The 56823-nt window shown below is 65.0% G+C and carries 52 protein-coding genes and 1 tRNA gene (1 of these 53 only partly in view); 35 read left to right on the top strand and 18 right to left on the bottom strand.

All coding sequences use genetic code 11. The features are described 5' to 3' along the window. The 5 genes from prpC to EPN80_RS03970 form a co-directional block, all read left to right on the top strand. Window positions 1-1153, top strand: the 3' portion of a protein-coding gene (gene prpC / locus EPN80_RS03990) for a 2-methylcitrate synthase (protein ID WP_293023983.1). 2 nt of this gene lie to the left of the window's left edge; the window shows 1153 of its 1155 coding nt (coding positions 3-1155); its start codon straddles the left edge of the window (only 1 of its three bases is visible, at window position 1); its stop codon occupies window positions 1151-1153. 42 nt (window positions 1154-1195) lie between these two features. Beyond that, window positions 1196-2647: a bifunctional 2-methylcitrate dehydratase/aconitate hydratase gene (locus EPN80_RS03985; protein WP_293023980.1), complete on the top strand. Its 1452-nt coding sequence runs from the start codon at window positions 1196-1198 to the stop codon at window positions 2645-2647. Window positions 2648-3067: 420 nt separating this feature from the next. Beyond that, on the top strand, window positions 3068-3985 hold the full coding sequence (locus EPN80_RS03980; protein WP_293023977.1) for an ABC transporter permease: 918 nt from the start codon (window positions 3068-3070) through the stop codon (window positions 3983-3985). 14 nt (window positions 3986-3999) lie between these two features. Further along, entirely contained in the window at window positions 4000-5022 is a 1023-nt protein-coding gene (locus EPN80_RS03975) for an ABC transporter substrate-binding protein (protein ID WP_293023974.1), read from the top strand. Between the two features lie 67 nt (window positions 5023-5089). Further along, window positions 5090-5824: an ABC transporter ATP-binding protein gene (locus EPN80_RS03970; protein ID WP_293023971.1), complete on the top strand. Its 735-nt coding sequence runs from the start codon at window positions 5090-5092 to the stop codon at window positions 5822-5824. Window positions 5825-5832: 8 nt separating this feature from the next. Here EPN80_RS03970 and EPN80_RS03965 read toward each other — a convergent pair whose 3' ends face one another. From EPN80_RS03965 to EPN80_RS03945, 5 genes are all read right to left on the bottom strand, one after another. Further along, on the bottom strand, window positions 5833-7194 hold the full coding sequence (locus tag EPN80_RS03965) for a four-carbon acid sugar kinase family protein (protein WP_293023968.1): 1362 nt from the start codon (window positions 7192-7194) through the stop codon (window positions 5833-5835). Further along, a complete protein-coding gene (locus tag EPN80_RS03960) occupies window positions 7191-8489 on the bottom strand; it encodes a ribulose-bisphosphate carboxylase large subunit family protein (protein WP_293023965.1) in 1299 nt (432 codons plus the stop codon). Before EPN80_RS03960 ends, EPN80_RS03965 begins: the two co-directional genes overlap by 4 nt. Then, on the bottom strand, window positions 8486-9025 hold the full coding sequence (locus EPN80_RS03955; protein ID WP_293023963.1) for a VOC family protein: 540 nt from the start codon (window positions 9023-9025) through the stop codon (window positions 8486-8488). The genes EPN80_RS03960 and EPN80_RS03955 overlap by 4 nt, the downstream gene beginning before the upstream one ends. Window positions 9026-9112: 87 nt before the next feature. Beyond that, complete coding sequence (locus EPN80_RS03950; protein ID WP_293023960.1) at window positions 9113-11008, bottom strand: TRAP transporter large permease subunit; 1896 nt, start codon at window positions 11006-11008, stop codon at window positions 9113-9115. Window positions 11009-11067: 59 nt separating this feature from the next. Next, on the bottom strand, window positions 11068-12090 hold the full coding sequence (locus EPN80_RS03945; RefSeq protein ID WP_293023958.1) for a TRAP transporter substrate-binding protein: 1023 nt from the start codon (window positions 12088-12090) through the stop codon (window positions 11068-11070). Window positions 12091-12301: 211 nt separating this feature from the next. On the opposite strand from EPN80_RS03945, the gene EPN80_RS03940 reads away from it, so the two are divergent. The 8 genes from EPN80_RS03940 (at window position 12302) to EPN80_RS03905 (ending at window position 20954) form a co-directional block, all read left to right on the top strand. Then, window positions 12302-13357: a LacI family DNA-binding transcriptional regulator gene (locus EPN80_RS03940; RefSeq protein ID WP_293023955.1), complete on the top strand. Its 1056-nt coding sequence runs from the start codon at window positions 12302-12304 to the stop codon at window positions 13355-13357. Between the two features lie 160 nt (window positions 13358-13517). Then, window positions 13518-14447 carry an ABC transporter permease gene (locus tag EPN80_RS03935; RefSeq protein WP_293023952.1) on the top strand — a complete coding sequence of 310 codons (930 nt, stop codon included), beginning with the start codon at window positions 13518-13520 and terminating at the stop codon, window positions 14445-14447. 2 nt (window positions 14448-14449) lie between these two features. Beyond that, window positions 14450-15502, top strand: a complete 1053-nt coding sequence (locus EPN80_RS03930) for an ABC transporter ATP-binding protein (RefSeq protein ID WP_293023950.1) — start codon at window positions 14450-14452, stop codon at window positions 15500-15502. Window positions 15503-15514: 12 nt separating this feature from the next. Then, window positions 15515-16573 (top strand): extracellular solute-binding protein, encoded by a 1059-nt coding sequence (locus EPN80_RS03925; RefSeq protein WP_293023948.1) that lies wholly within the window; start codon window positions 15515-15517, stop codon window positions 16571-16573. 10 nt (window positions 16574-16583) lie between these two features. Further along, complete coding sequence (locus tag EPN80_RS03920) at window positions 16584-17474, top strand: ABC transporter permease (RefSeq protein WP_293023946.1); 891 nt, start codon at window positions 16584-16586, stop codon at window positions 17472-17474. A gap of 62 nt (window positions 17475-17536) precedes the next feature. After that, window positions 17537-18727, top strand: a complete 1191-nt coding sequence (locus EPN80_RS03915; RefSeq protein ID WP_293023944.1) for a Xaa-Pro peptidase family protein — start codon at window positions 17537-17539, stop codon at window positions 18725-18727. A 37-nt stretch (window positions 18728-18764) separates the two neighbouring features. Further along, window positions 18765-20006, top strand: a complete 1242-nt coding sequence (locus EPN80_RS03910) for an amidohydrolase family protein (RefSeq protein ID WP_293023942.1) — start codon at window positions 18765-18767, stop codon at window positions 20004-20006. A 36-nt stretch (window positions 20007-20042) separates the two neighbouring features. Next, entirely contained in the window at window positions 20043-20954 is a 912-nt protein-coding gene (locus tag EPN80_RS03905; RefSeq protein ID WP_293023940.1) for a LysR substrate-binding domain-containing protein, read from the top strand. On the opposite strand, the gene EPN80_RS03900 is transcribed toward EPN80_RS03905, so the two are convergent. After that, window positions 20951-22111, bottom strand: a complete 1161-nt coding sequence (locus EPN80_RS03900) for a glycerate kinase (protein WP_293023939.1) — start codon at window positions 22109-22111, stop codon at window positions 20951-20953. The genes EPN80_RS03905 and EPN80_RS03900 overlap by 4 nt on opposite strands. A gap of 264 nt (window positions 22112-22375) precedes the next feature. Here EPN80_RS03900 and EPN80_RS03895 point away from each other — a divergent pair, with 264 nt between their 5' ends. After that, on the top strand, window positions 22376-22813 hold the full coding sequence (locus tag EPN80_RS03895) for a hypothetical protein (RefSeq protein ID WP_293023938.1): 438 nt from the start codon (window positions 22376-22378) through the stop codon (window positions 22811-22813). A gap of 32 nt (window positions 22814-22845) precedes the next feature. Further along, window positions 22846-24342, top strand: coding sequence for a glycerol kinase GlpK (gene glpK / locus EPN80_RS03890; RefSeq protein ID WP_293023936.1), 1497 nt, complete (start codon window positions 22846-22848; stop codon window positions 24340-24342). A 51-nt stretch (window positions 24343-24393) separates the two neighbouring features. Here glpK and EPN80_RS03885 read toward each other — a convergent pair whose 3' ends face one another. Genes EPN80_RS03885 through EPN80_RS03860 form a run of 6 tightly spaced genes read right to left on the bottom strand, consistent with a single transcriptional unit; the run spans window position 24394 to window position 30427 of the window. Continuing rightward, complete coding sequence (locus tag EPN80_RS03885) at window positions 24394-25158, bottom strand: AraC family transcriptional regulator (RefSeq protein WP_293023934.1); 765 nt, start codon at window positions 25156-25158, stop codon at window positions 24394-24396. Between the two features lie 10 nt (window positions 25159-25168). Further along, window positions 25169-26770, bottom strand: coding sequence for an aldehyde dehydrogenase (NADP(+)) (locus tag EPN80_RS03880; RefSeq protein WP_293023932.1), 1602 nt, complete (start codon window positions 26768-26770; stop codon window positions 25169-25171). A gap of 13 nt (window positions 26771-26783) precedes the next feature. Then, a complete protein-coding gene (locus tag EPN80_RS03875; RefSeq protein ID WP_293023930.1) occupies window positions 26784-28079 on the bottom strand; it encodes an FAD-dependent oxidoreductase in 1296 nt (431 codons plus the stop codon). After that, window positions 28076-28336 carry a (2Fe-2S)-binding protein gene (locus tag EPN80_RS03870; RefSeq protein ID WP_293023928.1) on the bottom strand — a complete coding sequence of 87 codons (261 nt, stop codon included), beginning with the start codon at window positions 28334-28336 and terminating at the stop codon, window positions 28076-28078. The genes EPN80_RS03875 and EPN80_RS03870 overlap by 4 nt, the downstream gene beginning before the upstream one ends. Continuing rightward, window positions 28329-29468: an FAD-dependent oxidoreductase gene (locus EPN80_RS03865; protein ID WP_293023926.1), complete on the bottom strand. Its 1140-nt coding sequence runs from the start codon at window positions 29466-29468 to the stop codon at window positions 28329-28331. The genes EPN80_RS03870 and EPN80_RS03865 overlap by 8 nt, the downstream gene beginning before the upstream one ends. After that, window positions 29465-30427: a 4-hydroxyproline epimerase gene (locus EPN80_RS03860; RefSeq protein ID WP_293024003.1), complete on the bottom strand. Its 963-nt coding sequence runs from the start codon at window positions 30425-30427 to the stop codon at window positions 29465-29467. The genes EPN80_RS03865 and EPN80_RS03860 overlap by 4 nt, the downstream gene beginning before the upstream one ends. Window positions 30428-30805: 378 nt before the next feature. On the opposite strand from EPN80_RS03860, the gene EPN80_RS03855 reads away from it, so the two are divergent. Further along, window positions 30806-31723: a dihydrodipicolinate synthase family protein gene (locus EPN80_RS03855; protein WP_293023924.1), complete on the top strand. Its 918-nt coding sequence runs from the start codon at window positions 30806-30808 to the stop codon at window positions 31721-31723. A 246-nt stretch (window positions 31724-31969) separates the two neighbouring features. Here the strand turns inward: EPN80_RS03855 and EPN80_RS03850 are convergent, their stop codons facing one another. The 5 genes from EPN80_RS03850 to rph form a co-directional block, all read right to left on the bottom strand. After that, window positions 31970-32152 (bottom strand): hypothetical protein, encoded by a 183-nt coding sequence (locus EPN80_RS03850; protein WP_047212769.1) that lies wholly within the window; start codon window positions 32150-32152, stop codon window positions 31970-31972. Between the two features lie 509 nt (window positions 32153-32661). Then, a tRNA-Ser gene (locus EPN80_RS03845) sits at window positions 32662-32751 on the bottom strand. A 72-nt stretch (window positions 32752-32823) separates the two neighbouring features. After that, window positions 32824-34026: a radical SAM family heme chaperone HemW gene (gene hemW, locus EPN80_RS03840; RefSeq protein WP_293023920.1), complete on the bottom strand. Its 1203-nt coding sequence runs from the start codon at window positions 34024-34026 to the stop codon at window positions 32824-32826. Window positions 34027-34028: 2 nt separating this feature from the next. Next, window positions 34029-34640, bottom strand: a complete 612-nt coding sequence (gene rdgB / locus EPN80_RS03835; protein ID WP_293023918.1) for an RdgB/HAM1 family non-canonical purine NTP pyrophosphatase — start codon at window positions 34638-34640, stop codon at window positions 34029-34031. Window position 34641: 1 nt separating this feature from the next. After that, entirely contained in the window at window positions 34642-35388 is a 747-nt protein-coding gene (gene rph, locus EPN80_RS03830) for a ribonuclease PH (protein WP_293023916.1), read from the bottom strand. Window positions 35389-35562: 174 nt separating this feature from the next. Between rph and EPN80_RS03825 the strand changes: the two genes are divergently transcribed. From EPN80_RS03825 to EPN80_RS03810, 4 genes are all read left to right on the top strand, one after another. Then, entirely contained in the window at window positions 35563-36501 is a 939-nt protein-coding gene (locus tag EPN80_RS03825; protein ID WP_293023914.1) for a YicC/YloC family endoribonuclease, read from the top strand. A 3-nt stretch (window positions 36502-36504) separates the two neighbouring features. Beyond that, window positions 36505-37191, top strand: coding sequence for a guanylate kinase (gene gmk, locus EPN80_RS03820; RefSeq protein WP_293023912.1), 687 nt, complete (start codon window positions 36505-36507; stop codon window positions 37189-37191). Between the two features lie 122 nt (window positions 37192-37313). Next, the gene (gene rpoZ, locus EPN80_RS03815) at window positions 37314-37517 is read left to right on the top strand and encodes a DNA-directed RNA polymerase subunit omega (protein ID WP_047212774.1); all 204 of its coding nucleotides are present in this window, start codon (window positions 37314-37316) and stop codon (window positions 37515-37517) included. Between the two features lie 53 nt (window positions 37518-37570). Beyond that, window positions 37571-39955, top strand: a complete 2385-nt coding sequence (locus EPN80_RS03810) for a bifunctional (p)ppGpp synthetase/guanosine-3',5'-bis(diphosphate) 3'-pyrophosphohydrolase (protein WP_293023906.1) — start codon at window positions 37571-37573, stop codon at window positions 39953-39955. A gap of 7 nt (window positions 39956-39962) precedes the next feature. On the opposite strand, the gene greB is transcribed toward EPN80_RS03810, so the two are convergent. Beyond that, window positions 39963-40523: a transcription elongation factor GreB gene (gene greB, locus EPN80_RS03805; protein ID WP_293023904.1), complete on the bottom strand. Its 561-nt coding sequence runs from the start codon at window positions 40521-40523 to the stop codon at window positions 39963-39965. A gap of 79 nt (window positions 40524-40602) precedes the next feature. On the opposite strand from greB, the gene EPN80_RS03800 reads away from it, so the two are divergent. The 15 genes from EPN80_RS03800 to EPN80_RS03735 all read left to right on the top strand — a co-directional run bounded on the left by EPN80_RS03800 (window position 40603) and on the right by EPN80_RS03735 (window position 56747). Next, window positions 40603-41484 carry a pirin family protein gene (locus tag EPN80_RS03800; RefSeq protein WP_293023902.1) on the top strand — a complete coding sequence of 294 codons (882 nt, stop codon included), beginning with the start codon at window positions 40603-40605 and terminating at the stop codon, window positions 41482-41484. A 79-nt stretch (window positions 41485-41563) separates the two neighbouring features. Further along, window positions 41564-42409 carry a co-chaperone YbbN gene (locus EPN80_RS03795; RefSeq protein WP_293024000.1) on the top strand — a complete coding sequence of 282 codons (846 nt, stop codon included), beginning with the start codon at window positions 41564-41566 and terminating at the stop codon, window positions 42407-42409. An 8-nt stretch (window positions 42410-42417) separates the two neighbouring features. Then, window positions 42418-42999 carry an ATP-binding protein gene (locus tag EPN80_RS03790; protein ID WP_293023900.1) on the top strand — a complete coding sequence of 194 codons (582 nt, stop codon included), beginning with the start codon at window positions 42418-42420 and terminating at the stop codon, window positions 42997-42999. A 266-nt stretch (window positions 43000-43265) separates the two neighbouring features. After that, the gene (gene kdpF / locus EPN80_RS21085; protein ID WP_293047730.1) at window positions 43266-43358 is read left to right on the top strand and encodes a K(+)-transporting ATPase subunit F; all 93 of its coding nucleotides are present in this window, start codon (window positions 43266-43268) and stop codon (window positions 43356-43358) included. Beyond that, window positions 43355-45160, top strand: a complete 1806-nt coding sequence (gene kdpA / locus EPN80_RS03785; RefSeq protein WP_293023898.1) for a potassium-transporting ATPase subunit KdpA — start codon at window positions 43355-43357, stop codon at window positions 45158-45160. Before kdpF ends, kdpA begins: the two co-directional genes overlap by 4 nt. A 71-nt stretch (window positions 45161-45231) precedes the next feature. Continuing rightward, window positions 45232-47289 (top strand): potassium-transporting ATPase subunit KdpB, encoded by a 2058-nt coding sequence (gene kdpB, locus EPN80_RS03780; protein ID WP_293023997.1) that lies wholly within the window; start codon window positions 45232-45234, stop codon window positions 47287-47289. Window positions 47290-47314: 25 nt separating this feature from the next. Further along, on the top strand, window positions 47315-47902 hold the full coding sequence (gene kdpC, locus EPN80_RS03775; RefSeq protein WP_293023896.1) for a potassium-transporting ATPase subunit KdpC: 588 nt from the start codon (window positions 47315-47317) through the stop codon (window positions 47900-47902). A gap of 36 nt (window positions 47903-47938) precedes the next feature. After that, window positions 47939-50710, top strand: a complete 2772-nt coding sequence (locus tag EPN80_RS03770; protein WP_293023894.1) for a DUF4118 domain-containing protein — start codon at window positions 47939-47941, stop codon at window positions 50708-50710. Continuing rightward, complete coding sequence (gene kdpE / locus EPN80_RS03765; RefSeq protein WP_293023892.1) at window positions 50703-51410, top strand: two-component system response regulator KdpE; 708 nt, start codon at window positions 50703-50705, stop codon at window positions 51408-51410. The genes EPN80_RS03770 and kdpE overlap by 8 nt, the downstream gene beginning before the upstream one ends. Before the next feature lie 123 nt (window positions 51411-51533). Further along, window positions 51534-51851, top strand: coding sequence for a quaternary ammonium compound efflux SMR transporter SugE (gene sugE / locus EPN80_RS03760; RefSeq protein WP_293023889.1), 318 nt, complete (start codon window positions 51534-51536; stop codon window positions 51849-51851). A gap of 135 nt (window positions 51852-51986) precedes the next feature. Further along, complete coding sequence (locus tag EPN80_RS03755; protein ID WP_293023886.1) at window positions 51987-52589, top strand: DUF4126 domain-containing protein; 603 nt, start codon at window positions 51987-51989, stop codon at window positions 52587-52589. A 7-nt stretch (window positions 52590-52596) separates the two neighbouring features. Further along, window positions 52597-55140 (top strand): FtsX-like permease family protein, encoded by a 2544-nt coding sequence (locus EPN80_RS03750; RefSeq protein WP_293023882.1) that lies wholly within the window; start codon window positions 52597-52599, stop codon window positions 55138-55140. A gap of 25 nt (window positions 55141-55165) precedes the next feature. Beyond that, entirely contained in the window at window positions 55166-55591 is a 426-nt protein-coding gene (locus EPN80_RS03745) for a group II truncated hemoglobin (protein WP_293023878.1), read from the top strand. 44 nt (window positions 55592-55635) lie between these two features. Beyond that, window positions 55636-56367 (top strand): alanyl-tRNA editing protein, encoded by a 732-nt coding sequence (locus EPN80_RS03740; RefSeq protein ID WP_293023875.1) that lies wholly within the window; start codon window positions 55636-55638, stop codon window positions 56365-56367. Beyond that, window positions 56364-56747, top strand: a complete 384-nt coding sequence (locus EPN80_RS03735; protein WP_293023872.1) for a DUF924 family protein — start codon at window positions 56364-56366, stop codon at window positions 56745-56747. The genes EPN80_RS03740 and EPN80_RS03735 overlap by 4 nt, the downstream gene beginning before the upstream one ends. The last annotated feature ends 76 nt before the right edge of the window (window positions 56748-56823 follow it).

Genomic DNA, 56823 nt, shown 5'->3' with positions numbered 1-56823 from the left:
GAGCGAAAACACCGCCGCCGGCTTCAAGCCGAAGAAATCCGTCGCCCTGTCCGGCGTCACCGCTGGCAACACCGCGTTATGCACCGTCGGCCGCTCGGGTAATGACCTGCACTATCGCGGCTACGATATTCTGGACCTGGCCGAGCAATGCGAATTCGAGGAAGTCGCTCACCTGCTGGTGCATGGCAAGTTGCCCACCGGCACCGAGCTGGCCAGCTACAAGCGCAAGCTCAAAGGGCTGCGCGGCTTGCCTGCGAACCTGCGTGCGGCGCTCGAGCAGATTCCCGCCAGTGCGCATCCGATGGATGTGATGCGCAGCGGCGTCTCGTTGCTGGGCACCATCCTGCCGGAGAAAGACGACCACAACCTGCCCGGCGCGCGCGATATCGCCGACCGCCTGATGGCCAACCTGGGCAGCATGCTGCTGTACTGGTATCACTACAGCCAGCACGGCCGTCGTATCGACGTCGAAACGGACGACGACAGCATTGGCGGACATTTCCTGCATCTGCTGCACGGCACCGTGCCCAGCGAACTCGCGGTGCGCGCGATGCACACCTCGCTGATTCTTTACGCCGAGCACGAATTCAACGCGTCGACCTTCACCGGGCGCGTGGTGGCCGGCACCGGCTCCGACATGTATTCGGCGCTGACCGGCGCGATCGGCGCGCTGCGTGGCCCCAAGCACGGCGGCGCCAACGAGGTGGCGTTCGAGATCCAGCAGCGCTACGATACCCCTGACGAGGCGGAGGCCGACATCCGCCGTCGCGTCGAGGCCAAGGAAGTGATCATCGGTTTCGGCCACCCGGTCTACACCATCAGCGATCCGCGCAATGAAGTCATCAAGCGTGTCGCGCGGCAATTGGGCGAGGCGCAGCACAACCTGAAGATGTATGCGATCGCCGAGCGGCTCGAGAGCGTGATGGCTGAAGTCAAGAAGATGTTCCCCAATCTCGACTGGTTCTCGGCGGTGAGCTATCACCTGCTGGGCGTGCCCACCGCAATGTTCACCCCGCTGTTCGTGATTGCCCGTACGTCCGGCTGGAGCGCGCATATCATCGAGCAGCGTATCGACAACAAGATCATTCGGCCCAGCGCGAATTACACTGGCCCCGAAAACCTGAAGTTCACGCCGATCGACCAACGCGGTTGAGCGGCGCGCCGGATCACGATTTTTTTTGACTGAAGAGAAACCATGTCTGCTGCCATTTCATCCGTTCGCCCGGCACCCGATCAGGTGCTGGTCGACATCGTCGACTATGTGCTGAATTACGAGGTCAAGAGCGACGCCGCGTGGGAAACCGCGCGCTATTGCCTGATCGATACGCTGGGCTGCGGCCTCGAGGCGCTGTCGTACCCGGCCTGCACCAAGCTGATGGGACCGATCGTGCCCGGCACGGTGGTGCCCAACGGCGCCAAGGTGCCCGGCACGCAATTCCAGCTCGATCCGGTGCAAGCGGCTTTCAACATCGGCGCGATGATCCGCTGGCTCGATTTCAATGACACCTGGCTGGCTGCCGAATGGGGGCATCCGTCTGACAACCTGGGCGGCATCCTCGCCACCGCCGATTGGCTGGCGCGCAACGCCATCGCCAACGGCCAGCAGCCGCCGACCATGCGCGCGGTGCTCGGCGCGATGATCAAGGCCCACGAAATCCAGGGTTGCCTGGCGCTGGAGAACTCATTCAACCGCGTCGGGCTCGATCACGTGCTGCTGGTGAAAGTTGCCTCCACCGCGGTGGTCGGGCAGTTGCTGGGTCTCACGCGCGACGAGTTGCTCAACGCCGTGTCGCTGGCTTTCGTCGATGGGCACAGCCTGCGCACCTACCGGCATGCACCCAACACCGGCAGCCGCAAGTCGTGGGCCGCGGGCGATGCCACCAGCCGCGCCGTGCGTCTGGCGCTGATGGCAAAAACCGGCGAGATGGGTTACCCGACCGTGCTTACCGCCAAAACCTGGGGCTTCTACGACGTGCTGTTCAAGGGCCAGCCGTTCAAGTTTCAGCGCCCCTACGGCAGCTACGTGATGGAGAACGTGCTGTTCAAAATCTCGTTCCCGGCCGAGTTTCATGCGCAGACCGCGGCCGAAGCGGCGATGACGCTGCATGGTCAGCTGGCACAGCACGGCAAGCGCGTCGAAGACATTGCGAAAATCACCATCCGCACGCACGAGGCGGCAATTCGCATCATCGACAAGCAGGGCCCGCTGGCCAACCCGGCTGACCGCGATCACTGCATCCAATACATGGTGGCGGTGCCGCTGCTGTTCGGCCGCCTGACCGCCGAGGACTACGAGGATCGCATCGCCAGCGACCCGCGCATCGACGCCCTGCGCGCGAAGATGAGCTGCGTGGAGGATCCGCAGTTCACCCAGGACTACCACGACCCCGACAAACGCTCGATCGCCAACGGCCTCACGGTAACCTTCAACGACGGCTCGCAATTGCCCGAAGTCGTGGTGGCGTACCCGATCGGTCATCGGCGCCGGCGCGGTGAAGGCATGCCGCTGCTGGTCGAGAAATTCAAGACCAATCTGGCGCGGCGTTTCCCGGCCAAGCAGCAGGACGCGATCCTCGCGGCCACGCTCGACGCGGCCAGGCTGCAGGCCATGCCGGTCCAGCAATTCGTCGACTTGTTCGTGATCTGAGCCGGCGTGCCGCCGACAGCGGACCATCGTTCGGTTCGATGAGCGCCGGCCGCTTCGCGTGTGCCTCACGCGCAGCGGCCGGCGTTGTTATTCGTGACGCTCCCCGGCGCGCGCTGCGCGCCCGGGGTTAACCCCGATGTAATTTGCAATGTAAATCGTAGGATTTCATATATATATGAAATCCTAAAAAAGCATGCCGCCAGCCGGCGGGGCCGGATCCCCTGCGCCAAAACGCGGGTGGACCAAGCGGTTCGGCGGAACTGGCACTATCGCGCGCAATATTGCGTGCGCATACTTGAATCACCTCACCGGACCGTCGCCCGATGTGGCGGTCGACCGGGGGACGCCAGGCACAAGGTCCCCAATCGTTTGGCCGAAGACGCGGTTCGAGCGCCGAGTCAAAAGGAAAAGGAGTCTCGCATGCCCGTGACGCCGGATATTCCTGACAGGCAGGCCCCCGATGCGGCGGCGAACACCGCAACCGATGCCGGTGATGTTGTTTCCGACACATCCTCCATTGACACGGTCGAGGCCGAAGGCCTGCGGCGCGGCTCCATGGGTGCGCGGGTGGGCGGCCATGTGCATCGGCTGGCGACATTCATTGCGCTGGTCTGCGCCATCGCGATTTGGCAGATCGTCTCGATTTTTCATGTATTCCCGCCGATTGCCTTGCCGTCGCCCACGGCTGTCTGGAAGGCACTGGTGCTGCTTCTCTCGCAAGGCTACGGTGGGCGCTCCCTGTATGACGACATGTGGATCAGCGTCGTGCGCATCGGCATCGGCTTTCTCGGCGCGGTGCTGCTCGGTGTGCCGATTGGCCTGGGCATGGCCCGCAATCCGCTGATCTTCCGGGTCATCGATCCCTTCCTGCAGTTTGTTCGGCCGGTGCCGCCGCTGGCCTATATTCCGTTACTGGTGGTGTGGTTCGGCATTGGCGAACTGCCGAAAATACTGCTGATCCTGGTGGGTACCGTGCCGGTCATCATCATCGGCACCATCTCGGGCGTCAAAGGCACGCCGGCACTCAGGCTGTCGGTGGCGCGCACGCTCGGCGCCTCGGAGGCGCAGATTTTCCGCTACGTCATTTTGCCGTCGGTATTGCCGGAGATCTTCACGGCCATGCGGGTGGGCATCGGCGTGGCATGGACCTGCCTGGTGGCCGCGGAACTGATCGCGGCCGATCAAGGACTTGGCTGGCTCGTCCAGTATGCCGGCCAGGCGTTGCAGGTAGCGATCGTCATCGTTGGCATCATTGTGATTGGCATCCTTGGTTATTGCATGGAACTTCTTATCCGCGTGGTCGAGAGCCGTGCCGTTCCGTGGCGCGGTTACACATAACAACGGAGGTTGCTGTGAAAAAGATCAGTCAATACGTCGGGGTTTACCTGTTCTCGTCGCTGCTTGGCCTGGCGATGGCCGCGCCGGTCCTGGCGCAGACGCCGGATGTGGTCATCGGCTACGAAAACAACGGCGCCGACCCGTATATGGTGACGCAGGGCCTGGGGTTGTTCCAGAAGAACATTCCCGGTCACGTCAGTCTCAAGTTCTTCGATTCCGGCCCGGCGGCGATGAGCGCGCTGGCCTCCAACAGCCTGCAGTTCATGTGCGGTCTGGGCATCCCGCCGTATGTCACCGGCATCTCGCAAGGGCTGCCGTTTGCCATCGTGTTCAACCAGGAGCGTTACACGACGGACGCCGGCATCGTCGTGCGTCCAGGCAAGGGCATCAATTCGGTGGCCGATCTGAAGGGCAAGACGATTGCCATCGTGGTTGGCTCGCAAGCCTCGTTCGAGCTTGCGACGTTCCTCGATCAAGCTCACGTGCCGCTGGATTCGGTGCGCCAGCTCAACATGTCGCCGCCTGAGATGCACGTGGCCTGGAGCACCGGCAGCATTGATGCGGCGATTGTCTGGGACCCTGTATTCGACGCCTTGCAGGGGCTGGGCGGACATGTCCTGAAATCCGACGGCGATTTGCCGCAGGACGCTTCCTCCTACAACATCTGCATCGTCAACACCCAGTGGGCGAAGCAAAACCCCAAGATCGTCGCCGCTTTCGTGCGCGCGATGGATCAGGGCGTCACTTACACCAAGGAACATCCGGACGAGGCGCTTGCCATCATGGCCAAGCAATCCGGCGTAACCCTGCCGGTCGCCAAGGCCGAGCTGGCTGGCTATGACATCTATTCGGCTCAGGATCAGCTCACCCCCAAGGTGCTGGGCTCGGGCGCCGGCGTGGCCACTTCGGCGACCACCAAGACGTTGGAAAACACCGCCAAGGTCTTGATGAAGATCGGCCGGATCACGGAGATGCCGAGCAATTTCGCATCGGCGGTCGATTCCAGTTACGCGGCCGAGGCGGTCAAGTCGAAGTGACCGGTTCACCGGCCCGCCGCGCGTGTCGGCGGCGGGCTTTGGCTCGCATTGCTAGTAAAGGTTTGGTATGCCGATTGTCATCGACCAGGTCTCCAAGAATTTTGGCGCGACACGTGCGCTGGACAAAATCTCCCTGACGATCGAGGATGGGACTTTCGTGACGATTCTTGGCGCCTCGGGCTGCGGCAAGTCGACCTTGCTGAACATGCTGGCCGGCCTGACCGCATTGAGCGCTGGTCGCCTGACGCTCGACGGCCGGCCGATCACGAAGCCTGGCCCCGATCGGGTGGTGGTGTTCCAGCAGCCCGGGCTGTATCCGTGGCTGAGCCTGCGCGAGAATATTGCCTTTGGCCTGCGCATGCGGGATGCGCGACAGATCGACTGGAAGCTGGTCGATGAGCTGATTGACATCATTGGCCTCAAGGGCTTCGAGAAGCACAAACCCTATGAGCTCTCGGGCGGCATGCAGCAGCGGGTGGCGATCGCGCGGGCGCTGGTGATGCAGCCCCGCGTGCTGCTGATGGACGAGCCGTTCGGCGCGCTCGATGCGCAAACGCGCCGGACCATGCAGCAATTCCTGCTCGACCTGTGGGAGCGCATTCACGCGACTGTCGTATTCATCACGCACGACATCGACGAAGCCATTCTGCTCGGCAGCCGGCTCGTGGTGATGAGCACGCGCCCCGGGCGAATTGCCTTGACCAGCGACATCCCGCTGGCTCGCCCGCGCCACTGGGAAATGATGCTGGAGCCAGCGTTTCTCGATCTCAAACGGCAGGCCATGGCAATTCTTTCAGTCTGACGGGGTCGCTAGCTTGCATGCCCGCTGGCGCCGAAGCTTGCGCCGGGGACGCCGTGCACCAGTTGCTCGAACAAGCCGATCTCGCCCATTTGCCCGCCCTTGAGGGCGACTTCGACGCCGTCGAGCCGGGGCTCGCCGGCATGCAATCGGCACAGTGCCACATTGCCGGGCAAGCCCGCCAGGTATGACAATCCCCAGGCGTCGAGCGCCTGCATCGCAAAGCTCGAGGTGTCGCCGCCGGCTACGCCGATGCGCGCGACACCCACTGCCGTGACAATACGTCGCAACAGCACCGCGCAAGCCTGCGCCACCGTGCCGGGCGGCGGGCCGCCGGCCTCGCTGGCGCGGTGTGTAAAGGCCAGTGCATGCCGACCCTCGCGCAGTGCTGAGACCACCGACGCGGCTTGCCGGTCGAGATAGTCCGGTGCACTGGCGCCGGTGAGTCGAGCCGGGTCCAACGCGATGCGCGTGAACGAATGTGCCGCTTCGATTTGCGCGGCGGTCATCGGCGACAGACTGCCGGCCAGCACCAGTACCGGCGAGCGGGCCGGCGCGACGGGTGCGGCACTCGAAGGCATCGGCGGCACGGCGCCCGCCAGCGCCAGCGCATAGGCTTGTGCAATGCTGCTCGGGCCGATCGCGCACAGCGGCTGGTGTGCCGCCTCGTCAATCAGCAGACGGCCGAGCGCGGGCAGTTGCGCATCGTCGAGCACGTCGAACAGCACTGCCCGAGGCTGCTGGGCGAGCGCCTCGGCAAGTGCGCTTGCCAGGGCCGGCGCGCCCCCGCCGCGCCAACGCCAGTCGACCAGACCAATGTTTTCCAGACCCTGCTGCCGAAGATGCTGGCGCAGATCCGACTCGCGCATCGGACTGACCGGATGGCGGCTCATCGTCGGGTGACGATCGAGGCGATGGATCGCCGGCGACCCGCTGTGTTCGGTGCTGCCCGCAGCAAACAGGTGGCCAAACACGCAATAGCGCTGTAACCCCGGCTGCCCGCCGACGATGGCCGCCAGCGGATGCGGGAAATAGCCGCGCAAGGTGTTCAGCGCCACGCCGATATTGCCGATGTGCGGCGCGCTGTCAAAAGTCGAGCACACCTTGTAATGCATCAGCCGCACGCCGAGCGATGCCATGCGCGCGCCGACTTCGCTCAGTTCCCGCGCCATGCGTGCCGGCGGCATGGCGCGCGCCGCGCCGGCGATACCGATCGCGTCGAGTTCGCCGGCCAGTGCCAGCTGCGCATCGTCCGGTGCGCGCAGATACAGCATGGTGCGCAGCCCGGCGCGCGCCAGATGGGCAAGTGTGTCGGTGGCGCCGGTGAAGTCGTCGCCATAGAAGCCATAAAAGGCCGATGCTGGGCCGTTCATCCGCGCGAACCGAAAAAATCCAGCGCATGCAGCAGCTCGGCGGCCGTGCGGGCGTGCTCTGCCAGCGGCACGCCCGCCTGCGCGGCCTCCCATGCCTGACGAATGCTCGTCACACCCGCGGCCGGCCCGTCCGGATGCGCGAGAATGCCGCCGCCGGCCATGAACAGCAGGTCGGTGCCGCCCAGCGCCGCGAAGGTGGCGGGCACGGTACCGGCCCATTGCCCCGACGAAAACGCCGGCAGCACCGTGTCGTCGACGCCGGGCGCAAGCGGCGTGGCGCACTCGCGCGCCGAGTCAATGACTTCGTCGTCGCTTTGCGCGAACTTGCCCGACAGGCCGTGCACATGCATGTGATCGACCCCGGCCAGGCGCCAGAGCGTCTGGTAGGCCTGGAATCCGATGCCCAGCGCAGGGTCGCGCGACATCATGCCAAAACCGTTGCGATGCGCATGCAGCGCCAGCGGCGTGGTCCGGCGCAACGCCTGGATTGCCGAGAGGCCGCACCAATTGATGCTGGCCATCACGCAGGCGCCGCCCTCGCGCTCGACCAGATCCGCATGCCGGCGCATCGCGTCGAGCTCGTCGGTAATGTTGAAGGCCACCATCACAGTTCGACCGGTGCGCTCGCGATAGTCCCGCACCACCTTCATGACGGCGCGCACGCGCTCGGCCAGCGGCGCGTGAACCGGGTTGGCGCACACTTCGTCATCCTTGATGAAATCGACGCCGGCCTCGCACAGATCGCGCACCAGGGCGGCAGTTTCGTCGGCACTTAACCCCACGTTCGGCTTGATGATGGTGCCGATCAATGGGCCCGTGGCGATGCCGCTCAGGCGTCGCGTGCCGGCCACGCCGTGGCGCGGCAGTTCGAAACGGGCGCGATAGGCTGCGGGCAGGCGCAAAGCCTCGAGCCGCATGCCGGTGACCTCTCCCAGATCGTAGAGGTTGCCGGCCACGGTCGCGGCCAGCGTCGGCAGATTGGCATCGATATTGGCCAGCGGAAACGACAGCGTGAGGCGCGCGCGGTGCCACGGTCCGGCAATTCGCTGGCGTGCCAGCCATGCGTTGGGCAAGCTCGGTCGCACCAGCGGCTCGATTTCATCGACACGCTCGACCACGGCGCGACTGCGCGCGCGCAGGTCGTCGGTTTCATGCGCCACGCGCACGAAAGTGCCGCTCGATTGCTCGCCGGCCATCACCTCGGCCACGCTGGCCGGGTCCAGCGGCGTCTCGATCAGGTAATCGGCCTGCAGGCAGTCGTCGCGCAATGGCGCTGCGGTGGCGGATGAGTTCATAGCGTATTCAGGTCAGGAAAGGGGCGTACCGGATCGCGGCCGTCCCAGTCGATCGAGGCCGCGCGAATCAAATCGAACATTTTCCCCTTGGGGCCGGCGACTTCCGATAACTCGATGACCGTGCCCGGGTGAGCCTCGGTGTCAAAATAAACGAAGCGGCCGTTCTGACCCACTTCGCCGCTCATCGCGACCCGAAAGCCTTGCTGTTCGAGGCGCGCCAGATCAGCGTCGAAATTCGTCGTCCAGTAAGCGTTGTGCTGCAAACCCGTGTGTCCGGCGGCGAGAAAGTCGCGGTACATCGACGGCGCGTCATTGCGCGTCTGGATCAGCTCCACCTGCAATGGCCCGGAGTTAGCCAGCGCGACCGAGTTGTGAATCTCATAGGACTGGCCGCGATAGCGGTAATGCTCGACCGGCACCCGCTCGTTATAGAACCACGGACCCACGCCAAGCACGCGGCTCCAATGATCCATTGCTGCCTCGATATCGTGCACGACGTAACCGGCCTGGCGAATTTCGCCAAAAAAACGACTCATGAAAATCTCCCGATACTGCCCAATTGGAAATCAAGTCGCGCCACTTGCAATAACCGCCTTGCACGCGGAGCGACCAAGTGCCCGTTGCTATAAAAAGCCGATGGATAGCCAGGGGATCGCGGCCACCAGAATCAGCCCGACCAGCAGCGCGCCCATGTAGCCGAGGATCGGGCGAATGCCGGCGTCGGGGTTGACCTTGCTGATGGCACATGCCGAGTAATAGCCGACCCCGAACGGCGGCGAGAACAGACCCACGCCCATGGCCAGCACCACGACGATGGCGTAGTGAACTTCGTTGATGCCGGCGGCGCGCGCGATGGGAAACAGCAGCGGCCCGAACAGCACAATGGCGGGAATGCCTTCGAGCACGCTGCCAAGCAGGATGAACACCGCGATCGAGATCGCCAGGAATCCGTAGGCGCGCCCGGGCATCTTCGCCATGAGCGCGGCGAGGTCCTGCGAGAAGCCCGATTGGGTGAGCGCCCACGCCATGGCAGTGGCGCAACCGATAATGAAGATGATCGCCCCGGACAAGGTGGCCGCGCTCACCAGCATGCGGCCGAGCCGCCGCCAGGAAAATTGGCGATACACCAGGATGCCGATCGCGCTGGCGTAGACAATGCCGATGGTCGAGACTTCGGTGGCCGTGGCGATGCCCTCGACCACAGCAGTGCGGATCACCACCGGCAGAATGAGCGCGGGTAGCGCCACCAGCATGAGGCGGGCGATCTCACGCCGGCTGGTGCGCCGCGCGCCGCTCAGGTCTTCCCTGCGATAGCGCCATGCCACCACCGCGCACAGCATTAAGGCGAGCAGGGCGCCTGGCAGCAAGCCGGCGGTAAACAGCGCGGAAATCGACACGCCGGTCACAGAGCCGATCGTGATAAGCACGATGCTGGGTGGAATGGTCTCGCTTTGCGCGCCGGCAGTCGCCAGCAACGCAATCAGGTCGCCTTCGTCGGCGCCGCGCTTTTTCATCTCGGGAAACAGCACGGGCGCGATGGCGGCCATGTCGGCCACCTTGGAGCCTGAAATGCCCGAGACCAGGTACATCGCGCCGATCAGCACATACGACAGGCCACCGCGCACATGCCCGACCAGACTGGCGAGAAACGCGATCATCGCGCGCGCCATGCCGGTCATTTCGATGAGCAGGCCGAGAAACACGAACAATGGCACGGCCAGCAGAATAAGGTTGGACATGCCCTCGTCCATGCGACCGACCATCACCTCGAGCGGCGTGGTTGTCGTCAGCGACAGGTAGCCAAAGGTCGCCAGCGCGAAGGAGAACCCAATCGGTACGCCCGAGAAGATGCCGATGGCGACCACGCCGACGAAGAAAATCAGCAGGTTGGCTTTGCCCAGCGTTTGGAACCACGGTGCGGCGAGCACGGCAGCGGCGCTAAGCGCGGCGGCCATCGCCAGCGCGATGAGGATGTCGCGCCGGCGGCCGACCTGCGCCAGGCGGATGAGGCCGACCGCGAGCATCAGGCCGATGCCCACCGGCAATGCCAGCGCCCGCCAGCGATCGCTGACCTCCATGGCCGGCGTGAGAATGGGGATCTGGTCGAGCGCGTAATGGCAGGCCGGCGTCATGATCAGGCCCAGCATGGCCACCGAGGCCGAGATCGCCAGCGTATCGACGAATGCGCGACGCGACGGGCTCAGTCGCGCCACGCACGCGGTCATGCGCATATGCTCGCCGCGCCGCAATGCCAGCACCGCGCCGAGCATCGACAGCCACAGAAACAGCATGCCGGCCAATTCATCCGACCACACCAGCGGTGCATGCAATACATATCGGCAGATCACGCCCGCCAACAGCACGATGATTTCGACCAGCAACAGCAAGGCGGCGCAAATTTCCACCGCTGTCATCAAGGTGCGATCCAGCGCCCGCGGCCAACGGCGCGCCGCGGCAGCGCTGCCCGGTTCGGCGCGCTTGGCGGCAACCGGCGCCGACGCCGATATCGGCTCAACCATACGAGTGTCTCCTGAGAGCCCGGCGCCGATGCCGGCGCGGGCGCATTGGCAGCGCGGTCTTACGCCAGCTTGCCGGTGTATTGCTCCAGCGAGGCCCACGCCTGCTCGCCGAAGCGGGCTTTCCATTTGGCGTAAAAGCCCGACTGGCGCAGCGTTGCGCGAAAGCTGTCCGGCGCCGGGTGGTTGATCGTCAGCCCTTTGCCGCGCAGGTACGTGACCGCGTCTTCGTTGAGTTTGAGCACGTCGGCCCGCTGCTTGAGCGCCGCCTCATTGAAGGCGTTCTCGGTGATTTGCTGGAGATCCTTGGGCAAACCTTGCCAGGCGCGCTGGTTGAGCACGAACCAAAAGCCGTCCCAGATGTGATTGGTCAGCGAGCAATACTTCTGCACCTCGTACAACTTGGCCACTTCGACGATGGACAGCGGATTTTCCTGGGCATCGACGATGTGGGTCTGCAGCGACGAGTACACTTCGCTGAATTCCAGGCTGGTCGGCGAGGCGCCCAAGCCCTTGAACATATCGATGCTCAGCGGGCTTACCGGCACACGGATCTTCAGGCCGCGCATGTTCGCCGCGCTGTCGATCGGCACCGTGCCGGTGGTGGTCTGCCGGAATCCGTTGTCCCACATGCGCGCGAACGAGGCCAGGCCGGCCTTGGCCATCGCCGCGCGCACATTGGCGCCCAGCTTGCCGTCCATCGCTGCCCACACCTGCTGATAATCGGCAAAGGCGAAGCCCACCGCGTTGATGGCTGCGACCGGCACCAGGGTCGAGACGACCAGGCCCGACGGCGTAAACATCTGAATGCCGCCGCTGCGCACCTGCGCCAGCATATCGGTGTCGCCGCCCAATTGATTGTTGGGGAAAATCTGGATCTGCATGCGCCCCTTGGAACCCTCATGGATCTGATTGGCGGCTTCCTGGGCGCGCACATTCAGCGGATGCGTCAGCGGCAGGTTATTGCCGTACTTGAACACATACTGAGGCGCGGCGGCGCGCGCGATGGCGGGGAAGGCCAGGGCGCCGGCCAGCGGCGCAGCGGCTGTGGCACGCATGAGGGCGCGCCGTTTAAGGTTAATCATTCGCTTGTCTCCAATTATTGTTGATGATTCAAAAACAATCAAAAAACATCATTTCATCGGCAACACAAGCCAAGTATGCTGCTCAGGAAATGAGGCGTTGTGCTCAGTCGATAGCAGCAAGACTAGGTGGGTGGACGAAGCATGTCAAACCACAAAAATGATGTTTTTTGATGTAATCTGCGATTTGTGCAAGCTTTCGAGAGTTTGAAAAATGACGGACATCCTGTCCCGCTTGGCGGTGGCGCGCGCACGTATCCCCGACATTGCCCAGAGCGCCGGCGTGTCTACCGCCACGGTCGACCGGGTGCTCAACGGTCGTGGCGGGGTGCGCGCCCAAACCGCCCAACGGGTCATGCAAGTGGCCGCCCAACTGGGCTATCTGCCGGCGCAGGCGCCCTTGAGCGCGCCGACCGCGCGGCCGTTGCGCATCGCGTTTTTGTTGCCGGCCGGCAACAATCGCTATTTGCGCATGCTGGGTGATTACATCGATTTTGCGCAGGATCAATGGGCCGCGCTCGATATGAAATGCCGCACGCACTATGTCGAGAGCTTCAACCCGAATGAGCTGGCGGCGCGGTTGCTGCATTACGGCCAGCGCTCCGACGGCGTCGTGTTCATGGCGCTCGAACACCCCGTGGTACGCGACGCCGTGAACACGCTGGCGGACCAGGGCGTGCCGGCCATCACGCTGATCTCCGATTTGTCGAATGCGAGGCGGCTGGCCTATGTCGGCATCGACAATCGCGCGGCGGGGCGCACGGCCGGATTGCTGTTGGGGCGTTTCATGGGCCCGCGCCCGAGCGGCAAGATCGCCATGCTGGCCGGCAGCCTGAACTATCGGGGGCACGAGGAGCGCGAGATCGGCTTCCTGCATCTGATCGAGTCGACTTTCCCGCAACTGCGAGTGATCGGACTGCGCGAAGGGCAGGACGACAGCGAGCGCAACTATATGCAAACCCGCAAACTGCTCGAGCAGCATCCCGACCTGGCGGGCATTTACAACAGCGGCGGCGGGTCTGACGGCGTCGCGCGCGCCATTCTCGAGGCCAAGGCCGATCAAAAAATTCTTTTCATCGGTCACGGCCTGACGCCGGACACGCGCGCACTGCTGATCGACGGCACCATGGACGCACTGATCACGCAGACGCCGCAATCGATGGTCGCCAATTGCCTGAAGATTTTCCGCAATGTGCGCGACCAGCGCAGCCCGCTCGACGGCGTCAAGCCGATCCAGTTCAGCATCGTGCTGCGCGAGAACCTGCCGTAATTTGGATCCCGAACCATGCGCCGTTTCGGTGCAGGCCCCCTTGTATCGCCTGTGCCCTCATCCCGCTCGCGCGAGCGCCGCTGGGCGTGTCAGTGTTTCTCCCTATGGTGCTACCTGGTTGCAATGATAGGATGAATTAAATGCTATTTACTATTCACAAATGAATAGATCGGCCCCGGACGCGTCATTCGACGCACCGGGCAGTGTCGTACTGGCGAGGTGTCATGTGGTGACGATGGTTTCCGAACTGCAGGCCGAAGATCAAACTCCACCGTTGCGCCGACGGCCGATAGGCTGGCGCCGGCTTGGCACCCGTGTGTTCGTGGGGCTGATCTATTTCTTCATGCTGAGCCCGATCATCTTCGTGCTGTGGCTGAGCTTTTTCTCCGACGCGATCCCGACCTTTCCGCCCTCCGGCTATACCTTGCATTGGTACGTGCAGGCCTGGCAAAACCAGGCGTTTCTCGGCGGATTCATTCTGAGTCTCAAGGTTGCCGTGGTGGCGGCCGTGCTGAGTGTTACGTTGGGGATCGCCGCCGCGCTGGGCATTGCCCGCCACGCGTTTCGCGGCGCGTCGCTGTGCAACGGCGTGCTGATGTCGCCGCTGATCGTGCCGGGCATCGTGGCGGGCATTGCGATCTACCTGTTCTACCTGCGCGCGGAAAATATGCTGAACATGGATATTGTCGGCACCTTCGGCGGGCTGATTGCCGCACACGTGTGCTTGACCATTCCGTGGACCATGCGGCTGGTCTCGGCCAGTATCGGCGGGCTCGACAGCACCGTCGAGGAAGCCGCGCGCAATCTCGGCGCGAGTGGCCTGCAGACCTTCTGGCGCGTGACGTTGCCGATGCTGCGCCCGGCCATCGTTGCCTCGGGGTTGTTCAGTTTCATCATTTCGTTCGAAAACCTCGAGGTGACGCTGCCGCTGGTGGGGCCGGGGCACACGACGCTGCCGATCGCCATCATGCAGTACCTCGAATTCAATCTCGATCCGACGATTGCCGCTGTCTCGGCGGTGCAAATCGTGTTGCTGGGCATCGTCATGCTGGTCACCGACCGGTTCGTCAAACTCAGTCAGGTGGTATGACCATGGCACAGGTATCGCTGCGGAATTTGCGCAAACAATACGGCACATCCCTGGCGGTGTCGGATTTCTCGCTCGACATTGCGGATGGCGAAATGGTGGCGTTCCTGGGCCCCAGCGGCTGCGGCAAGACCACTACGCTGCGCATGGTGGCCGGGTTCGTCGCGCCGACTTCCGGCACGGTTCATATCGGCGGCAAGGACGTCACGCAATTGGCGCCCAATCGGCGCAACACCGGCATGGTGTTTCAGCGCTATGCGCTATTTCCGCACATGACGGTGGCGCAAAACGTGGCCTTCGGCCTGGAGATGCGCAAGTTTCCGATGGCCGAGCGTGCCGCGCGCATCAAGCAGGCGCTCGAGATGGTGCGGCTGCACGCCTTGAGCGAGCGCTATCCTCGTCAGTTGTCGGGTGGCCAGCAGCAGCGCGTGGCGATCGCCCGCGCGCTTGCCGTGCAGCCCGAAGTATTTTTGCTCGACGAGCCCTTGTCGAATCTCGATGCCAAGCTGCGCGTCGAGGTGCGCGAGGAAATTCGCGCGCTGCAGCAGCGCCTCGGGCTTACGACCATTTTCGTCACGCACGACCAGGAGGAGGCGCTGACCATCGCCGACCGGCTGGCGGTGATGCATGACGGCCGGGTTCAGCAGATCGGCACATCGGCCGAGCTGTACGAGCGTCCGGCCAATCGTTTCGTTGCCGATTTTCTCGGCCAGATGAATTTCCTCGAAGGTCGCCTGCACGCGGACGGGGCGTTCGTTACCGAGCGCGGCACGCCGCTGAGCGTGGCAAGCACGGATGCGGCGATTCGTGTGGTGGGTTTGCGTCCCGAGCGCGTGGCGCTGGCCGATACGCCACTGACGCTGGGCAACTGCCTGCCGGTGACCGTGTCCTCGGCGGTCTACAAAGGCGCCACGGTCGAGGTGCATGCGCAAACGGAGCGTGGCGACACCTTGATCTGCCACGTGCAAAACAACGGCAGTACGCCACACCAATCGATCGCTGCTGGCGCCAAGGCCTTTGCGGGCTTTGCGGCAAGCGATTGCGTTTTCTTCCACTGAAAGGGGTTAGTTATGACGTATCGCATCGATCGCCGCAAATTTCTGCAAACCGCCTCGGGCCTGCTGGTGGCTCCCGCGTTAGGCCTCGAGACCCTGAGCGCACGCGCCGCGACGGCGTGTCCGAACGTCGTGGTCGGCACCTGGGGCGGCGACTATGAGCGCCTGCTCGACAAGAACGTGGCGCCCATCATCAAGGCGCAAGGCGGTGCGGTAACCTACGCCACGGCCGACCAGGTCTCGCGCATGACCAAGATGCGCGCCGAGAAAATGTTGCGCCATGGCTCGCTCGACGTCAGTTGCCTGGCTGATACCGACATGTTCATCATGAATCAGGCCGGCACCCTGGCGCCGGTGGAGGCCAGCCTGGTGCCCAACGAGGCCAACGTATTCGAGCCGCTGCGCAAAGCGTATTCGGTCCCGCACATCTTCAGCGCGATGGGGATCGTCTATAACCCCGAAAAAATCCCGACGGCACCCGACGCCTTCAAGGCCGCCCTCGACCCGCGTTTCAAGAATCGCGTGGGGCTCTCCGATATCCTTTTTGCCTACTACGGCATGGCCGGCGCGCTGGCCGCGGGTGATCCCAAGGGCGATCTGTCGAAGGGCATCAAGTTCCTGCGCGAACTCAAGCAAAACCGGCCTAAGGTTTATCCGTCGAACGAAGCGGTCGCATCGGCCCTCAAGACCGGCGATATCTGGATGACCTTCATGTGGAAGGCGCGCGCGCTGCAATGGAAGAAGCAGGGTGTGCCGGTGGAATTCGCGTTCCCGTCCGAAGGTGCGATTCCGGCCGTATTCGAGGCGGCCGTGCTGAAGAACGCGCCCGAGAAGGCCTGCGGCTTCAACTACCTGAACGCCATGCTCGATCCGCACGCGCAGGTCGAATTCGCCAGCACCATGGGATATGCACCGACCGTCAGCAATGCCAAGCTGCCGGCCGATCTGCAGCAAAGCGTCGGTTTCACCGACGCCCAGCTGAGCAAATTCCTCAAACCCGACTATCAGGCGTTTGCCGCGCAAAAGCCGGCATTCCTCAAATACTGGTCAGAAGACTTCAAGGTCGGCCTGTAAGAGCGCGCTCATGGAACCATTGGCTGCACCGCCCGCCGGGGGGCGCCGGAGATTGACGCTGGGCCCCCTGCTGGCGGGCCCGGCGACGCTGGTCGTGCTGCTTGTGATCATCCTGCCGTCGCTGCAGCTGATCCGCTACAGCTTCAATCGCTTCGATCCGACCAACTTGATGCAGACGGCGTGGACCTGGCAGAACTACCGGGAATTCTTCGCCAACATGTACTACTTCACGGTGTTGATGACTACCGTGAAGGTGGCCTTCATCTGCACCGCGCTGTCGTTCGTGCTGGGATTTCCGGTGGCCTATGTGCTGGCCAAGACGCAAAGCCGTTACAAGAGCGTGCTGATCATCCTGCTGGTGTTCCCGCTGCTGGTGGGCAACGTCGTGCGCGCGGCCGGGTGGATGGCGATCCTCGGCACGGCGGGCTTCGTCAATGTGCTGCTGCAGGACATCGGCGTGATTCACGCGCCGCTGCGCCTGCTCTATACCCCGCTGGCAGTCATTCTCGGCACGACCGGCGTGGTGCTGCCGTTCATGATCCTGACCCTGCAAAGCGTGCTCGAAGGCATCGATATTTCGGTCGAGGAGGCTGCCCAGAACCTCGGCGCCAACTTCATGCAGACCCTGCTGCGTGTGCTGTTTCCGATGGCTGCGCCCGGCATTGCGGCCGGCACCATGCTGGTGTTCATTCTTTGCATGAACGCCTACGCGACGCCGGTACTGCTCGGCGGCACGGGCCTGGCGATGATGGCGCCGGCGGTCTACGACCAGATCTCCCAGGCTTCGAACTGGCCGTTCGGCGCGGCGCTCGCGTTGATTTTGATGGTCGTCACGCTGCTCGTGGCGGGGCTGTCGAACCGGCTTATTCACCATAGATACGCGCGCACGATGATGTCTTGAGGCTGCCGCCGGCCGCCCGCGCGCGGCCGTCGCTTGCCTCCACTTTTCAAAGGATCGACCTCATGCCGAAACTGACACAACGGACCCGGGCGCAGCGCCTCGATGCGATGCGCCAACTCATGGCGCGCGAGCGTGTCGATGCGCTGCTGCTGACCAGCGCCGATTTCTTTCAATGGGCCACCAATTTCCATGTCGACGTGCTCACATGGGAGCGACCCATCGTAGTTTGCGTGCCGGCCTCGGGCGAGCCGTTCGCGGTGATGAACGAACTCTCCACGCATCACATGCGCTTCGCACGCGAGCGCGGTTCGGTGTGGCTCGATGACGTCGCCTTCTACGCCGAGCATCCGCGCATATCGGCGCGCCAGCCCTTGCTGGGCCAGGTACCCGAACTGATCGCCGAGCGCCTGCGCCAGGCCGGGCTTGTGCGATCGCGCATCGGCGTCGAGGCGGTGGGTGGTCCGCTCGCGCGCGCCGCCGCGCTCTTGCCGGAGGCGCGCATGGTGCCCATGACCCCCGAGCTGCGCGGGCTGCGCTGGGTAAAGACCGACGAGGAGCTGGCCATCATGCGCGCGGCCGCCGAGCTGTCGGACTGGGTGCAGGCGCGTTACCGCGAAAACATCCGACCCGGGCGCCTGGTGCAGGAGCTCGATTACCAGATGGCCGCCTTGATGGTCGAGGAGGGCGCGCGCCGCTTTCCGGGAGAAAACCTCGAGGTGCTGCGCTGCTGGACGCTGTCGGGACCGGCATCGGCCTCGCCGCACGGCGACGGCGCCTCGTGCGGGGCCCGCATCAATGCCGGCGACGGGCTGGTCAATATCGTGATTCCGCGCTTGAATGGGCTGGTGATCGAAAACGAGCGCACCTGGTTTTGCGCCAAGCCGTCCGACGAGCAGCGCAAGTATTACGAGGTCGCGCGCGCGGCCAATGAAGCCGCGCTCGAGGCGGCGGTGACCGGCCGCCCGGTCTCGGGCATCGACGCCGCGGCCCAGCAGGTCATCGAGAACGCGGGATGCGGGCATTTGATCCGGCATCGCACAGGACACGGCATGGGCATCATCGGCCATGAGTATCCGGAAGACATGGCATTCAATCACCGGCCGCTGTTGGCCAACGAAGTGTATTCGGCCGAGCCCGGCCTCTATGTGTTCGGGCTGGGCGGATTCCGACTCGACGATTCCGTGGTGGTCGGCAGCACCCCGGAAGTCCTGACCCAAACCCCGAAAACGCTGGCCCACGCGACGCTCGACTGAGCCGCCGCGCGGACCCCGACAACGATCAAGGAGACTTATGACAGCCGTTCTGTTTGCCAACGCCGCATTGCTCGATCCGCTCGAACCCGAATTGCTCGAAGGGCGCCATGTTCTGATCGAGGACGGCATCGTGCGCGAGGTCTCCGACCGGCCGCTCAAGCATCGCGGCACGACCATCGACCTGAAGGGCAAGACCCTGATGCCCGGCCTGATCGACCTGCACGTGCACCTGTGCGCGACGCAGCTCAACCTCTCCTCGCAGGCTCACGTGCCGAATGTGCTGGTAACCCTGCGGGCGGTGCCCATCATGCGCGCGATGCTGCGCCGCGGCTTTACCACGGTGCGCGATGCGGGCGGGGCCGGGGCGCCGCTCAAGCAGGCGCTCGAGGAGGGGCTGGCCGAAGGCCCACGCGTGTTCGTCTCCGGCCGGGCGATCAGCCAGACCGGCGGCCATGGCGATGGCCGCATGCGCAGCGATTTCCTGCATGATGCGCCGTGCCAGTGCGTGCGGGTCGGCGCTATTGGGCGCGTGGCCGACGGGGTCGACGCGGTGCGGCGCGCGGTCCGCGAGGAACTGCAGATGGGCGCCGATCAGATCAAGATCATGGCTTCCGGCGGCGTTGCTTCGCCGACCGACCCGGTCGGCGCGCTGGGGTATTCGGAGGACGAGATCCGGGCAGCCGTTGCCGAGGCCCATGGCCGGCAGACGTATGTAATGGCGCATGCCTATACCTCTGAAGCGATCCAGCGCGCGGTGCGTTGCGGCGTTCGCACCATCGAGCATGGCAATCTGGCCGACGAGGCGACCGCGCACGTCATGGCCGAGCACGGCGCTTATGTCGTGCCGACGCTGATTACCTATGACGCGCTGGCCAGCGAGGGCGCGCAATACGGGCTGCCGCCGGAGAGCGTGGTCAAGATCGCCGCCGTGCACGAGGCGGGCAAGCGCTCGCTCGAGATGTTCAAGCAAGCCGGCGTCAAAATGGGGCTGGGCACCGATTTGCTGGGCGAGTCGCATCGCCATCAGAGCGACGAGTTGCGCATTCGCGCCGAGATCCTCTCGCCGGCCGAAGCCATCGCCAGCGCCACGGTGATCGGCGCCGAGGTACTGGGCATGCAGGACAGGCTCGGCCGCCTGGTGCCCGGGGCCTACGCCGACGCGCTGGTGGTCGACGGCAACCCGCTGCGATCGATCGATTGCCTGCTCGGGCAAGGCGAGCATATTCCGCTGGTCATGAAAGGCGGCAAGATACACTTCAATGATTTGGCGCAGGCCTGAGACGGCTGCCGGACATGAAGGTACTTGAGGGATTGAATGGACTTTCGCCACATCGACGCTTTTCGCGCGGTGATGCTGACCCGCACGGCCACCAAGGCGGCCCAACTGGTCGGCACATCGCAGCCCGGTATCAGCCGGCTTATCGCGGAACTGGAGAAATCGACCAAGTTGACGCTGTTCAATCGCGAGCGCGGGCGCCTGGAGCCGACGGCCGAGGCGTTTGCGTTTTTCGAGGAGGTCGAACGCCGCTACGCCGGGCTCGATAACCTGCGGGAATTCGCTTTGCGCCTGCAGGACCCGACTACTGCGGTGATGCGCGTGGGCAGCGTGGTGTCATTCAGTCTCGGTTACTTTGCGCGCGCCATCGCGCACTACCGCCGGATTCAGCCGGCGGTGCAGATCGGCCTGACCACAGGCTCCTCGGCGTTGATTCGCGACCAGGTGGTGATGCGCTCGCTGATGCTCGGCGTGGTCACCGACGTCGTCGATCTGACCGAAACCGATGCCGTGGCGTTCTCCAGCGACAGCACGCTGTGCGCGATGCCGGGCGATCATCCGCTGGCCCGGAAATCGGTGGTCAAGCTGGCCGATCTCGCTGGTTATCCGATCATTTCGTATGAGCCGGCGGACATGGTGCGCTGGGGCATGGACAAGATCTTCACCGAGGGCAATCTCGGGCCGCAGATCGCCGCGATCGTGCGCTATTCGGTCAATGTCTGCACGCTGGTGCGCGAGCGGGTCGGCGTGGGTTTCGTGCACCCGGTGGCCGCCTATGACTTTCTGAATGTCGACGGCATTGTGTTTCGCCGGTTCGAGCCCGACATGAAATTCCACTCGCTGCTGATCAAGCCGCGTACGCCGGCAGCCTCGCCGCAGGTCGAGCAACTGATCGACGTGCTCGACGAGACCCTCGTCGAAGTCCTGGACGAGGTGGAGGCGAGGCTCTAGCCCAGGGCGGGCAGCGAATGCAGGCGGGTCAACTGTTCGGCGCTGTCGGCCAGCAGGCCGGCGGCATTGGCGATCGCCTCGTCGAGGGTGGTCGGGCCGAAAGTCAGCGAAAAGCAACCGGCGAATACGCCGTTCAGGCTCTCCAGCGCGGCGCGGTCGACCGCGCCTGAGAGCAACGTGGCCGGCACGCCGGCGCGGCGCGCGAACTGCGCGGCGACCATCGGGGTCTTGCCCGACAGGGTTTGCACGTCGCTGCGACCCTCGCCGGTGATCAGCCAGTCGGCGCCATGCAGCGCATCGGCCAGGCCGATGCTCTCCGCCACGACCTCCGCGCCGGAGCGAAAAGTCGCGCCGAGCAGTTGCAGCGCAAAGCCCAATCCGCCCGCGGCGCCGGCGCCAGGCCGGTCAGCGGCGCCGCGAGCCGGCGCGCCGAAGGCCGCCTCGGCAAGCCCGGCGAATCGCGCGATGGCCTGATCGAACGATTCGACCTGTGCCGCGCTGACGCCTTTTTGCGGGCCAAACACCGCGCTGGCGCCGCGCGGGCCGCACAGCGGATTGTTGACGTCGGACATCGCCACCAGCTCGCAATCGCGCAGGCGGGCGTCGAGCCCGCTCAGGTCGAGCGCGGCCACCTTGCCGAGTTCGGCCGGCACCGGCGCGACCGGCTGGCCGTCATGGTCGAGCAGGCGAGCGCCCAATCCCACCAGCAAGCCGGCGCCGCCATCATTGGTACTGCTGCCGCCCAGCCCGATCAGAATGCGGCGCGCGCCATGCTCGAGCGCGGCGCGCAACTGCTCGCCGAGCCCGACGGTGGAGCGCCCGGCGACCGGCTCGGCCATGCCTTCCGGGTCGGTGATGCTGACCACCAGCGCGCTCTCCAGCACGCCGCTGCCGTCGGGCAGCAACCCGAAGGCCGATTTCAGCGGCGCGCCGCCGGCGCCTTGCACCGTCTGCTCGACGCGCTGGCCGCCCCCGGCCAGCAGGGCATCGAGCGTACCTTCGCCGCCGTCGGCCATCGGACGCTGGCGTACCTCGGCACCCGGGCGGACCCGCGCAATGCCGGCGGCGATGGCGGCCGCGACGTCGCCGGCGCTGAGCGACCCTTTGAACGAATCGGGAGCGATGACAATGATGGGCGCGCGCGAAGGTGTCGACATATCGGATGCGAAAGGCTGGGAAATGACTGTGGGAAATGGCGTTGGGAAACAGCAAAGCCGCCGACAGGCGCAGGCGGCCAGCCCCGCAATATACGCGATTTGCTCGCGGCTTTCATGATGCGTCGCACCATCCGGGCGCGCCGTGGAGCGATTGTCAGAACCTGAAATTCGCGAGTAAGATGACCGGCTGGGTGCCGGTTGCCCGCGAGGTCGCGCGCGAACTCGCGGCACGCCACGGGGCGATCAAGAACACGGAGCAGGACGATGATCAAGCGGCTATCGGGGGGCGTGGGTCTGATATTGGCAGCGGGGGCGCTGGCCGGGTGCGCGGTGCACTCGCCGTCTGTCGATCCGGTCGCGCCTGCCGGGCATGACAAAATCGAAACGGTGGTGATACCCGCCTACCAGGCCAGTTCCGCCGATTTGCGCGCCAGTGCACCGCAGCTCGACGCACATGCGCGCCGGGTCGAGTGGCGCGTGGCTTCGTGCATCTCGTATGCCTGGCGCAGGCAGCCCGGCATTCGGGTCGATGTGGTGCAGATCGACCACGGCCGCTCGGTGCAGGCCTCGCATGCTGGCGAAGGCGAGGTGGCGGTGGCCGACGTGACGTGGCAGCCCCGCAAACGCGGCAGCACCGTGAAGTTCTATCAGGCGGATGGCGCGCCGCAGGCGCTGCTCGGTGCGCTCAAGCACTGCCTGTGATGCCCGGCCGCCGTTGGCGGAGATCGGTAACGATGGCAGAAAAATACATCCTGGCGCTGGATCAGGGCACGACCAGTTCTCGCGCGATTGTGTTTGACCGGCGCGGCCATATCGCCGCGTCGGCCCAAAAGGAATTCCAGCAGATCTATCCACAGCCTGGCTGGGTCGAGCATGATCCGCGCGAGATCTGGTCGACGCAGGCAGGCGTGGCCGCCGAGGCGGTGGCCAAGGCCGGCATCGACGGCCCTGCGGTGGCCGCCATCGGCATTACCAACCAGCGCGAGACGACGATCGTATGGGATCGCGCCACCGGCGCGCCGGTGTATAACGCGATCGTATGGCAAGACCGGCGCACGGCGGATTTTTGCGCCGATCTGAAGCGGCAGGGGTTCGAAGATACGGTCCGCGCCAAGACCGGCCTGCTGATCGACGCGTATTTTTCCGCCACCAAGATTTGCTGGATCCTCGACCATGTCGCCGGCGCCCGCCGCCTGGCCGAGCAGGGACGGCTGGCGTTCGGCACGGTCGACACCTGGCTGATCTGGAATTTCACACGAGGCCGCTTGCACGTGACCGACGTCTCCAATGCGTCGCGCACGATGCTTTTCAATATTCATACACTGGCCTGGGACGACGAGTTGCTCGAGGTGTTCGACATACCGCGCAGCCTGTTGCCCGACGTGCGCTCGTCCAGCGAAATCTACGGCCATACCGAAGGGGCGGTGTTTTCCAGCGAGATTCCGCTGGCCGGCGTGGCAGGCGATCAGCAGGCGGCGTTGTTTGGCCAGATGTGCCTGCGCCCCGGCATGGTGAAAAACACCTACGGCACCGGCTGCTTCATGGTGATGAATACGGGTGCCACGCCGAAGGTCTCGCGCCATCATTTGCTCACCACCGTGGCCTGGCAGATCGGCCGCGAAGTGAACTATGCGCTCGAGGGCAGCATCTTCATCGGCGGCGCGGTGGTGCAGTGGCTGCGCGATGGCCTGGGCATCATTCGCCGCTCGGCCGATATCGAGGCGCTGGCCAGGAGCGTGCCCGACAGCGACGGGCTGTATCTGGTGCCGGCTTTCGCCGGCCTGGGGGCGCCGCATTGGAACCCGCACGCGCGCGGCGCCATGTTCGGCGCCACGCGCGGGACCACCGCAGCCCACTTGGCGCGCGCCGCGCTCGACGGTATCGCCTACCAAACGATGGACGTGCTGCGCGCCATGGAGGCCGATGCCGGCCTGGCGGTGCAGGAACTGCGGGTTGACGGCGGAGCCACCGCGAGCGACCTGTTGATGCAGTTCCAGGCCGATCTGCTGGGCGTGGCGGTGATACGGCCGAATATCACCGAGACGACTGCGCTGGGCGCGGCTTATCTGGCTGGCCTGGCGGTCGGCTACTGGCCCGACGTGGAGGCTTTGGCGGGGCAGTGGCAGCTCGACCGGCGTTTCGCTCGCCGCATGGCGGAGGCCGACGTCGACCGTGTGGTCCGAGGCTGGCGGCGCGCGGTAGCCGCGACCGTGGCCTGGGCCGACGGTTGAGCCCAGGCATCGCCCGCGAACACGGCGGGGTACAGGGGTACACGGCGTGGCTCAGGCCGCCGGCGGATGCAGCAGCGCGCGATATTGGCTGGGGGTGAGGCCCACGGTTGCCTTGAATTGGCGGGTGAATGCGCTGTGGTCGTTATAGCCGCACAAAGCGGCGATGTCGGTGATGCTGGTCTGGCCCGCCAGTAGCGACGAAGCGGCGTCCAGGCGTGTCTTGAGCAGCACCTGGCGCGGCGTCAGATGGAAGATCTTGTGGAAATAGCGTTCGATCTGGGCCACCGACATGTTGGCCAGCTTGGCCAGATGCGCCAGGTGCAGCGGCTGCGCGTAGTTATCCTGAATATATTTGGCGACCGTGGCGAGCCGGTGGTATGCCGGATGGCTGCCCTCGGGGGCCTGCAGGTCGCGCGAAATGCCGGCCACCCCCAGCACCTTGCCGCTCGGATCATGCAACGGCAGTTTGCAGGTCAGGCACCAGCCGGGCTGTCGCCCGGGGTATAGATGCAGCTCCAGTTGATCGATCAGCCGGCTGCCTTGCGCAATGACTGCCTTGTCCTGCGCGGTATAGATGCAGCCGAAGCGCGCCGGGAATACCTGCTCGGCGGTCTTGCCCAGCAGCGCGGCCTTGTCCTTGAAACCGCAACGCGCGGCCAGCGTGCGATTGGCCAGCACATAGCGGGCCTCGGTATCCTTGACGAAAAATACGACGTCCGGCATCGCGTCGAACACCGGTTCGAGCAGCGAGAAGTGCGCCACCATCTGCGGCAGCGTGGTGCTTTCGATGGCGGGCAGCGGCGCGAAATCGGACATGGCGTGTGTCTCAGCTGGCTGAAACGATCGGCTCGCGGGTTGGCTCGCCGTCGACCAGGCGCAGCAGGCCGAGCGGATTGGCGTTTTGCAGTGCCGGCGGCAGCAGCGCATCAGGGGTGTTCTGGTAGCACACCGGCCGCAGAAATCGCGCGACTGCCAGCGTGCCGACGGACGTGCCGCGCGCGTCCGTGGTGGCCGGGTAGGGTCCGCCATGCACCATCGCGTCACACACTTCGACGCCGGTTGGAAAGCCGTTGAACAGCACGCGCCCGACCTTTTCCTCCAGGGCCGCGAGTACTGCGCGGTAGTGAGGCAATTCGGCTGACTCGCCAATCAACGTGGCAGTCAGCTGGCCGTGCAGATGAGCAACGGCGGCGAGCAGTTCGGCCTGGTCGTCGAGTTCGACGACCACCGTCGACGGGCCGAACACTTCGTCCTGAAGTGTTGTGGCGCCGCTGAGCAGCAACGCCTTGTCGGCGACGAACAGATGCGGCGCGGCGCGCTGCTCGTCGTGCCCGCTCACCAGGGTGGCGACGCCGGAGGTCTGGCGCAGGCGCTGCGTGCCAGCCCGATAGTTGGCGAGAATGCCGCCATGCAGCATCGGCTGCGGCGCCTGGCTTTGCAGTGCCGTGCGCAGCGCCTCGATGAAAGCGCCGCTGTGCGGCGTGCGCAACAGTAGCACCAGACCGGGATTGGTACAGAACTGGCCGCAGCCCAGCGCCACCGAGGTGGCGAGATCCCTGGCGATGTCGGCCGAGCGGGCCTGCTGCGCCTGCGGCAGGACGATGACCGGGTTGATGCTCGACATTTCGGCGAAGACCGGAATCGGTTCGGGGCGGGCCGCCGCCAGATCGAACAGGGCGCGCCCGCCCTGCAGCGAGCCGGTGAAACCGACCGCGCGGATCGGCGCGGCCTGCACCAGCCAGGCGCTCACGGCATTGCCCCCGTACACCATGTTGAACACGCCGGCAGGCATGCCGCATCGAGCCGCGGCGCGGACGATCGCGTCGGCCACACGCTCGGAGGTGACCAAATGGCCCGGATGCGCCTTGACGACGACCGGACAGCCGGCGGCCAGGGCCGCCGCGGTATCGCCGCCGGCCACTGAAAACGCGAGCGGGAAATTGCTGGCGCCGAACACCGCTACCGGGCCGAGTCCGATCTGGTATTGGCGCAGATCGGGGCGCGGCTGCGGCTGCCGGTTCGGCAGCGCCCGATCGATGCGCGCGCCGTACCAGTCGCCGCGTCGCAGCATCTTCGCGAACAGGCGCATCTGGCCGGATGTGCGGCCCCGCTCGCCGGCCAGGCGCGCGGCCGGCAGAGCGGTCTCGCGCTGCACTTCGGCGAGGAAGTCGTCGCCCAGCGCATCGATCTCGTCGGCGATGCCATCGATAAAATCCGCGCGAACGGCAGCGCTCAGTTGGCGATAGGCCGGATAAGCTCGCGCCGCGCTGGTTGCGGCAGCCAGCACCTCGGCCTGCGTAGCCTCGAAGAATTTCACCGGATAGGGCGCACCGTCCAGTGCTGCGAGGCTCTCCAGCACGGCTTGCCCCTGTGCGCTGCGGGTGCCGCCAATATATTGGCGACCCTGAATCTCGCTTGTCTCGCTCATCTCGCTATCTCCATCAGGAATGATTTGATTCACCTTGCATCAAGGTGTCGATACGCGCCGGCGCAAAAGGCGGGCGCTGCGTTTGAGTTCCTGGGGTTTGCCAGCCGAAACAAAAGCCGGCGGCGCTGCCGCACACTTTACCTTGGCAGGGCCCCATGCCGCAGCGCGTGTGCAATTTGGCGCTGCGCCACGAATCGTGCGCGGCGGCCTGACCGAAAGTGACGTCTTCGCAGCGGCACAGCAATGTGTCGGACTGCGCCAGCGAGCGCAGCGCTGGGTCCAGCGCGAAAGCGGCGTGCAAGCGCGCGGCGAATTGCCGGTAGCGCTCGCGCAGCGGGAAGCTGCGCCGCGCTTCGTTGTGCTGGCCGAGCGCGGCATGCGCGGCGATGCGTCCCTCCACGGCTGCCAGCTCCATGCCGCCCACGCCGGTGCATTCGCCGGCGGCGAATATGCCGCCCACCGAGGTGGCCTGCCATGGGTCGACCGCGATCATCGGCGCGTTTGCATTGGCCGCGTCGACATCGAGCCGGCATCCCAGCGCGGCCGCGACCTCGGTATTCGACAACAGGCCATAGGCGCAACCCAGCCGGTCGCACGGCACGTTCGTCTCGCGCCCCTGGCGCCGGATCGTGACGTACTCGAGGCGCTCGCCGCCGCGCGCGGCCGTGACATAAGCGCCTCGCCAGTAGGGGGTTTGCCACAGGCCAAGCCGCAAGCGCAGCGCTTGCGCCAGCTTGGCCGGCGTATGCACCAGTGCCGTGGCAAAGCGCACGACGGCCGACGCCTGCGCCTGTTCGACGATGGCCACGATGCGCGCGCCTTGCGCGCGCGCACTCGCCGCCGCAGCCCACAGCAGCGGCCCCGACCCCGCCATCACGACGCGCTGGCCGCGCACCGGCACGCCGCCCTTGACCAGCGCCTGCAGGCCGCCGGCGCCGGTGACGCCCGGTAATGTCCAGCCGGGAAATGGCAGAAAGCGCTCGCGCGCGCCAGTCGCGAGAATCAGCTTGCCGTAGCCGAGCGTCAGACCGTGCTGCGCATCTTCAGCCAGCAGGCGACCCGGGCCAAGCGACTGGACCACGCGCGTGCCGCTCAGGCGCGTGACGTTCGGATGGCCGGCCAGTTCGGCCAGCAGGGCGCGCGCCGAGCCGCCGGGCGGATGATCCGGCCCTTGGCGCCAGATTTGGCCGCCCGGCAGCGGATTGTCGTCGATGATGCCCACACGGGCGCCGCAGCCGGCGGCGACCGTCGCAGCCGACAGGCCGGCCGGGCCGGCACCGATAATCAGGATATCGAAATATAAAATCATGAATGCATTGTGACGACGACCATGCCGGGGGTACATAGGGTTTGGCACGCCAGGCGGTGCGGGCGGCCATCGATCGTCACGCGGCATTCCTGGCAAATGCCCATGCCGCACAACGGGCCACGCACCCCGCCGTTGACGGTGCGGCGCGTGAGCACGCCGGCATTGTCGCTGGCGCGCGCGATGGCGGCGGCGACGGTGCTGCCTGCCGGCACGCTTACCGTGCGTGCGTCGATCTCCAGCGTAATGGTCTCAGGCATGAGCGACTCCCGGGCTGGCGAAACGCGCCGGCAGGTAGGGCGCGGCGTCCAGCGGCGCCTGCGTGTGCAGCATCTGGGCGGCAATCAACTGGGCGGTGCCCAGCGCGGTGGTAACGCCCAGGCCTTCGTGGCCGAGCGCGAGCCAGGTCGCGGGATGCGGCGCATCGCAGGCCGGGCCGATCAGCGGCAAGCCGTCGCTGGAGGCCGGTCGAAAACCGGTCCATGCGCGGATCGCCTGCAGCGCGGGCAGATTCGGCAGATACTCGGCGGCGCGCCGCAGCATGCGCGCCAGCACGGCTTGATCGATTGCAGGGTCGAGGCTGTCGAACTGGCGCGACGAGCCGATCAGCAGTTGTCCCGTCGGGCGTGGCTGCACGTTAAAGGCCACCGACGTGCCGCTCTGGTGATGGGCGCTCTTGACGTAACCGAGTTCGAGGATCTGGTGGCGCACCATGCCGGGGTAGCGGTCGGTGATCAGCAGATGTCCCTTTTTCGCTTGCAGCGGCAAGCCCGGAAGCAGCTCGGGCGCCTGGATGCCATTGGCCAGCAGCACGGCGCCGGCGGCAATGCTGCTGCCGTCGGCCAGCCGAACGCCATCTCGCTCGAGCGCGACAACTTCGCTTGCGAGCCGGGTGTCGATGCGGCCAGCGACCGGTTGCGCGAGCAGCCAGGCGGCCACCGTTGGCGCATAGACCACGGCGTCGTCGGGCACCACCATGGCGCCGGCCAGGCCGTCGCGTAATTCCGGTTCGGCCTGGCGCAGCTGGCCCGCGTCGAGCATATGGCAGGCAATGCACTGGGCCTGCAGCGCCTGCTGGCGGGTTTGCGCCAGCGCGAGCTCCTCGTCGTCGGCGGCCACCCATAACGTGCCGCATTTGACGAACGCATGACGGGCGTCCAGGCGCGGCGCGAGCGCCAGCCAGAGCGCGCGCGAATAGGCGCTGAGCGCGAATTCGGCGGGCGAATCGTCCATCACCACCAAATGACCCATGCCGGCCGCGGTGGTGCCGGTACCGACGCCGGCTCGGTCGATTACCATCACATGCAGTCCGCGCGCGGCCAGCTCATGGGCACACGCGGCGCCGACGATGCCGGCGCCGATGATCGCGACATCGGGCACGCGCGCGTTCATGCTGCCTGAATGCCCCAGGCGAAAGGATCGTCGTCGGCGAATATCAGGGTGGCCTGCGCGCTGATGTGCGCGGTGCCGCGAATACTCGGCAGCACTTGCCCGGCAGGCAGCGTCGCATCGAGCGCATAGCTGGCTTCGAACACGCTGCCGATAATGCTCTCCTGGCGCCAGGTCGCGCCCGGCGCGAGCTTGCCGTCGGCGGCCAGACAGGCCACTTTGGCGCTGGTGCCGGTGCCGCAGGGCGAGCGGTCGTAGGCCTTGCCGGGGCACAGTACGAAATTGCGGCTATCGATGCCGGGTTTGGGCGAATCGGCGAACAGTTCGATGTGATCGATCAGCGCGCCTTCGGCACCCGTGATGCCGTTGGCATCGAGGGCCTGGCGTATCGCCCAGGTGTGGTCCGTCAGCGCATCGACGTTGCGGAATTCGAGCGTCTGGCCGTGGTCGGCGACAAGGAAGAACCAGTTGCCGCCCCAGGCCACGTCGCCATGCACGCGGCCGTGGCCCGGCACGTCTAGTGGCACGGCATGACGGTAGCGCCAGGCCGGCACGTTATGCACGGTGACGCTGCCGTCGGCATGCAACTCGGCCTCGACCACGCCTACTGGCGTCTCGACGCGATGCGCGCCCGGCGCAATGCGGCCAAGATAGGCCAGCGATGCGATCAGGCCGATGGTGCCGTGGCCGCACATGCCGAGAAAGCCGACGTTGTTGAAAAAAATCACGCCGGCCGAGCAGCTTGGATCGTGCGGCTCGCACAGCAGCGCGCCGACCATGACGTCAGAGCCGCGCGGCTCGTTGACGATGCCGGCGCGAATCCGGTCGAAGTCGCGCTGGAAGATCGCCAGCCGCTCTCGCAGCGGGCCGCTGCCCAGATCGGGGCCGCCGGCGGTGACCAGGCGGGTCGGTTCGCCGCCGGTATGGGAGTCGATAACGGTTAAGGTTTTCATAAGGGCTATCGTAGGTCAGCCAGCGCTGCGCGTCTTGCTCATTCTCGTTCGCGGGGGTGACGATTTCTGCATAATGCCTGCGTTGCCAGGGGCTGGTCGCCCATCATTCCGGCGCGACCGGGTTGCACCGGCGCAACCCGGTCGCGCGGCTAAAGCGGCGCCCCGCGCCGTGGGTTGGCCTGCATCGTAGCGCATCATGCCGATTCTGGCATGTGGCGTTCCGGCATTCGTGTATTGCAGAGGTCATTGAGCAAAACGGCATCTGTATTGCCTGTGACGCATCGATTGTGCCGAGATGCTCATCGAATGCGCGCCATCGATGCAAGACAGAGGCGCTCGCGTTTCCTATAATTTTTTCACCATCACGTCACATTCTGGAGAGCAACGATGACGCATTTGTGGGAAGGTGTACTGCCTGCGGTCACGACAAAATTCAATGCTGATTACAGCATAGACCGTGCCGGCACGAAAAAGAATATCGAAGCGCAGATCGACGCCGGCGTCGACGGGATCATCGTATGCGGCTCCCTGGGCGAGGCCTCGACGCTCTCGCTCGACGAAAAATTGACGGTGCTTGACGTGGCGGTCGACGCCGCGGCCGGTCGTGTGCCGGTCTTGCTGACGGTGGCCGAGAACAGCACGCTCGACGGGTGCCGCCAGGTGACCGAAGGCGCCAGGCACGGCGCGGCCGGCTACATGGTGCTACCGGGGCTGCGCTATCTGTCGGACCGCCGCGAGACGCTCAACCATTTTCGCACCGTGGCCGAAGCCAGCCCGCTGCCGATCATGGTCTACAACAACCCGCTGGCCTATGGCGTGGACGTGACACCGGATATGTTCGCCGAACTGGCAAGCGAGCCCAAATTCGTCGCGATCAAGGAATCGTGCGGCGATGTGCGCCGCATTACCGACCTGATCAATGTGGTGGGCGATCGCTACAGCCTGCTGTGCGGTGTCGACAACCTAGCGATGGAAGCGATCCTGATGGGCGGCCACGGTTGGGTCGCCGGCCTGGTTTGCGCCTTCCCGCGCGAGACCGTGGTGATCTATCGCTTGCTCAAGGCCGGTCGGCTGGAAGAGGCGCGCGCGATCTATCGCTGGTTCGCGCCGCTGCTCAAGCTCGATGTGTCGGCCAAGCTGGTGCAGAACATCAAGCTGGCCGAAGCCATGGTGGGCCTGGGCACCGAACACGTGCGCCTGCCGCGCCTGCCGCTGGCCGGCGAGGAGCGCGCCAGTGTCGAAGCGCTGATTCGTCATGCGCTGGAGACACGGCCGACGCTGCCGGACGTGCCGGCGCCGCGGTGAGATCGCCGCAGCGCGATTGATTAGTCGCTCGTTGAAAGCGCCCTGACCGGGCGCTTTTTTTTAGGTTCATCGCGGATGCCGATTTCCGGCATGCGTTACGGAAGGCCAAATGAAAACACCCGCGATAGCGGGTGTCGTATGAAAGCCTGGAAGCCACGCGGCTTCCGATCGGCACGCCACACCGCCGACCCGAGGCGCGGGCACCTCGACGGCAGCGAGCGAAACCTGACAGTGCGAAGGTCGTCGCTAGGACGAGACAGCCGCGGCGATGTCCAGCAGCAGGAACCCGACAATAAAACAACTGACGGCGGTAACAGCCACGCGCAGGAACAACTGCTCGCGCTGCTGTGCGATTCTCTCGGGCGGCAATGCGCGTTTGAACGTCCCAACCCGGCTATGCGAATGCGGAAATTCCCAGCGGATACCCATGTTTCACCTCGCGTGGTAAGGGCTCGACTCCACTTCAACAGCGACCGGTATTATCTGCAATCAGGGAAAACGCGAAGATGGATCGGTATCCAAACCTCGATTGTTGCGCCGCGCGCCGGCTCGTTTTGCTGCGGTGCAAAATAGACGGCACTCCAATAAATAAAACAGAGTGAACCCGCCAATGCCTCGAATGCGGTGGCGCAACATGGGGTGTTGGGCAAGCGGGCACTGCGCTGCGTCAGACAGCCAAATATGTAACCAAATCCGGAATTGGGCCGGGCGACAGCGAGCGGCTCGTCCTGCGTCGACGTTGGTATCGTTTTCATCATCGTCCCGCGCCGGCGATGGTCGGTGAATGAGTGCCGTGACCTGGCCGCTACCCGAGCGGTGATCTTCAGAACACGCGTTGGGGCGACGCGGAGAGCTCGATTTCATCGTCGCGAATCGGCATGGTCTTTCAGCGAGAGGCGGGCAAACGAGAGGCCGGAACGAGGACGATCGAAGCGGGATGGCGGAGGGCGTGGGATTCGAACCCACGAAGGCCGTGAAGCCTTGCCGGTTTTCAAGACCGGTGCATTCAACCGCTCTGCCAGCCCTCCGAGGGCGCTATTGTAACCGCAAGCGGGCCGGCGGCGCGCGCGTCGCCATTTTTTTTGCCCGCGTCGAGCGGTTCAGGACGACAGGAACAGTGCCTGCAGGTCGTTGAGAAAACGCAGGCCGAGCGGGGTGGGCGCGATGCGGCCTGGATCGTCGACCAGCAATCCCTTGGCGACGGCTGTCGCCAGCGGTTTGGCGATCTGCGCGACCGACAGGCCGGTGCGGTCGGCGAAAGTGTCGGTAGGCACGCCTTCGGTCAGGCGCAGGGCGTTCAACATGAATTCGAACGGCAGTTCCTGCACGCTGACTTCATGTTCTTCCTGCAGTGGCGTGCCGGCCGCGCACTGCGCGATGTATTGCTGCGGATGCTTGTGCCGTACCTGGCGCACGATGCGATGCGGGAACGACAGTTTGCCGTGCGCGCCGGCGCCGATGCCGAGATAATCGCCGAAACGCCAGTAGTTCAGATTGTGGCGCGATTGCCGGTGCGGCTGACCATAGGCGGAAACCTCGTAATGCGCGAAGCCTGCCTCGGCAGTGCGCTGGTGAATCCATTCCTGCATGTCGGCCGCGGCATCTTCGTCGGGCAGGCTGGGCGGATATTTATGGAACAGCGTATTGGGTTCGAGCGTCAGGTGATAGAGGGATAGGTGCGGCGGCGCGAAGCTCAACGCCGTTTCGACATCTTGCCGGCATTCGGCCAGGGTCTGCGAGGGCAGCGCGAACATCAGATCGAGGTTGAAGTTATCGAAATGACGCTGCGCGATGTCGATCGCGTGGCGGGCCTCGGTGGCATCGTGAATGCGCCCGAGCGCCTGCAGGTGGCGATCGTTGAAGCTCTGGATGCCGATCGACAGGCGGTTGACGCCACTGGCGCGAAAGCTGCGGAATTTCTCCGCCTCGAAGGTGCCGGGGTTGGCTTCGAGCGTGACTTCGGCGTCGGCGTCGAGCGGCAGCAGCGCGCGGATGTCCGAGAGCAGGCGATCGAGCCCGGCGGCCGACAGCAGGCTGGGCGTGCCGCCGCCGATGAACACGGTGTGCACCAGCCGCCCCCACACCATCGGCAGGCTGTGTTCGAGATCCTGGCGCAGGGCGTCGAGATAGGCTGATTCGGGGAATGCGGTGCTGCCGCCTTCGCCCTTCCACTCGTGCGAATTGAAATCGCAGTACGGGCATTTGCGCACGCACCACGGGAAATGCACGTACAGCGACAGCGGTGGCAGGGCCGGCAGCTTGAGCTGGCCGGGCCGCAGGAAATTCTGCACCGGGGTAGTCATGCTCACGTCGTTTGCCCCAGTTTGTCGATCAGTTGGCGCAGCGCACGGGCGCGATGACTGACTTCGTTTTTTACGTCGGGCGATAGTTCGGCCGCGGTCTGGCCGAGTGCCGGAATGAAAAAGTGCGGATCGTAGCCGAAGCCGTGGGTGCCGCGCGCGAGGTCGACGATCTGCCCGTCCCAGCGGCCTTCGGCAATGATCGGCAGCGGATCGTCGGCACGCCGCACCAGCACCAGCGCGCAGTAGTAGCAGGCGGCGCGCTCGCCGGGGCTGGGGTGCGCGGCGAGTTGCTCGATCAGATGTGCGTTGTTGGCGGCGTCGGACTTGGCTTTGCCGACGAGGCTCGCATAACGCGCCGAATGGACGCCGGGCGCGCCATGCAACGCCGCGACGCACAGGCCGGAATCGTCGGCCAGGGCCGGCAGGCCGGTGGCGGCGCTGGCGTGGCGCGCCTTGGCCAGCGCATTTTCAATGAAGGTCACGTGCGGCTCGTCCGCCTCGCTCACGCCGAGCGCGCCTTGCGGTACCAGTTCGATGCCCAGCGGCTGGAACAGCGCGTCGAATTCGCGCAGTTTGCCTGGGTTATTGGAGGCCAATACGATGCGGTCCAGCATGTCACAGCAATCCCAGGGCTTGTTTTTGCAGTTGGACGAGCTGGCCAATGCCGGTGCTCGCCAGATCCAGCAGCGTGTCGCTCTGCTGGCGCGTGAACGGCTCGCCCTCGGCGGTGCCCTGGATTTCGACGAAGCCACCGGCGCCGGTCATGACGACGTTCATGTCGGTGTCGCAGTCGGAGTCTTCGAGGTAGTTCAGGTCGAGCACGGGCACGCCGCGATGAATGCCCACTGACACGGCGGCGACGAAATCGCGGATCGGCGACTCGGCGAGCTGGCCGCTGGCCAGCAGTTCGGTGACAGCGTCGTGCGCCGCGACGAAGGCGCCGGTGATCGAGGCGGTGCGGGTGCCGCCATCGGCCTGGATCACGTCGCAGTCGAGGTGCAGCGTACGCTGGCCGAATTTTTCGAGATCGAACACGGCGCGCAGTGCGCGGCCGATCAGGCGCTGGATTTCCTGGGTGCGGCCGCTTTGCTTGCCGCGCGCGGCCTCGCGATCGCCGCGTGTGTGGGTGGCGCGCGGCAGCATGCCATATTCCGCGGTAAGCCAACCCTGGTTTTTGTCACGCAGGAAGGGCGGCACCTTTTCCGCCACGCTGGCCGTGCAGATGACCTTGGTTTCACCGAACTCGATCAGTACCGAGCCCTCGGCGTACTTGGTGTATCGGCGCGTGATGCGCACCGGGCGCATGGCATCGGCGGGGCGGCCGTCGGGGCGGGAAGAAGGTGGCATTGCAGCAGAGGTCATGAAGGTATCCGGCAAGAGAAAATAGGCCAATGGTAGCGCCAAACGCGCTGCGTGCGCGCGCCGGCGCACCGCGCCGCGACGTTTTGGCGGAGGCAAAACCGGAAAGTGCGATAATCGACGCTTGTCAACGCTCTCCATGAAAGCGCCGCGCCGCGGTGCTTTTCGGATTTTCCAATGAAAGAAAAAAATCTTTACAGCATGACCGGCTACGCGAGCGCGACCCGCGAGATCGCAGTGGCCGGGCTCGCGGGCACGGCGCATAACCTGAGCGTGTCGGTGGAGCTGCGTACCGTCAACTCGCGCTTTCTCGATTTGGCTTTCCGCATGCCTGAAGAATGCCGGGCATGCGAGCCCGCGCTGCGCGAGTCGCTGACCGCGCGCCTGTCGCGCGGCAAGGTGGACATTCGCGTGAATGTGCAACGCGGCGAGAATTTGCTCTCGGGAGAGGTCAACCGCGACACGCTGGTGCAACTGGCCGCGCTCGAGCAGCAGGTACTGGCGGTGTTTCCCGATGCCGAGCGCATGCGCACCGGCGAAATTCTGCGCTGGCCGGGCGTGCTCGGCGAGCAGGATCTGACGGCCGACATGCTGCGCGATGCGGTGATCGAGTGCGGCAAGGCGGCGCTCGACGATCTGATTGAAGTGCGCCAGCGCGAGGGCGCGCAGCTCAAGGTGATGCTGCTCGATCGCATCGCGAAGATGGAGGCGATTCTCGTGGGCCTGCAGCCGCTGGTGCCGGATCTGATCGCGCGCCATCAACAGAAAATCGTCGATCGCTTGCAGGAGGCCTTGGGGCTGGCGTTGCCCGACGGCACGCCTGGCATCAGCAAGGAGGAAGTGGCCGAGCGGATTCGCCAGGAAGTGACGATGTATGGCGTGCGCATCGACGTGGCCGAGGAAATGACCCGGCTCGACACGCATCTGAAGGAGACGCGGCACCTGCTCGACAAAGGCGGCCAGCTCGGCAAGCGGCTCGACTTCATGATGCAGGAGCTCAATCGCGAGGCCAATACGCTGGGCTCGAAAGCCGCTTCGAAAGAACTGGCCGATGCGTCGATGGAACTGAAATTGTTCATCGAGCAGATGCGCGAGCAAGTGCAGAACCTGGAGTGAGCGATGAAGCACGAGATCAAGCACGATATCCCGCACGAGGCTTCCGAGCACCGGGATTATCCCGGCAACCTGTTCATGGTGGTGGCGCCGTCGGGCGCCGGCAAATCGACGCTGGTCAACGCGCTGCTTGCGCAGGATCCGGATATTTGCCTGTCGGTGTCGTTCACCACGCGAGCGCCTCGCCCCGGCGAGCAGGATGGCCAGGCCTATCATTTCGTCAGCGTCGAGGAATTCCTGCGGCGCCGGCGCGCGGGCGAGTTTCTCGAAAGCGCCGAGGTGCATGGCAACTATTACGCGACATCGCGCTTGTGGATCGAAGAGCAGATGAGCGAAGGCCGTGACGTGCTGCTGGAGATCGACTGGCAAGGCGCGCAGCAGGTACGCAAGCAATTCCGCAACGCAGTAGGCATTTTTATTTTGCCACCGTCGATCGCTGCGCTCGAGGAGCGCCTGAAAAAGCGCGGGCAGGACGAGCCGAATGTGATCGCGCGGCGCCTGCTGGCCGCAGGCGGCGAAATGGCGCATGCGGGCGAAGCCGATTATGTGCTGATCAACGAGGAATTCTCACGCGCACTGGGCGAGCTGCAAAGCGTGGTGACTGCCACGCGTTTGCGGGTCGCTTCGCAGCGCGCGCGTCACGAGGACCTGTTTATTCAATTGGGCATTCATTCGCCCCAGGCGACGGAATAAGCGATTGCTGCAAGACACACTCGCAGGCATCGCGAGAAGCAGAATTCGCAAGACTTTGAGCGGCCGGCGCGTGAACTTGCCGGCTGAGCTAAAATACGCACATCTTGAGAAGGAATACCGTTATGGCCCGAATTACCGTTGAAGACTGCCTGAAGAAAATCCCGAACCGCTTCGAGCTGGCGCTTGCCGCAACCTATCGCGCGCGCCAGCTGGCGCAGGGGCACACGCCGAAGGTCGACAGCAAGGACAAGCCGACCGTGATCGCGTTGCGTGAAATCGCCAGCGGGCAAGTCGGCGTCGAAATGCTGAAGAAAGTCCCGGTCTGACGACTGGTCATCGCTCGTAGTCAATCCGAGGGCCGACCGATGCAGGTGCAAGCATGAGTACCGCGAAATCTCCGGCCCCCGATATTGCGCCGGTCGAGAAGAAAAAGAAGAGCGAAAGCTCGACCCGCCTGTACATCGACGCGCTGCTCGAGCAGTCGTATCGTCATCTTTTTGGCCCCACCGCAACACCCGAGCAACCCCGCAAGCCGGAGGTCGTATCGATCGCCCGCCTCAAGGGGCTGCTCAGTGCATACCTGAAAAGCAGCGATCTGGCTCAGATCAAGGAAGCGTTCCACTTCAGCGATGAAGCGCATCTGGGGCAATACCGTCAGAGCGGCCAGCCTTACATCACGCATCCGGTGGCGGTGGCCGAGATCTGCGCCGAGTGGAAGCTCGACCCGCAATCGGTGATGGCCGCGTTGCTGCACGACGTGATGGAAGATCAGGGCGTGACCAAGGCCGAGCTGGCCGAGCGGTTCGGCCCGAAAGTCGCCGAACTGGTCGATGGCCTGTCCAAGCTCGACAAGATGGAGTTCCGCAGCCGCGAGGAAGCGCAGGCCGAGAGCTTTCGCAAGATGCTGCTGGCGATGGCGCGCGACGTACGGGTGATTCTCGTCAAGCTGGCCGACCGCCTGCACAACATGCGCACGCTGGGCGTGACGGCCATGGAGAAGCGCCGGCGCGTAGCGCGCGAGACGCTCGATATCTATGCGCCGATTGCCAATCGGCTGGGTTTGAACAATACCTACCGCGAGCTGCAGGATCTGAGCTTCGCCAATTACTATCCGCGCCGTTACGCGACGCTCGACAAGGCGGTCAAGGCCGCGCGCGGCAATCGCCGCGAAGTGGTCGGCAAGATCCTCGACGCGGTTCAGAAGGCGCTCAAGGAAGGCGGCGTCAAGGCCGAGGTCTACGGGCGCGAGAAGACCCTCTACAGCATCTACAACAAGATGCGGGAAAAGCAGCTGTCGTTTTCGCAGGTGCTCGACGTGTATGGCTTTCGGGTGGTGGTCGAGGCCAACGTGCAGTGTTATATGGCGCTTGGCATTTTGCACGGGCTCTACAAGCCGGTGCCCGGCAAGTTCAAGGATTACATCGCGATTCCGAAGCTCAATGGCTATCAATCGCTGCATACGACCCTGGTCGGGCCGTTCGGCACGCCGATCGAGTGTCAGATCCGCACGCGCCGCATGCACCAGATTGCCGAGGCCGGGGTGGCGGCGCACTGGCTTTACAAGAACGGCGGCGCCGACATGAACGATGTGCAGAAGCACGCGCACCAGTGGCTGCAGTCGCTGCTCGATATCCAAAGCGAAACGGGCGATTCCACCGAGTTTCTCGAGCACGTCAAGATCGACCTGTTCCCCGACGCGGTGTACGTGTTTACGCCGAAGGCGCGCATTCTGGCGCTGCCGCGCGGGGCCACCGCGCTGGACTTCGCTTATGCGGTGCACAGTGATCTGGGCAATCAGTGCGTCGCCGTGAAGGTCAACAATGAATTGCTGCCTTTGCGTACCGAGCTGAAAAACGGCGACATCATCGAAGTCATTACCGCACCGTACTCGAAGCCGAATCCGGCATGGCTGGGGTTCGTGCGCACCGGCAAGGCCCGCTCGGCGATTCGCCATTACCTCAAAACAATGCGCTTTGGCGAGTCGGTACAACTGGGTGAGCGGCTGGTCGAACAGGCGCTCAAGAGCTACGGGCTCAACGTGGCCGAAATCAGCCAGGAAATCTGGGACAAGCTGGCGCAATGGACGGGTAACAAGGATCGCCAGGAGATCTTCGCCGATATCGGTCTGGGGCGCCGCGTGGCCGCGGTGATGGCCAAGCGCCTGGCCGTGCTGATCAGCGGCAAGGATGGCGAGAACGAAACGCTGGACGAGGCCGAGGCGCTGCGCCTGGAAGAGGCGGTGAGCGCGCCGGTGCTGATCACCGGCACCGAGGGCATGTCGGTACAGTTTGCGCCCTGCTGCCGCCCGATTCCGGGCGATAACATCATGGGCTACATCGGCATCGGCATGGGCATGGCGATTCACACCACCGACTGCCGCGTGGCGCGCCGCATTCACCGCAAGGATCCGACGCGCTGGATCGACGTCGCATGGTCGCCGCAACCGGGGCGGCTGTTCGATGTGGCGATCAGGATTCTGGTGCGTCACAACCGCGGCGTGTTTGCCCGGGTGGCGGCTGACATCACCGCGTCGGACGCCAACATCGTGCACATCGCGATGGACGATGTGATGCCACAGGAGTCCGCGCAGCTGCGCTTTATCATCCAGGTATCCGACCGCGTTCATTTGGCCAATGTGATGCGGCGCGTGCGCACCAATCCGGACGTGATTCGCGTGGCCCGCGAGCGGCCCGGCGAGCGGCACCAGGAAGAGCTGCATGCCGCTCATGCGATGCGCGTGACGCGCGATCGCGGCGAATACTGAGCGACGGCTACGCCGCCAGAACCGGGTAGCTGACGTCCAGTATCTCGATTTGCTCGACGCCACCGGGCGTGCGCAGCGAAATGGTGTCGCCCACGCGCGCCTTGGTGAGCGCCCGCGCGATCGGCGATACCCAACTGACGTGACCGCGCTCGAGATCGACTTCATCGACCCCGACGATCATGATCGTATGCTCGTTGCCGGCTCCGTCGGCGTAATGGACCCGTGCGCCAAAGAAAACCTGGTCCTGGTTTTCCTGGCGCCGCGTATCCACGACTTCCGCCAGGTCCAGCCGCTTGGTGAGAAAACGAATGCGGCGGTCGATTTCACGCAGTCGGCGCTTGCCGTAGATGTAGTCGCCATTCTCGGAGCGGTCGCCATTGGAAGCGGCCCACGAAACGATGCGCACGACCTCAGGGCGCTCGACATCGATCAGGTGCAGCAACTCGTCCTTCAGGCGCTGGTAGCCGGCCGGCGTGATGTAATTCTTCGCGCCGGCCGGAATTTCCGGTGCGGCGAATTCCAGATCGTCATCGTCGTTATCATTCTCTTTGACAAAAGCTTTGTTCATGGTGTCCGGGCTTGCAATTCAACGGCTGACTGAACAATTATAGGATGCGGTTTACAATCCTCGCCTCCGGGAGCTCGATATGACACAACCTTTTCTGGCCGTGCTCAAGCCTCATACTAGCGACATCGGCGCATTTACCGTGCAGCGCTCGTTGCCCGGCATGCCTTTCAAGACGGTCGGGCCATTCATTTTCTTCGATCATATGGGGCCTGCCACGCTGAGTGCGGGGCAGGGCATGGACGTGCGCCCGCATCCGCATATCGGTCTGGCGACGGTCACGTATCTGTTCGAGGGCGAAATCATGCACCGCGACAGCCTGGGCAGCGAGCAGCGTATCCGCCCGGGCGATGTCAATTGGATGACTGCCGGGCGCGGCATCGTGCATTCCGAGCGCACGCCGGCCGATGTGCGTGAGTCGGGCGGGCCGGTGCACGGCATTCAGACCTGGGTCGCGCTGCCGCGCGCGGACGAACAAACCGAACCTGCATTCTCGCATCATCCGGCGGCAACTCTGCCCGAGATCGATCTGCCAGGGGTGCGCCTGCGCGTGATCGCCGGCAACGCCTACGGCAGGCAATCGCCTGTGCGGGTTTTTTCCGGCACGCTGTACGTGGCCGTCGAGATGCAGGCGGGAGCATCGTTCGAAGTGCCGCCCGAGCATGCCGAGCGAGGCCTCTATGTGGTCGATGGCGACGTGACGGTCGACGCCCGGGCGCTGCCGCCGCAGCGCCTGGGTGTGCTCGCGCCCGGCCTGAGCGTGACTGTCACGGCGGCCCCCGGCCGCGCGGCGCGCCTGATGTTGCTGGGTGGCGAGCCAGTCGACGGCGAGCGCTACATCTGGTGGAATTTCGTCTCGTCCGATCGCGCGCGCATCGAAGCGGCCAAGGCCGACTGGCAGGCGCAGCGCATGGGGCAGGTGCCCGGCGAGACCGAATGGATCCCGCTGCCGGAGCGCCGCTGACGGGCGACGCAGTGGCATCGGCCGGATTGCGCAACGGCAGCTTTGAATTATTGTGTTGCAAGGCAATGGAGCATGCATGATCGATACCAATCAAGCCAATTTTGAAATCGACGTGATCGAAGCGTCGCATCGGGTTCCGGTGCTGGTGGATTTCTGGGCGCCATGGTGCGGCCCCTGCCGGGCGCTCGGCCCGCTGCTGGAAAAACTCGAAGCGGCGGACGGCGGGCGCTGGAAACTGGTCAAGATCAATTCCGACGAAAATCAGGAACTGGCGATGCGCTTCGGCGTACGCAGCATCCCCTTTGTCGCGGCATTCGTCGACGGCGCGATGGTCGATCAATTCGTCGGCGCTTTACCGGAGGGGCAGCTGCGCGCTTTCCTCGACCGCCTGGTGCCCGACCCCAGTGAAATCGAGCGTCGCCGGGCCAAGGCGGCGCTTGCCGACGGCGACCCCGAGACCGCACTGGAAGCGCTGCAGGCGGCCTTGGCGCTCGATCCGGGGCATGACGAGGCTCGGCTCGATTTGATCGAACTGTTGTTGAATCAGGACAGGCTCGACGCCGCCCGGCAAGAGATCGCCCTACTGTCGCCGAAGATCACCGGCGGTTACGATGCTCGCTTTACCGCGCTGCAGACGCAGCTCTCGGCTGCCGAGCAGGCCGAAGCCTTGCCCGATCCGGCCACCCTGGCGCAGCGCGTGGCCGCTCACCCGGACGATTTGCAGGCCAGATTCGACCTGGCCAATCGCCATATCGCCGCGCGCGAATTCGAGCCGGCGCTCGAGCAGTTGCTGGCGATCGTGCAGCGCGACCGCGGTTTCGGCGACGACGCGGCGCGCAAGACGATGTTGTCGGTGTTCGACCTGATGGGCGAGCCCGAGCGGGTCGCCGCCTGGCGCCGCAAGCTGGCCAGCGCGCTGAATTAGGCCTCGCCATGGCTCGGCTCGTCTTCTTTTGCGGCCACGCCGGCACCGGCAAGACGACGCTGGCCAAGCGCCTGATCGGCCCGCTGATGCAGCGAACCGGCGAATCCTTTTGCCTGCTTGACAAGGACACCCTGTACGGCAATTACAGCGCCGCGGTGATGGGCGCATTGACCGGCGACCCGAACGATCGCGACAGCCCGACCTACCTGCGGTTGCTGCGCGACCCGGAGTATGCCGGCCTGCTCGACACCGCCCGCGAGAATCTGACTCTTGGCGTGAACGTCCTGGTGGTCGGGCCCCTGTCGCGAGAAATCAAGAATCGCCAGCTGTTCGATCGTGCCTGGCTGGGCATCGGGGCCGACGTGCGATGGCGGGTGCTGTGGGTCCATTTGCCCGAGGCGCTGGCACGCGCGCGCATCAGCGCCCGCGGCAATCCGCATGACGCCTATAAATTGGCGCATTGGGACGAATATCGCCAGCGGCGATTCGCGCCCGACGCGGTTACCTATCCTGAACTCCTTCATTTCGATAACAGCGCCCCCGGCGCCGGCGATTACGCGGCGCTGCTCGATGCGCTAGTGGCGCTGTAACGCCGGGCCGCGTCTGGCCGGTCTCCGGCGTTTACGGCTTTTTTACGCCGCGCCCGTCGAAATTATCCCTATCTTTACGCCTGGCTCGATATCGTCCTGACATTGGTCGTGGCGACCCATTTGCCGAGTTGCGTGGGCTGCTGTGTCGACCGCTTATCGAGAAACGTGGACAAGGCTATGGACTGGATCTATCTCGGCTTACTGGTGCTCTTCGCAGCGCTCACCGTTTGGCTGGTGGCGCTGTTTGGCAGCGCGGAGGGCAAGCGATGAACTGGATGTATTTGATCAGCGGCACACTCACGTTGCTGCTGCTTGTGTATCTCGTTTATGCGCTGTTTTGGCCGGAGAAACTCGCATGACGACTAACGCATGGTTGCAACTCGGCGCTTATCTGCTGGTGCTGCTGACGCTCGCCAAGCCGCTGGGCGCCTACATGGCGGCAGTGATTGGCGGCGAGTCGCGCGTCAATCGCTGGTTCGGCGGCTTCGAGCGCGGCCTGTACCGCGCCTGCGGCATCGATCCGACGCAGGAGATGAACTGGCGCGTCTATGCGGTTGCGCTGATCGGCTTCAACGCGCTGGGGGCGCTGGCCGTCTATGTGCTGCAGCGCTGGCAGGGCTGGCTGCCGCTCAATCCGCAAGGCCTGGGGTCCATCAGCCCCGATTCGTCGTTCAATACAGCGGTGAGTTTCGTCACCAACACGAATTGGCAGGGCTATAGCGGCGAGACCACCATGACTTACCTCACGCAGATGCTCGGTCTGGCGGTGCAGAATTTCCTCTCCGCCGCGACCGGGATAGCCGTGGTGATCGCGTTGATTCGCGGCTTCGCCCGCCATACGGTGCAGACCATCGGCAACTTCTGGGTCGATCTGACGCGTATCACCGCATATATCCTGCTGCCGCTGTCGATCGGGCTGGCTGTGCTGCTGATGAGTCAGGGCGTGATTCAGAACTTCGATCGATACCAGACGGTGTCGACGTTGCAGGCCACGCATTACGACCAGCCGAAATTGGACGCGGCCGGCAACCCCGTGCTCGATGCCGCGGGCAAACCGGTCAGCACGCCGGCGGTGACGGGCACGCAGCTATTGCCGATGGGACCGGTCGCCTCGCAGGAGGCGATCAAGATGCTCGGTACCAACGGAGGCGGCTTCTTCAACGCAAATTCAGCGCACCCGTACGAGAACCCGACGCCGCTGTCCAACTTTCTGGAGATGCTGGCGATTTTCCTGATCCCGGCCGGCTTATGCCATACGCTGGGCCGCATGATCGGCGACAGGCGTCAGGGCCTGGCGATTCTGGCGGCGATGACGATCGCGTTTACCGGCGCGGCCTGTCTGACGATCAGCGCGGAGCAGGCCGGCAATCCGCTGTTGAGCGCGGCCGGCGCCGATCAGAGCGTCAGCGCGTTGCAGCCGGGCGGCAATATGGAGGGCAAGGAAGCGCGTTTCGGCATCGTCGACACGGGCCTGTTCGCCACCGTGACGACGGCCGCATCGTGCGGCGCGGTCAACGGCATGCATGACTCGTTCACGCCGCTGGGCGGCATGGTGCCGCTGTTGCTGATCCAGCTGGGCGAGGTGATTTTCGGCGGCGTCGGCTCGGGGCTCTACGGCATGCTGGTGTTCGCCATGCTGGCGGTTTTCGTGGCCGGACTGATGATCGGCCGCACGCCGGAGTACCTCGGCAAGAAAATCGAGTCGTTCGAAATGAAGATGGTGTCGGTGGCCGTCCTGATGACGCCGCTGCTGGTGTTGCTCGGCACCTCGCTTGCCGTGCTGGTCGGTGCCGGCAAGGCCGGCGTGGCCAACCCGGGCACGCACGGCTTTTCGGAAATCCTGTACGCCTTCAGCTCGGCCGCCAACAACAACGGCAGCGCATTCGCGGGCCTGTCGGCCAATACGCCTTTCTATAACGTGACGCTGGCAATCGCGATGTGGTTCGGCCGCATGTGGGTGATCGTGCCGGTGCTGGCGATGGCCGGCGCGCTCGCGCGCAAGAAGCGCATCGCCCCGACGAGCGGCACCTTGCCCACGCATGGGCCGCTGTTCGTCGTGCTGCTGCTGGGCACGCTGCTGTTGGTCGGCGCGTTGACGTATGTGCCGGCCCTGGCCCTGGGCCCGATCGCTGAGCATTTGCAGATGCTCGGCGTGCACTGAATCTGAGGAGTGTCATGAATCAATCATCCACGACGGGTGCCACGCTGCCGTCGAAGTCCGTTGCGCGCGCCATGTTCGATGCGTCGATCTTGCGTGCCGCAGTCGTCGATTCGTTCCGCAAACTCGACCCGCGGGTGCAAGCCCGTAATCCGGTGATGTTTGTCGTCTTTGTCGGCAGCATCCTGACCACGGCGCTGCTGGGCATGGCCATCGCCGGCCGTGGCGAGGCGTCGTCCGGCTTTATTCTCGCGGTGGCCCTGTGGCTGTGGTTCACGGTGCTGTTCGCCAATTTCGCCGAGGCGCTGGCCGAGGGCCGCAGCAAGGCGCAGGCGGCTTCGCTGCGGCACGCCAAGAAGAACGTTCCGGCCAAGAAGATCAATGGTGCCGCGCGCGACGATGAAATTATGATGATCGACAGCGCCAGCCTGCGCAAAGGCGATTGCGTGCTGGTCGAGGCGGGCGATACGATGCCGGCCGATGGTGAAGTCATCGACGGTGTCGCATCGATCGACGAGAGCGCCATCACCGGCGAATCGGCGCCGGTGATCCGAGAGTCGGGCGGCGATTTCACGGCGGTGACCGGTGGCACGCGCGTGCTGTCCGATTGGCTGGTGATGCGCGTGACGGCCAATCCCGGCGAATCGTTCCTTGATCGCATGATCGCCATGGTCGAGGGCGCCAAGCGCCAAAAGACGCCCAATGAGATCGCCCTGACCATTCTGCTGGTGGCCTTGACGATCGTGCTGCTGCTGGCCACGGCCACGCTGCTGCCGTTCTCGCTGTTCAGTGTCGAAGTCACCAGGCTGGGTGCGCCGGTGACGATCACTGTGTTGGTCGCGTTGCTCGTGTGCCTGATACCGACCACCATCGGCGGGCTGCTATCGGCCATTGGCGTGGCCGGCATGAGCCGCATGATGCAATCGAACGTGATCGCCACATCCGGGCGGGCGGTAGAAGCCGCTGGCGACGTCGATGTGCTGTTGCTGGACAAGACCGGCACGATCACGCTGGGCAATCGCCAGGCATCCGGATTTTTTCCGGCCCCGGGCGTGACCGAGCAAGCGCTGGCCGATGCCGCCCAGTTGGCCTCGCTTGCCGACGAAACCCCCGAAGGGCGCAGTATCGTCGTGTTGGCCAAGCAGCGCTTCAATTTGCGGCAGCGGGAAATGAACGCGCTGCATGCCGTGTTCATCCCGTTTACGGCGCAAACGCGCATGAGCGGCGTCGATCTGGCCGAGCGCAGGATCCGCAAGGGAGCGGCCGACGCCGTACGCCAATACGTGCTGGCGGCCGGCGGCACTTATCCGGGCCCGGTGGCGGCGGCGGTCGACGACGTGGCGCGGCGCGGCAGCACGCCGCTGGTGGTGGCTGAGCACACCGAGGAAGGTGCGCGCGTGCTTGGCGTGATCGAGCTCAAGGATATCGTCAAGGGCGGTATCCGGGAGCGCTTTGCCGAACTGCGCCGCATGGGGATCAAGACAATCATGGTGACGGGCGACAACCGCCTGACCGCCGCCGCGATTGCCGCCGAGGCCGGGGTGGACGACTTCCTGGCCGAGGCCACGCCCGAGGCCAAGCTGGCTACGATTCGCCAGCACCAGGCCGAGGGCAAGCTCGTGGCGATGACCGGGGATGGCACCAACGACGCGCCGGCGCTCGCGCAGGCCGATGTCGCGGTGGTGATGAATACCGGCACGCAGGCGGCCAAGGAAGCCGGGAACATGGTCGACCTCGATTCGAATCCGACCAAGCTGATTGAAATCGTCGAGATCGGCAAGCAGATGCTGATGACACGCGGCAGCCTGACGACTTTCAGCATCGCCAATGATGTGGCGAAGTATTTCGCCATCATTCCGGCGGCGTTCGCCACCACTTATCCGCAACTCAATGCGCTCAATGTGATGCATCTGGCGAGCCCTGCCTCGGCCATCATGTCGGCGGTGATTTTCAATGCGCTCGTGATCATTTTCCTGATCCCGCTGGCACTCAAGGGCGTGGTCTACCGGCCGTTGGGCGCGACCACGCTGCTGCGCCGCAATCTGCTGATCTATGGCCTGGGCGGCATCGTCGTGCCGTTCATTGGCATCAAACTGATCGACATGGTGTTGAGCCTGTTTGGCTTGACGTGATTTTTGCACCCGCTTAGGAATTCACATGAAAACTCTCTGGCGACCGATGGCGACGCTGTTCGTCGCGTTGAGCTTGCTCACAGGCGTGCTGTATCCGCTGCTGATAACCGGCATCGGCCGTGCGGCATTTGCGCGGCAGGCCGCAGGCAGCCTGATATACCGCGACGGGCAGCCGATCGGCTCGGCGTTGATCGGTCAAAATTTTGATCAACCCGGCTACTTCTGGGGGCGACTTTCGGCGACCGCGCCGATGCCCTACAACGGCGACGCCTCGGGCGGCTCCAATGAAGGGCCGCTGAACCCCGCGCTGGTGGCGGCCGCGCAAGCGCGCATCGCGGCGCTGCGCGCGGCCGATCCCGGCAATACGGCCCCGGTACCGGTGGATCTGGTGACCGCCTCCGGCAGTGGTCTCGATCCGCAGATCAGCCCCGCCGCGGCCGATTATCAGGCCGCTCGCGTGGCCCGCGCCAGACGGTTGCCCTTGAGCGAGGTGCAGGCGCTGATCCGGCGCTATACGGCGGGACGGCAGTTGGGCATACTGGGCGAGCCGACGGTCAATGTGCTGGCGTTGAATCTCGCGCTCGACGCGCTCAGCGCGAAACCGGCCGGTTAGTCCGCGTGCCCGGCCCCTTTCTCATTACATGACTTCATGGAACGCCCCGATCCGGATGAGCTGCTCGACAAGTTGCAGCGTGACGAAGCCAGGCAGCAGCGCGGGCATTTGAAGGTATTTTTCGGCGCCTGTGCCGGGGTGGGGAAAACCTATGCCATGTTGCTGGCCGCGCGCAAACTGCACGACGAGGGCGGCGACGTGGTGGTCGGGATCGTCGAGACCCACGGGCGGGAAGAGACCGCGCGACTGCTCGACGGGCTCGAGTCGATAGCGCCCCGGCAGGTCGATTATCGCGGCCGCCGCATGAGCGAATTCGACCTGGACGCGACGCTGGCCCGCCATCCGGCGGTGGTGCTGATCGACGAGCTGGCGCACAGCAACCTGCCGGGCTCGCGTCATCTCAAGCGCTGGCAGGATGTCGAGGAATTGCTCGGCGCCGGCATCGACGTCTACACCACGGTCAACGTGCAGCACCTGGAACGGCTCAATGACGTGGTCGGGCAGATCACCGGCATTCGCGTGTGGGAGACGGTGCCCGATCGGGTGTTCGATCTGGCCGACGAAGTCAAGCTGGTCGACCTGCCGCCCGAGGAGTTGGTCGAACGCTTGCGTGAGGGCAAGGTGTACCTGCCGCACCAGGCAGAAAACGCGATCCGCAATTTCTTTCGCAAGGGCAACCTGATCGCGCTGCGTGAGCTGGCGTTGCGCCGCACGGCCGATCGCGTCGACGCGCAGATGCGCGAGTATCGCGCCGACCAATCGATCAGTCGCGTGTGGCAAGCGCGGGAGCGCTTGCTGGTGTGCGTCGGCCCTGGGCCCGAGGCCGCCACGCTGGTGCGTGCGGCCGCCAGGCTGGCCGCCAGCCTGAAGGCCGACTGGCTCGCCGTGTATGTGGAGACGCCGCGTCTGCAGCGCCTGCCGGCGTCGCGCCGCGGGCCGGCGATCAGGGCGCTCAAGCTGGCTCAGGAGCTGGGCGCGGAGACCACTGCGCTCGACGGCGCCGACGTGGCGGCGACGCTGCTCGGCTATGCGCAGGTGCGTAACGTGTCGAAGCTGGTGCTCGGCGCGTCGTCCGTCCGCCGGCGTTGGCAATTCTGGCGCAAGTCCTTGTCGGAGCAGCTGGCGCAGCGGTCGACCGAATCCGACGTATATGTGATTCGGCGCGACCTCGAGCACGCGCCTGAGACGCCCAGGATGGAGGCGGGCGCCGAGAGTGGCCTCTTTGGCGAAATGCCGCAAGCCAGGTGGGGCAGCCCGCTGCGGGCTTATGGCTGGGCGGCGGCGGCGTGCGGCGCGATGACATTGGTGGCCGCGACGCTGGTGCCGTTTCTCGACCTGTCGAACGTCGTCATGCTGTATTTGCTGTGCGTGATCCTGGCGGCCCTGCGCCTGGGGCGGGGGCCGAGCGTGCTGATCTCGTTTCTGAGCGTGATGGCGTTCGACTTCTTTTTCGTGCCGCCGAAACTCTCGTTTTCGGTCTCGGACACCCAATACCTGCTGACCTTCGCGGTGATGCTGACGGTGGCGCTGGTGACCAGTCACCTGACCACCAGCCTGCATCTGCAGGCGCGTGTGGCGACCTGGCGCGAGCGGCGCACCGCGGCGATGTATGCAATGGCGCGCGAACTGGCCGCGGCGCTGACGACCGCACAGATTCTGGAGATTGGCGAGCGCCACGTGCGCGAAGTGTTTCAGGCGAGGGTCGCGGTGTTGCTGCCCGACAGCGCCGGGAAGGTGCGCCAGCCGGTCGAGGACGCCGATCCGGCCCATCTGCCGGCGCATCTGGACGAGGATGTCGCGCAATGGGTATACGACCAGCAAAAGCCCGCCGGCATGGGTACCGACACGTTGCCTGCGGCCGATGCGCTGTACGTGCCGCTGCGCGCGCCGATGCGCACACGCGGCGTGCTCGCGCTGGCGCCCCAGAACGCCCGCCAGCTGGCGGTGCCCGAGCAGCAGCGCCTGCTCGATACGTTTGCCGCGCAGATTGCCCTGGCGCTCGAGCGCGTGCATTACGTCGAGATCGCTCAGGACGCGCTGGTCAATATGGAGTCCGAGCGTTTGCGCAATTCGCTGCTATCGGCGATTTCCCACGACCTGCGTACGCCGCTGACCGCCATCGTGGGCTTTGCAAGCATGCTCGCGCGCGACGAGCACTTGCCGAATCAGACGCGCGCCGAATTGATCGACGCGTTGCACGAAGAAGCGCTGCGCATGAACGGGCTGGTCACGAATCTGCTGGACATGGCCCGCCTGCAGGCCGGCGGCGTGCCGCTGAACAAGCAATGGCAGATGCTCGAAGAAGTGATCGGCACGGCGCTGCGGGCTTGCCGGCTGCCGCTGGCCGGGCATCACGTCAAGGTGATGCTGGCGCCGGGATTGCCGCTGCTCAATTTCGACGCCGTCCTGCTCGAACGCTTGTTTACCAACTTGCTCGAGAACGCAGCCAAGTACACGCCGCCGGGTTCGAGCATCGACATCGACGTGCGGCGCGACGGCGACCAGGTGCTGGCCACCATTACCGACAATGGGCCGGGGCTGCCGCCGGGCATGGAGACGCGCGTATTCGACAAGTTCACGCGCGGTGAAACCGAGTCGGCCAAGCCGGGCGTGGGGCTGGGGTTGGCAATTTGCCGGGCTATTGCCGAGGCGCACGGCGGTAAAATCAAGGCCGAGAATCTTGCCGGCCGCGGCGCGCGGTTTATCCTGAGCTTGCCGATCGAACCGATGCCGGCCGAGATGGACGTGGCCGCGTGGCCGGGCGAGTTGCCAGCCGAATCACAGTCTCCCGCAAGCGAACATGAGTGAACCGTCAGCGTCGGTGGTGGTCATCGAAGACGAAAAGCAGATCCGCCGCTTTCTGCGGGCTTCGCTCGAGGCCGAGGGCATGCAGGTCCATGAGGCCGGCACGGGCCGCCAGGGCCTGGTCGAGGCGGCCACGCGCAAGCCGGATCTGGCGATCGTCGACCTGGGGCTGCCCGATATCGATGGACTCGAGGTCATCCGGGAATTGCGCGCCTGGAGCGCGGTGCCGATCATCGTCCTGTCGGCACGCAGCGAGGAGCGCGAAAAGGTCGCGGCGCTCGACGCAGGGGCCGACGATTATCTGAGCAAGCCGTTCGGCGTGTCGGAGTTGCTGGCGCGCATCCGCGCCCAGTTGCGCCGGCATTATCGCGCCGGCAGCGTTGGCGACGGACAGGGGGAGTCGTTCGCTTTCGGCGATATCGAACTCGATCTGGTGCGGCGTCGTGTCGCGCGTGGCGGCGTGGCGGTTCACCTTACGCCGATCGAGTACCGCCTGCTCGTCACCTTGGTGCGCCACGCCGGCCGTGTATTGACGCACCGCCAATTGCTCAAGGAGGTGTGGGGGCCGTCGCACGTCGATAGCAATCACTACCTGCGCATCTACATGGGACATTTGCGGCAGAAGCTGGAAGTTGATCCGGCTCAGCCGAGGCACATCCTGACCGAGACGGGCGTGGGCTACCGGCTCGAGGTCGACGCGTAAGCCCCTCCAGGTTTGCTAAAATGTCGCCGGTTCGTTCAGCGCGGAACGAACCGGCGGCGGGATGACCCGTTCGCCTTCTCTTCGTTCGCGGGGACAGCCCCGGATTTTCAGTCGGAGGTTGTCATGGCCTGGATTCTCCTTATCCTCGCCGGTTGCTTCGAAGTCGCCTGGGCGGTCGGCCTCAAATATTCGCACGGCTTTTCCCGGTTCTGGCCGTCCACGTTCACGATCATAGGCATGGTGGCCAGCGTATGGCTACTGGCGCTGGCCATGCGCACGTTGCCGCTGGGCACCGCTTATGCGATCTGGACCGGCATTGGCGCGATCGGCTCGTTCGTGCTCGGCATTGTGCTGTTCGGCGAAGCGCTCAGCGCGGCCCGCCTGGGCAGCGCGGTGCTGATTTTCGCGGGGCTGATCGGGTTGAAACTATCGGCCGCATAGCGCAATTCCGGCCTGCGCCTGGCGTGAGAAGCCCCCGACTGTTGCCGTTAGCACGAAAACCCGTCGAATAGCGCCTGCACGCCGCGGCGAGCGGGAGCATAATGAAACGCATGTAGCCCTCCTCGCGAGAGAATCATGCTCGAATCCATTGCACTCGGCGCCGGCTTGTCCTGGGCCAGCGGTCTGCGCTTGTATCTGACCGTGTTTTGCGCCGGCCTGCTGGCTCGGCTGGGGTGGCTGCATTTGCCGCCGACGCTCGAGGTCCTGGGTTCCTCGTGGGTAATCGGGCTGGCGGGTTTGCTGGCGGTGGTGGAGTTCGTGGCCGACAAGATTCCCGTGGTCGACACCGTGTGGGACGCGGTTCACACATTCATCCGGATTCCGGCCGGCATTTTGCTGGCGGCCGGCGCCATGGGGCAGATCGACCCCTTGGTGACGGTGAGCGCCGGGCTGCTGGGCGGTGCGTTGGCCGGGACCTCGCATCTGACCAAGGCGGGCACGCGCGCATTGATCAATACCTCGCCCGAGCCGCTTTCCAACCTGGCCGCTTCGGGGGTCGAGGACGTCTCGGCACTGGGCGGTTTGAGCCTGGCATTTTTCTCTCCATTGCTGTTCCTGCTGCTTCTGTTGCCGTTTTTGCTGCTGGCGGCCTGGTGGCTGCCCCGATTGTGGCGCGGATGGCGCAGCGCGGTCAGCCTGGTTCGGCCGCGGCATGAGGGCGGCGGCTTCAGGGCTTGATGCCACGATGACTTTTCCGGGATTGGCGCGCCAGGCCTGGCGCATGTTGCGACGCGACTGGCGCGCCGCCGAGTTGTATTTGCTGTCGGTGGCGCTGGTGCTGGCGGTGGCCGCCCTGTCCAGCGTCGGCTTTCTGGCCGATCGCATGCGACTGGGGTTGGCGCAGGATGCGCACCAGATGCTGGGCGCGGATCTGGTCGTGCGCGGCGATGCGCCGCTGGCGCCCGATTTCGCCCAACACGCCGCGCAGCTTGGGCTGCGGACGGCCCGCACCGCGGTTTTCCCCAGCATGGTCATGGCCGCGCCGTCCGATGGCGGGGCGGCGTTGAGCCGGCTGGTATCACTCAAGGCGGTTTCGCAGGGCTATCCGTTGCGCGGTCAATTGCGTATCGCGCGCGCGCCCGAAGCGGTGTCATCGGCCAGCGTGGCCGCCAATGGCATTCCCGAGCCGGGAACGGTGTGGGTCGACCGGGCGCTGCTCGAGGCGCTGCACTTGCCGCTTGGCGGTACGGTTCGGATCGGTACGCGGTCGTTCACCGTCAGTGCGCGCATTACGCGCGAGATGGATCGCGGCTTCGGTTTCAGCAGTCTTGCGCCGCGCGTGATGATGCGCCTGGATGAGTTGCCGTCGACCGGATTGGTGCAATTCGGCAGCCGCATCACGTACCGTTTGCTGGTCGCTGGCGCAAGCGCGCCGATGGCCGCGTATCAGCGCTGGGCCGAACCGGTGATACGGGCACAGCGGGGCGTGCAACTCGAAACCCTGCAGGGGCAGCCGCAAATGCAGCAAACCCTGGAGCGGGCTGACCGCTTTCTGTCGCTGGTCGCACTGCTGGCCGCCGTGCTGGCCGCCGTGGCGATCGGCATTGCTGCGCATCGCTATAGCACGCGGCATCTCGACAGTTGTGCGGTGATGCGCTGCCTGGGCATCGGGCGCATGGCGCTGCGCGGCATGGTGGCATTGGAATTCATCTATCTGGGGGCGGCGGGCAGCGCGCTCGGCGTGCTGGCAGGTTATGCCGTCCATGGACTGTTGCTGCATCAACTGAGCGGTCTCGTGCCGGCCGATCTGCCGCCGCCATCGTGGCGGCCGGCGGTGCTGGGCGTGGCCAGCGGTCTTTCGTTGCTGCTGGGGTTTGCCCTGCCTCCGTTGTTGCCGCTGGCGCGGGTCTCGCCGTTACGTGCCTTGCGCCGCGAGTGGGGTGGCGCCGTGCGGCGCGGCTGGCTTGCCTACGGCTTGAGCGGGCTGGTGTTCGCCGGCCTGCTGCTGTTCGCGGCGCGTAATGCGCGATTGGGCGGGATGGTCGCCGGCGGCTTTGTCGGTGGGGCCCTGGTGTTTGGTTTGCTGGCATGGTTGAGCATTGGCGCGCTGGCGCGATGGGCGCATCGGCGGCACGCCGCTGGCGGGCGCGGCGTCGGCTGGCGATATGCCATCGCGGGCCTGCACCGGCGCGGCCTGGGCAGCGTGCTGCAGGTGGTGGCGTTGACGCTTGGATTGATGGCCCTGTTGCTGCTGGCCATCACGCGCAATGATCTGATCGCGGGCTGGCGGCAGGCTACGCCGCCCGGCGCGCCCAACCGCTTCGTGATCGATATCCAGACCGGCCAGCAAGCGCAGGTGGCGCAGCAATTGCGGGCTGCCGGCATGAGCGACGCCAAATTGTGGCCGATGGTCAAGGCGCGCCTGACCTCGATCAACGGGCGGCCCGTGACGGGCGCCGATTACACCGACCCGCGCGCGCGCCGGCTGGCCGAGCGCGAATTCAATCTTTCCTATACCGATGCGTTGCCACTCGATGACCGCATCGAAAGCGGGCAGTGGTTTGGCGCCAATGCCGGAACCCCACAGATTTCGCTGGAAGCCGGTATCGCGAAAACCCTCGGCGTGAAAATGGGCGATCGCTTGCGATTCGAAGTCGCGGGGCAGGTCATCGAGGCGCCGGTGACCAGTTTGCGCAAGGTGGATTGGGGATCGATGCGTGTCAATTTCTTTGTGCTGATGCCCCCCAAGGCGCTGGAGGATTTTCCGGCGACCTGGATCACCGCGTTTCATCTCGCGCCGGGACAGCAGAACATCGTGGATAATCTGCTGCATATGATGCCGAATCTGACGGTGATCGATACCGGCGCGCTGCTCGATAAAGTGCAGCACGTCGTGAACCAGGTGATCGACGCCGTGCAGTTGCTGTTCGTATTCACACTGGCCGCGGGCTTGCTGGTTTTGTATGCGGCGCTGAGCGGCACGCGCGACGAGCGCATGCGCGAGTCCGGCGTGTTGCGGGCATTGGGCGCGTCGGCGCGCCAAATCGGCGCGATTCACCGCGCCGAGCTGGTGACGGTGGGCGCATTGGCGGGACTGCTGGCGGCCGCGGGCGCGGCGCTGCTGGGCTGGCTGCTGGCGCGCGAGGTGTTCGACTTCACGCTGGCCGTGAATCCGTGGCTGGCGATCGCCGGTGTGGGCGGCGGCATTTTGTGCGCGTTGGCGGGAGGCTGGAGCGGCCTGCGCGCGGTATTGCGGCAATCGGCCCTGCGCACACTGCGAGAAATTTGATTGAATGGGTAACGAAAGACCATCGATGGCAACGAATTCCGAGACAACTGAAACGACGGCGGCCGACCAGGCGCCGAGCGCCTTTGCATTATTGGGTGGCGAGCAGGCGGTGCGCACGCTGGTCGACCGCTTTTATGATTTGATGGATCTCGAACCGGAATTTGCCGGCATACGCCGGTTGCATCCCGAGTCGCTCGACGGTTCGCGCGACAAGCTTTTCTGGTTTTTGTGCGGCTGGCTGGGCGGGCCGGACCACTACATCGAGCGTTTTGGACACCCGCGCCTGCGGGCGCGCCACCTGCCATTCGCTATCGCCAGCGACGAGCGCGACCAGTGGCTGCGGTGCATGGCTTGGGCGATGCAGGACACGGCGGTGCCGCAGGCACTGCAGGAGCGGCTGATGCAGGCGTTTTTCCAGACGGCCGACTGGATGCGCAACCGCGCGGGCTGAGGGCCGTGCGACATCGTTGATCAACGCGACGCGGGAGGGAGTTGATGGCTACCGAGGCCTTGTTTCGCAGCGATGCCTATTTGCAGGAATGCATGGCGATTGTGACCCGGATCGATGAAACCGGCATTGGGCTGGATCGAACGGTGTTTTATCCGCATGGCGGCGGCCAGGCTGGCGATGCCGGATGGCTGGTGCTGCCTGACGGCGCGCGCCTGGCGATTGCCGATACGCGCAAATCGAAGCATCCCGAAGCCACCCCTGACGACGCGGTGCACCTGCCGGCGCCGGGGCAGGAGGCGCAATTGGAGACGCTGGTGGTGGGCATGCCGGTCGCCGCGCAAATCGACTGGACGCGCCGCTATCGGCACATGCGGTTTCATACCGCGTCGCATCTGATGTGTGCGGTTTTGCCATATCCGGTGGATGGCTGCAGCATTACGGCCGACTATGCCCGGCTGGATTTCGTCACCAACGAGCCGATCGCGCGCGAGACGGTGGAGGCGGGACTCGCGGCGCTGGTGGCGGGGGCTCATCCGGTGACGATCGATTCGATCAGCGACGAGGAACTCGCGGCGCGGCCGGAACTGGTGCGAACCATGAGCGTCAAGCCGCCGAGCGGGCTGGGACGGGTGCGGCTGGTGCACGTCGAAGGAGTTGACCTGCAGCCGTGCGGCGGCACGCATGTAGCCAACACGCGGGAGGTGGGTGCGATGCGGGTCGCCAAGATCGAAAAGAAGACTGCGCGCACGCGCCGCATCGTGCTGGAGCTGGTATGAGCGCACCCATCGATGCCTGGCAGGAAGTGCTCGATTTCTGGTTTGGCGCGCCCGGCTCGCCGGAATTCAATACCGAGCGGAATTTATGGTTTACCAAGTCGGCAGCCACCGATCAAGCCATCGAGCACGCATTTGGCGCCCTGCATGCACGCGCGATCGGCGGCCAACTCAACGCGTGGGCCGAGGCGCCGGCCAGTGCCTGCGCATTGATCGTGCTGCTTGATCAGTTCTCGCGCAATCTTTATCGGGATGACGCGCGCGCCTTTGCCGGCGATGCCCAGGCTCTTGCGCTGGCGCGGCGCATGGTGGATACCGGCGCCGAGCGTCGATTGCCGACGGAGCAATCGTCAAGAGTGGTGTATGCGGGTCGGTCGACATGATCAGGCGGCCAGCGCTTGAGGAGCCGGTGTGCTTTCAATCACCGGCGTTCCGTCCTCGAAGGGAATGCCCTTCAGA

The organism is Pandoraea sp., from assembly GCF_004297875.1.
GTDB lineage: Bacteria > Pseudomonadota > Gammaproteobacteria > Burkholderiales > Burkholderiaceae > Pandoraea.
The sequence above is the reverse complement of the archived record's forward strand: the minus strand, read 5'-3'. Positions and strand labels throughout refer to the sequence as shown.

Bases quoted from the DNA above. Each gene is read 5' to 3' on its own strand.
- EPN80_RS03750 (WP_293023882.1), top strand. From the start codon at position 52,597: ATGACTTTTCCGGGATTGGCGCGCCAGGCCTGGCGCATGTTGCGACGC.
- EPN80_RS03915 (WP_293023944.1), top strand. From the start codon at position 17,537: ATGCCGAAACTGACACAACGGACCCGGGCGCAGCGCCTCGATGCGATG.
- glpK (WP_293023936.1), top strand. From the start codon at position 22,846: ATGGCAGAAAAATACATCCTGGCGCTGGATCAGGGCACGACCAGTTCT.
- EPN80_RS03825 (WP_293023914.1), top strand. From the start codon at position 35,563: ATGAAAGAAAAAAATCTTTACAGCATGACCGGCTACGCGAGCGCGACC.
- kdpF (WP_293047730.1), top strand. From the start codon at position 43,266: ATGAACTGGATGTATTTGATCAGCGGCACACTCACGTTGCTGCTGCTT.
- EPN80_RS03875 (WP_293023930.1), bottom strand. From the start codon at position 28,079: ATGATTTTATATTTCGATATCCTGATTATCGGTGCCGGCCCGGCCGGC.
- EPN80_RS03850 (WP_047212769.1), bottom strand. From the start codon at position 32,152: ATGGGTATCCGCTGGGAATTTCCGCATTCGCATAGCCGGGTTGGGACG.
- EPN80_RS03925 (WP_293023948.1), top strand. From the start codon at position 15,515: ATGACGTATCGCATCGATCGCCGCAAATTTCTGCAAACCGCCTCGGGC.
- gmk (WP_293023912.1), top strand. From the start codon at position 36,505: ATGAAGCACGAGATCAAGCACGATATCCCGCACGAGGCTTCCGAGCAC.
- EPN80_RS03960 (WP_293023965.1), bottom strand. From the start codon at position 8,489: ATGAACTCATCCGCCACCGCAGCGCCATTGCGCGACGACTGCCTGCAG.
- rdgB (WP_293023918.1), bottom strand. From the start codon at position 34,640: ATGCTGGACCGCATCGTATTGGCCTCCAATAACCCAGGCAAACTGCGC.
- EPN80_RS03935 (WP_293023952.1), top strand. From the start codon at position 13,518: ATGAATAGATCGGCCCCGGACGCGTCATTCGACGCACCGGGCAGTGTC.
- EPN80_RS03900 (WP_293023939.1), bottom strand. From the start codon at position 22,111: ATGTCGACACCTTCGCGCGCGCCCATCATTGTCATCGCTCCCGATTCG.
- EPN80_RS03800 (WP_293023902.1), top strand. From the start codon at position 40,603: ATGACACAACCTTTTCTGGCCGTGCTCAAGCCTCATACTAGCGACATC.
- EPN80_RS03910 (WP_293023942.1), top strand. From the start codon at position 18,765: ATGACAGCCGTTCTGTTTGCCAACGCCGCATTGCTCGATCCGCTCGAA.
- rpoZ (WP_047212774.1), top strand. From the start codon at position 37,314: ATGGCCCGAATTACCGTTGAAGACTGCCTGAAGAAAATCCCGAACCGC.
- rph (WP_293023916.1), bottom strand. From the start codon at position 35,388: ATGACCTCTGCTGCAATGCCACCTTCTTCCCGCCCCGACGGCCGCCCC.
- kdpC (WP_293023896.1), top strand. From the start codon at position 47,315: ATGAAAACTCTCTGGCGACCGATGGCGACGCTGTTCGTCGCGTTGAGC.
- EPN80_RS03940 (WP_293023955.1), top strand. From the start codon at position 12,302: ATGACGGACATCCTGTCCCGCTTGGCGGTGGCGCGCGCACGTATCCCC.
- EPN80_RS03930 (WP_293023950.1), top strand. From the start codon at position 14,450: ATGGCACAGGTATCGCTGCGGAATTTGCGCAAACAATACGGCACATCC.
- EPN80_RS03855 (WP_293023924.1), top strand. From the start codon at position 30,806: ATGACGCATTTGTGGGAAGGTGTACTGCCTGCGGTCACGACAAAATTC.
- kdpE (WP_293023892.1), top strand. From the start codon at position 50,703: ATGAGTGAACCGTCAGCGTCGGTGGTGGTCATCGAAGACGAAAAGCAG.
- hemW (WP_293023920.1), bottom strand. From the start codon at position 34,026: ATGACTACCCCGGTGCAGAATTTCCTGCGGCCCGGCCAGCTCAAGCTG.
- EPN80_RS03950 (WP_293023960.1), bottom strand. From the start codon at position 11,008: ATGGTTGAGCCGATATCGGCGTCGGCGCCGGTTGCCGCCAAGCGCGCC.
- greB (WP_293023904.1), bottom strand. From the start codon at position 40,523: ATGAACAAAGCTTTTGTCAAAGAGAATGATAACGACGATGACGATCTG.
- kdpB (WP_293023997.1), top strand. From the start codon at position 45,232: ATGTTCGATGCGTCGATCTTGCGTGCCGCAGTCGTCGATTCGTTCCGC.
- EPN80_RS03970 (WP_293023971.1), top strand. From the start codon at position 5,090: ATGCCGATTGTCATCGACCAGGTCTCCAAGAATTTTGGCGCGACACGT.
- EPN80_RS03880 (WP_293023932.1), bottom strand. From the start codon at position 26,770: ATGAGCGAGACAAGCGAGATTCAGGGTCGCCAATATATTGGCGGCACC.
- EPN80_RS03770 (WP_293023894.1), top strand. From the start codon at position 47,939: ATGGAACGCCCCGATCCGGATGAGCTGCTCGACAAGTTGCAGCGTGAC.
- EPN80_RS03905 (WP_293023940.1), top strand. From the start codon at position 20,043: ATGGACTTTCGCCACATCGACGCTTTTCGCGCGGTGATGCTGACCCGC.
- EPN80_RS03755 (WP_293023886.1), top strand. From the start codon at position 51,987: ATGCTCGAATCCATTGCACTCGGCGCCGGCTTGTCCTGGGCCAGCGGT.
- EPN80_RS03735 (WP_293023872.1), top strand. From the start codon at position 56,364: ATGAGCGCACCCATCGATGCCTGGCAGGAAGTGCTCGATTTCTGGTTT.
- EPN80_RS03870 (WP_293023928.1), bottom strand. From the start codon at position 28,336: ATGCCTGAGACCATTACGCTGGAGATCGACGCACGCACGGTAAGCGTG.
- EPN80_RS03895 (WP_293023938.1), top strand. From the start codon at position 22,376: ATGATCAAGCGGCTATCGGGGGGCGTGGGTCTGATATTGGCAGCGGGG.
- EPN80_RS03955 (WP_293023963.1), bottom strand. From the start codon at position 9,025: ATGAGTCGTTTTTTTGGCGAAATTCGCCAGGCCGGTTACGTCGTGCAC.
- EPN80_RS03965 (WP_293023968.1), bottom strand. From the start codon at position 7,194: ATGAACGGCCCAGCATCGGCCTTTTATGGCTTCTATGGCGACGACTTC.
- EPN80_RS03980 (WP_293023977.1), top strand. From the start codon at position 3,068: ATGCCCGTGACGCCGGATATTCCTGACAGGCAGGCCCCCGATGCGGCG.
- EPN80_RS03790 (WP_293023900.1), top strand. From the start codon at position 42,418: ATGGCTCGGCTCGTCTTCTTTTGCGGCCACGCCGGCACCGGCAAGACG.
- EPN80_RS03945 (WP_293023958.1), bottom strand. From the start codon at position 12,090: ATGATTAACCTTAAACGGCGCGCCCTCATGCGTGCCACAGCCGCTGCG.
- sugE (WP_293023889.1), top strand. From the start codon at position 51,534: ATGGCCTGGATTCTCCTTATCCTCGCCGGTTGCTTCGAAGTCGCCTGG.
- EPN80_RS03745 (WP_293023878.1), top strand. From the start codon at position 55,166: ATGGCAACGAATTCCGAGACAACTGAAACGACGGCGGCCGACCAGGCG.
- EPN80_RS03985 (WP_293023980.1), top strand. From the start codon at position 1,196: ATGTCTGCTGCCATTTCATCCGTTCGCCCGGCACCCGATCAGGTGCTG.
- EPN80_RS03810 (WP_293023906.1), top strand. From the start codon at position 37,571: ATGAGTACCGCGAAATCTCCGGCCCCCGATATTGCGCCGGTCGAGAAG.
- EPN80_RS03865 (WP_293023926.1), bottom strand. From the start codon at position 29,468: ATGAACGCGCGCGTGCCCGATGTCGCGATCATCGGCGCCGGCATCGTC.
- EPN80_RS03885 (WP_293023934.1), bottom strand. From the start codon at position 25,158: ATGTCCGATTTCGCGCCGCTGCCCGCCATCGAAAGCACCACGCTGCCG.
- EPN80_RS03740 (WP_293023875.1), top strand. From the start codon at position 55,636: ATGGCTACCGAGGCCTTGTTTCGCAGCGATGCCTATTTGCAGGAATGC.
- EPN80_RS03920 (WP_293023946.1), top strand. From the start codon at position 16,584: ATGGAACCATTGGCTGCACCGCCCGCCGGGGGGCGCCGGAGATTGACG.
- kdpA (WP_293023898.1), top strand. From the start codon at position 43,355: ATGACGACTAACGCATGGTTGCAACTCGGCGCTTATCTGCTGGTGCTG.